General features: G+C 45.1%; 60 protein-coding genes and 1 riboswitch (2 of these 61 cut by a window edge). Of the genes, 51 read left to right on the top strand and 9 right to left on the bottom strand.

What is annotated here, in order from left to right; genetic code table 11:
- A protein-coding gene (locus B4J50_RS03320; RefSeq protein WP_286847338.1) for a carbon starvation CstA family protein crosses the window boundary here: on the top strand, positions 1-348 show its 3' end. Its footprint begins 1,278 nt before the window's first position; 348 of the gene's 1,626 nt are visible here — the last part of the coding sequence; its start codon lies beyond the left edge, outside the window; it ends in the stop codon at positions 346-348.
- 65 nt (positions 349-413) lie between these two features.
- On the opposite strand, the gene B4J50_RS03315 is transcribed toward B4J50_RS03320, so the two are convergent.
- Positions 414-587, bottom strand: a complete 174-nt coding sequence (locus B4J50_RS03315) for a hydrogenase expression protein HypA/HybF (RefSeq protein ID WP_024821810.1) — start codon at positions 585-587, stop codon at positions 414-416.
- A gap of 137 nt (positions 588-724) precedes the next feature.
- Between B4J50_RS03315 and B4J50_RS03310 the strand changes: the two genes are divergently transcribed.
- From B4J50_RS03310 to B4J50_RS03300, 3 genes are read left to right on the top strand one after another with little or no spacing between them, the layout of a single operon-like run.
- Entirely contained in the window at positions 725-2,464 is a 1,740-nt protein-coding gene (locus B4J50_RS03310) for a 2-oxoacid:acceptor oxidoreductase subunit alpha (RefSeq protein WP_286847340.1), read from the top strand.
- Positions 2,464-3,324 (top strand): thiamine pyrophosphate-dependent enzyme, encoded by an 861-nt coding sequence (locus B4J50_RS03305; RefSeq protein ID WP_286847342.1) that lies wholly within the window; start codon positions 2,464-2,466, stop codon positions 3,322-3,324. The genes B4J50_RS03310 and B4J50_RS03305 overlap by 1 nt, the downstream gene beginning before the upstream one ends.
- A 31-nt stretch (positions 3,325-3,355) precedes the next feature.
- The gene (locus tag B4J50_RS03300; RefSeq protein ID WP_286847344.1) at positions 3,356-3,934 is read left to right on the top strand and encodes a redoxin domain-containing protein; all 579 of its coding nucleotides are present in this window, start codon (positions 3,356-3,358) and stop codon (positions 3,932-3,934) included.
- A 32-nt stretch (positions 3,935-3,966) separates the two neighbouring features.
- Here the strand turns inward: B4J50_RS03300 and B4J50_RS03295 are convergent, their stop codons facing one another.
- The 4 genes from B4J50_RS03295 to B4J50_RS03280 form a co-directional block, all read right to left on the bottom strand.
- Positions 3,967-4,722, bottom strand: coding sequence for a hypothetical protein (locus B4J50_RS03295; RefSeq protein WP_286847346.1), 756 nt, complete (start codon positions 4,720-4,722; stop codon positions 3,967-3,969).
- 23 nt (positions 4,723-4,745) lie between these two features.
- Positions 4,746-5,237, bottom strand: coding sequence for a 2-amino-4-hydroxy-6-hydroxymethyldihydropteridine diphosphokinase (gene folK, locus B4J50_RS03290; protein ID WP_286847495.1), 492 nt, complete (start codon positions 5,235-5,237; stop codon positions 4,746-4,748).
- Positions 5,237-6,439, bottom strand: coding sequence for a dihydropteroate synthase (folP, locus tag B4J50_RS03285; RefSeq protein WP_286847347.1), 1,203 nt, complete (start codon positions 6,437-6,439; stop codon positions 5,237-5,239). Before folP ends, folK begins: the two co-directional genes overlap by 1 nt.
- A 103-nt stretch (positions 6,440-6,542) precedes the next feature.
- Entirely contained in the window at positions 6,543-7,193 is a 651-nt protein-coding gene (locus B4J50_RS03280; protein ID WP_286847348.1) for a histidine phosphatase family protein, read from the bottom strand.
- Between the two features lie 190 nt (positions 7,194-7,383).
- Here B4J50_RS03280 and hrcA point away from each other — a divergent pair, with 190 nt between their 5' ends.
- From hrcA to B4J50_RS03125, 31 genes are all read left to right on the top strand, one after another.
- Positions 7,384-8,400 carry a heat-inducible transcriptional repressor HrcA gene (hrcA, locus tag B4J50_RS03275; protein ID WP_024821818.1) on the top strand — a complete coding sequence of 339 codons (1,017 nt, stop codon included), beginning with the start codon at positions 7,384-7,386 and terminating at the stop codon, positions 8,398-8,400.
- A gap of 19 nt (positions 8,401-8,419) precedes the next feature.
- Positions 8,420-9,070: a nucleotide exchange factor GrpE gene (locus tag B4J50_RS03270; RefSeq protein WP_024821819.1), complete on the top strand. Its 651-nt coding sequence runs from the start codon at positions 8,420-8,422 to the stop codon at positions 9,068-9,070.
- Between the two features lie 44 nt (positions 9,071-9,114).
- Positions 9,115-10,944: a molecular chaperone DnaK gene (gene dnaK / locus B4J50_RS03265; RefSeq protein ID WP_286847353.1), complete on the top strand. Its 1,830-nt coding sequence runs from the start codon at positions 9,115-9,117 to the stop codon at positions 10,942-10,944.
- Positions 10,945-10,957: 13 nt separating this feature from the next.
- Entirely contained in the window at positions 10,958-12,100 is a 1,143-nt protein-coding gene (dnaJ, locus tag B4J50_RS03260) for a molecular chaperone DnaJ (RefSeq protein ID WP_286847356.1), read from the top strand.
- 107 nt (positions 12,101-12,207) lie between these two features.
- Complete coding sequence (locus B4J50_RS03255; protein WP_024821822.1) at positions 12,208-13,074, top strand: 50S ribosomal protein L11 methyltransferase; 867 nt, start codon at positions 12,208-12,210, stop codon at positions 13,072-13,074.
- Entirely contained in the window at positions 13,071-14,372 is a 1,302-nt protein-coding gene (gene mtaB, locus B4J50_RS03250; protein WP_286847359.1) for a tRNA (N(6)-L-threonylcarbamoyladenosine(37)-C(2))-methylthiotransferase MtaB, read from the top strand. Before B4J50_RS03255 ends, mtaB begins: the two co-directional genes overlap by 4 nt.
- A 91-nt stretch (positions 14,373-14,463) precedes the next feature.
- Entirely contained in the window at positions 14,464-16,026 is a 1,563-nt protein-coding gene (locus B4J50_RS03245; RefSeq protein ID WP_286847362.1) for an Hsp70 family protein, read from the top strand.
- A complete protein-coding gene (locus B4J50_RS03240) occupies positions 16,023-16,991 on the top strand; it encodes a J domain-containing protein (RefSeq protein WP_286847364.1) in 969 nt (322 codons plus the stop codon). The genes B4J50_RS03245 and B4J50_RS03240 overlap by 4 nt, the downstream gene beginning before the upstream one ends.
- A gap of 29 nt (positions 16,992-17,020) precedes the next feature.
- Entirely contained in the window at positions 17,021-17,362 is a 342-nt protein-coding gene (locus B4J50_RS03235) for a histidine triad nucleotide-binding protein (protein WP_024821826.1), read from the top strand.
- A 34-nt stretch (positions 17,363-17,396) separates the two neighbouring features.
- Positions 17,397-17,585, top strand: coding sequence for a 30S ribosomal protein S21 (rpsU, locus tag B4J50_RS03230; RefSeq protein ID WP_084043861.1), 189 nt, complete (start codon positions 17,397-17,399; stop codon positions 17,583-17,585).
- Positions 17,586-17,591: 6 nt separating this feature from the next.
- Positions 17,592-18,056, top strand: a complete 465-nt coding sequence (locus B4J50_RS03225) for a GatB/YqeY domain-containing protein (RefSeq protein ID WP_286847368.1) — start codon at positions 17,592-17,594, stop codon at positions 18,054-18,056.
- Positions 18,057-18,123: 67 nt separating this feature from the next.
- A complete protein-coding gene (gene nrdR / locus B4J50_RS03220) occupies positions 18,124-18,588 on the top strand; it encodes a transcriptional regulator NrdR (RefSeq protein ID WP_024821828.1) in 465 nt (154 codons plus the stop codon).
- Between the two features lie 165 nt (positions 18,589-18,753).
- The gene (locus B4J50_RS03215; RefSeq protein WP_286847375.1) at positions 18,754-19,887 is read left to right on the top strand and encodes an ABC transporter substrate-binding protein; all 1,134 of its coding nucleotides are present in this window, start codon (positions 18,754-18,756) and stop codon (positions 19,885-19,887) included.
- A 98-nt stretch (positions 19,888-19,985) separates the two neighbouring features.
- Positions 19,986-20,879, top strand: coding sequence for a branched-chain amino acid ABC transporter permease (locus tag B4J50_RS03210; RefSeq protein WP_024821830.1), 894 nt, complete (start codon positions 19,986-19,988; stop codon positions 20,877-20,879).
- Complete coding sequence (locus B4J50_RS03205) at positions 20,879-21,925, top strand: branched-chain amino acid ABC transporter permease (RefSeq protein ID WP_024821831.1); 1,047 nt, start codon at positions 20,879-20,881, stop codon at positions 21,923-21,925. Before B4J50_RS03210 ends, B4J50_RS03205 begins: the two co-directional genes overlap by 1 nt.
- The gene (locus tag B4J50_RS03200) at positions 21,922-22,713 is read left to right on the top strand and encodes an ABC transporter ATP-binding protein (protein WP_024821832.1); all 792 of its coding nucleotides are present in this window, start codon (positions 21,922-21,924) and stop codon (positions 22,711-22,713) included. The genes B4J50_RS03205 and B4J50_RS03200 overlap by 4 nt, the downstream gene beginning before the upstream one ends.
- Positions 22,706-23,425 (top strand): ABC transporter ATP-binding protein, encoded by a 720-nt coding sequence (locus B4J50_RS03195; protein ID WP_024821833.1) that lies wholly within the window; start codon positions 22,706-22,708, stop codon positions 23,423-23,425. The genes B4J50_RS03200 and B4J50_RS03195 overlap by 8 nt, the downstream gene beginning before the upstream one ends.
- A gap of 122 nt (positions 23,426-23,547) precedes the next feature.
- The gene (gene pgsA / locus B4J50_RS03190; protein ID WP_024821834.1) at positions 23,548-24,117 is read left to right on the top strand and encodes a CDP-diacylglycerol--glycerol-3-phosphate 3-phosphatidyltransferase; all 570 of its coding nucleotides are present in this window, start codon (positions 23,548-23,550) and stop codon (positions 24,115-24,117) included.
- Between the two features lie 24 nt (positions 24,118-24,141).
- A complete protein-coding gene (locus B4J50_RS03185) occupies positions 24,142-25,365 on the top strand; it encodes a M20 family metallo-hydrolase (protein WP_286847380.1) in 1,224 nt (407 codons plus the stop codon).
- A 134-nt stretch (positions 25,366-25,499) separates the two neighbouring features.
- On the top strand, positions 25,500-28,178 hold the full coding sequence (gene secA, locus B4J50_RS03180) for a preprotein translocase subunit SecA (RefSeq protein ID WP_024821836.1): 2,679 nt from the start codon (positions 25,500-25,502) through the stop codon (positions 28,176-28,178).
- Between the two features lie 18 nt (positions 28,179-28,196).
- Complete coding sequence (locus B4J50_RS03175) at positions 28,197-30,023, top strand: hypothetical protein (RefSeq protein ID WP_286847382.1); 1,827 nt, start codon at positions 28,197-28,199, stop codon at positions 30,021-30,023.
- A gap of 19 nt (positions 30,024-30,042) precedes the next feature.
- Entirely contained in the window at positions 30,043-31,719 is a 1,677-nt protein-coding gene (gene argS, locus B4J50_RS03170) for an arginine--tRNA ligase (protein WP_024821838.1), read from the top strand.
- A 6-nt stretch (positions 31,720-31,725) separates the two neighbouring features.
- Complete coding sequence (locus B4J50_RS03165; RefSeq protein ID WP_024821839.1) at positions 31,726-32,031, top strand: FtsB family cell division protein; 306 nt, start codon at positions 31,726-31,728, stop codon at positions 32,029-32,031.
- A gap of 76 nt (positions 32,032-32,107) precedes the next feature.
- Positions 32,108-32,392 carry a 30S ribosomal protein S6 gene (gene rpsF / locus B4J50_RS03160; RefSeq protein ID WP_024821840.1) on the top strand — a complete coding sequence of 95 codons (285 nt, stop codon included), beginning with the start codon at positions 32,108-32,110 and terminating at the stop codon, positions 32,390-32,392.
- Positions 32,393-32,404: 12 nt separating this feature from the next.
- A complete protein-coding gene (locus B4J50_RS03155) occupies positions 32,405-32,896 on the top strand; it encodes a single-stranded DNA-binding protein (RefSeq protein WP_024821841.1) in 492 nt (163 codons plus the stop codon).
- Positions 32,897-32,911: 15 nt separating this feature from the next.
- On the top strand, positions 32,912-33,184 hold the full coding sequence (gene rpsR / locus B4J50_RS03150) for a 30S ribosomal protein S18 (RefSeq protein WP_024821842.1): 273 nt from the start codon (positions 32,912-32,914) through the stop codon (positions 33,182-33,184).
- Between the two features lie 101 nt (positions 33,185-33,285).
- A complete protein-coding gene (locus B4J50_RS03145; protein WP_286847387.1) occupies positions 33,286-34,239 on the top strand; it encodes a YybS family protein in 954 nt (317 codons plus the stop codon).
- Positions 34,240-34,241: 2 nt separating this feature from the next.
- Positions 34,242-34,688, top strand: coding sequence for a 50S ribosomal protein L9 (gene rplI / locus B4J50_RS03140; RefSeq protein ID WP_024821844.1), 447 nt, complete (start codon positions 34,242-34,244; stop codon positions 34,686-34,688).
- A 2-nt stretch (positions 34,689-34,690) separates the two neighbouring features.
- A complete protein-coding gene (gene dnaB / locus B4J50_RS03135) occupies positions 34,691-36,043 on the top strand; it encodes a replicative DNA helicase (protein WP_024821845.1) in 1,353 nt (450 codons plus the stop codon).
- 12 nt (positions 36,044-36,055) lie between these two features.
- The gene (locus tag B4J50_RS03130) at positions 36,056-37,015 is read left to right on the top strand and encodes a ParB/RepB/Spo0J family partition protein (RefSeq protein WP_084043862.1); all 960 of its coding nucleotides are present in this window, start codon (positions 36,056-36,058) and stop codon (positions 37,013-37,015) included.
- Entirely contained in the window at positions 36,993-38,756 is a 1,764-nt protein-coding gene (locus B4J50_RS03125) for an O-antigen ligase family protein (protein ID WP_286953924.1), read from the top strand. Before B4J50_RS03130 ends, B4J50_RS03125 begins: the two co-directional genes overlap by 23 nt.
- 32 nt (positions 38,757-38,788) lie before the next feature.
- Here the strand turns inward: B4J50_RS03125 and B4J50_RS03120 are convergent, their stop codons facing one another.
- Entirely contained in the window at positions 38,789-40,903 is a 2,115-nt protein-coding gene (locus B4J50_RS03120) for a glutamine synthetase III (RefSeq protein ID WP_286847394.1), read from the bottom strand.
- Positions 40,904-41,238: 335 nt separating this feature from the next.
- On the opposite strand from B4J50_RS03120, the gene queD reads away from it, so the two are divergent.
- The 11 genes from queD (at position 41,239) to B4J50_RS03065 (ending at position 50,873) form a co-directional block, all read left to right on the top strand.
- Positions 41,239-41,607 (top strand): 6-carboxytetrahydropterin synthase QueD, encoded by a 369-nt coding sequence (gene queD, locus B4J50_RS03115; RefSeq protein WP_286847396.1) that lies wholly within the window; start codon positions 41,239-41,241, stop codon positions 41,605-41,607.
- Positions 41,594-42,373: a GTP cyclohydrolase FolE2 gene (gene folE2, locus B4J50_RS03110; RefSeq protein ID WP_286953923.1), complete on the top strand. Its 780-nt coding sequence runs from the start codon at positions 41,594-41,596 to the stop codon at positions 42,371-42,373. Before queD ends, folE2 begins: the two co-directional genes overlap by 14 nt.
- 39 nt (positions 42,374-42,412) lie before the next feature.
- Complete coding sequence (locus B4J50_RS03105) at positions 42,413-43,405, top strand: 2-hydroxyacid dehydrogenase (protein ID WP_286847402.1); 993 nt, start codon at positions 42,413-42,415, stop codon at positions 43,403-43,405.
- Positions 43,395-44,321, top strand: a complete 927-nt coding sequence (locus B4J50_RS03100; protein ID WP_286847403.1) for an HlyD family efflux transporter periplasmic adaptor subunit — start codon at positions 43,395-43,397, stop codon at positions 44,319-44,321. The genes B4J50_RS03105 and B4J50_RS03100 overlap by 11 nt, the downstream gene beginning before the upstream one ends.
- Complete coding sequence (locus tag B4J50_RS03095) at positions 44,315-45,019, top strand: YggS family pyridoxal phosphate-dependent enzyme (RefSeq protein ID WP_024821853.1); 705 nt, start codon at positions 44,315-44,317, stop codon at positions 45,017-45,019. Before B4J50_RS03100 ends, B4J50_RS03095 begins: the two co-directional genes overlap by 7 nt.
- A gap of 25 nt (positions 45,020-45,044) precedes the next feature.
- The gene (sepF, locus tag B4J50_RS03090; protein WP_024821854.1) at positions 45,045-45,449 is read left to right on the top strand and encodes a cell division protein SepF; all 405 of its coding nucleotides are present in this window, start codon (positions 45,045-45,047) and stop codon (positions 45,447-45,449) included.
- Positions 45,442-45,924, top strand: a complete 483-nt coding sequence (locus B4J50_RS03085) for a DivIVA domain-containing protein (protein ID WP_024821855.1) — start codon at positions 45,442-45,444, stop codon at positions 45,922-45,924. The genes sepF and B4J50_RS03085 overlap by 8 nt, the downstream gene beginning before the upstream one ends.
- A 17-nt stretch (positions 45,925-45,941) precedes the next feature.
- A complete protein-coding gene (gene recG / locus B4J50_RS03080; protein WP_286847408.1) occupies positions 45,942-48,008 on the top strand; it encodes an ATP-dependent DNA helicase RecG in 2,067 nt (688 codons plus the stop codon).
- The gene (locus B4J50_RS03075) at positions 48,005-48,442 is read left to right on the top strand and encodes a regulatory protein RecX (protein ID WP_286847409.1); all 438 of its coding nucleotides are present in this window, start codon (positions 48,005-48,007) and stop codon (positions 48,440-48,442) included. Before recG ends, B4J50_RS03075 begins: the two co-directional genes overlap by 4 nt.
- A 91-nt stretch (positions 48,443-48,533) precedes the next feature.
- On the top strand, positions 48,534-50,075 hold the full coding sequence (gene rny, locus B4J50_RS03070) for a ribonuclease Y (protein ID WP_286847411.1): 1,542 nt from the start codon (positions 48,534-48,536) through the stop codon (positions 50,073-50,075).
- Between the two features lie 12 nt (positions 50,076-50,087).
- Entirely contained in the window at positions 50,088-50,873 is a 786-nt protein-coding gene (locus B4J50_RS03065; RefSeq protein ID WP_024821859.1) for a TIGR00282 family metallophosphoesterase, read from the top strand.
- Positions 50,874-50,998: 125 nt separating this feature from the next.
- Here the strand turns inward: B4J50_RS03065 and hypE are convergent, their stop codons facing one another.
- From hypE to B4J50_RS03050, 3 genes are read right to left on the bottom strand one after another with little or no spacing between them, the layout of a single operon-like run.
- A complete protein-coding gene (gene hypE / locus B4J50_RS03060; RefSeq protein ID WP_286953922.1) occupies positions 50,999-51,988 on the bottom strand; it encodes a hydrogenase expression/formation protein HypE in 990 nt (329 codons plus the stop codon).
- Complete coding sequence (hypD, locus tag B4J50_RS03055) at positions 51,946-53,082, bottom strand: hydrogenase formation protein HypD (RefSeq protein WP_024821861.1); 1,137 nt, start codon at positions 53,080-53,082, stop codon at positions 51,946-51,948. The genes hypE and hypD overlap by 43 nt, the downstream gene beginning before the upstream one ends.
- The gene (locus tag B4J50_RS03050) at positions 53,057-53,320 is read right to left on the bottom strand and encodes a HypC/HybG/HupF family hydrogenase formation chaperone (protein ID WP_245587079.1); all 264 of its coding nucleotides are present in this window, start codon (positions 53,318-53,320) and stop codon (positions 53,057-53,059) included. The genes hypD and B4J50_RS03050 overlap by 26 nt, the downstream gene beginning before the upstream one ends.
- A 272-nt stretch (positions 53,321-53,592) precedes the next feature.
- Between B4J50_RS03050 and B4J50_RS03045 the strand changes: the two genes are divergently transcribed.
- The 5 genes from B4J50_RS03045 to grdA form a co-directional block, all read left to right on the top strand.
- A complete protein-coding gene (locus B4J50_RS03045; protein ID WP_286953921.1) occupies positions 53,593-54,930 on the top strand; it encodes a sodium-dependent transporter in 1,338 nt (445 codons plus the stop codon).
- A gap of 173 nt (positions 54,931-55,103) precedes the next feature.
- Positions 55,104-55,222: riboswitch (glycine riboswitch) on the top strand.
- Positions 55,223-55,319: 97 nt separating this feature from the next.
- The gene (locus tag B4J50_RS03040) at positions 55,320-55,730 is read left to right on the top strand and encodes a GrdX family protein (RefSeq protein WP_286847421.1); all 411 of its coding nucleotides are present in this window, start codon (positions 55,320-55,322) and stop codon (positions 55,728-55,730) included.
- Positions 55,731-55,810: 80 nt separating this feature from the next.
- Positions 55,811-56,128: a thioredoxin family protein gene (locus B4J50_RS03035; protein ID WP_024821865.1), complete on the top strand. Its 318-nt coding sequence runs from the start codon at positions 55,811-55,813 to the stop codon at positions 56,126-56,128.
- A 28-nt stretch (positions 56,129-56,156) separates the two neighbouring features.
- On the top strand, positions 56,157-57,443 hold the full coding sequence (locus B4J50_RS03030; protein WP_286847424.1) for a glycine/sarcosine/betaine reductase component B subunit: 1,287 nt from the start codon (positions 56,157-56,159) through the stop codon (positions 57,441-57,443).
- Positions 57,444-57,509: 66 nt separating this feature from the next.
- Positions 57,510-57,671: the beginning of a glycine/sarcosine/betaine reductase complex selenoprotein A gene (grdA, locus tag B4J50_RS03025; protein ID WP_084043865.1), read on the top strand. It continues 315 nt past the right edge of the window; only the first 162 of its 477 coding nucleotides appear in the window; the start codon lies at positions 57,510-57,512; its stop codon lies beyond the right edge, outside the window.

Below are 57,671 nucleotides of genomic sequence, written 5' to 3'. Positions count from 1 at the left end.
CTTCTTGTAAAAACAGTTGGACCCGACGGCAAACCCGTTCCGGCATGGGCTGCGATTTGGCCTATGTTTGGTGCTGCAAACCAGCTTGTTGCGGCGTTGGCCCTTTTGGCAGTGGGGGTTTGGGTTACGAAGGGACTTAAGAAGAACAACAAATTCCTTATGGCCCCTATGTGGTTTATGTTGGCTACTACAGTAGCAGCCCTACTCTTTATGATCAAAGAAAAACTTACGGGAGTTCCTAACTATCTGTTGGTTGGTATCTCTATTGTCCTTCTTCTCTTTGCACTGTTGATGGTGAAGGAGTCTTTCCACGCCTTGAAAGTAAAAACTGAAGAGGAATATAAATAGTTTATGTTTGTAGATGTTGACTCTTTAGCAAGAAGGCCGGAGCATTTTTTCTCCGGCCTTTCTTTTTAAGATTGAGGTCCTCCGACACTGAAGGATTTGCTATTCCACGATTTCCCTCTTTTAAGCTCGCCTTCAATTTTAGAGAGGTAACGACTTCCGCAAAAAGGACATCGTAGAATAATATCTTTTACCTCCAGTTCAAACTCCTTTTTACACTCAATACACTGAAACGTAGCCACGCATATACACCTCCGTCTAGATATATCATGATGGCATTTACTATTATAATATATTTTTTATTTTTATGTCCTATTTGTTTTAAAAAAACACTTTGTATAATAAAATAAAAACAACAAAGAGAGAAAGGAGGAATTGCATGTCTTCCCTGTTGCGTGTATCTGGAAAGGATGTCTCATTGGTTCTTTGTGGAGCAGCTGGACAAGGTGTTCAAACAGTAGAAGAATTGCTTGTGAAGGCTATTCGTCATCTTGGCTATAGCGTTTTTGCAAGTCGTGAATATATGTCTAGAGTCCGTGGCGGAAACAATTCCACTGAAATACGTTTTTCCCCCTGGCCTGTTCGAGCTTTTGTTGATCGTATCGATGTCCTCGTGCCTTTAAACGAGGGAATTCGAGAGAATGTAAGAAGGCGGATCTCTTCTCAAACTCTTATTATTGGTGATAGAAATGTTTTTCACACCGAAGGAGAAGAGTTGGGAGGACGTTACTTTAACGTAGAGTTTTTAAAGATAGCGAGTGAGATAGGCGGAGTTGTTTTTGCTAACTTTGTTGCAGCAGGGATGCTTCTGGGTATGGTAGGCGGAGGACTGGAGATAGGATATTCCTTTTGCGACGAAAAATTTGCCCCCAAGGGGCAATTAATAGTCGATAAAAATAAAGAGGCTCTAGATAGAGGATTTAAGATTGGGCAGACTCTCACAGAAGGTACATTGCCCTTTATATGTGGGGATAGTAAAGGTCGGCCCCTTCACCGCAGTGTTTTGAGTGGAACAGAAGCTCTATCTTTAGGAGCTTTGGCTGGAGGATGTACGTTTATTGCAGCGTACCCCATGTCACCTGCTACAGGAGTTTTATCTTTTATGGCCCAATGTGCTTCTCAGCTAGGAGTAGTGGTAGAGCAGACAGAAGATGAGCTTGCTGCCATTAATATGGCACTTGGAGCTGGTTACGCTGGAGCGCGTGCGATGGTTACAACCTCTGGTGGTGGTTTTGATCTCATGACAGAAGGGGTAAGTCTTGCTGGTATTATGGAAGTTCCTGTAGTAATCCACGTGGGGCAGCGGCCTGGTCCAGCTACTGGAATGGCCACACGTACAGAGCAGGGAGATTTACATGCGGCTCTATATGGAGGTCATGGGGAATTTCCTCGCGCTGTTTTCGCTCCGGCTACACTGGAAGAAGCCGTTCGCATTGGAGCAAAATCTTTTTATATTGCGGAAAAATACCACATTCCAGTTATTATCTTGACAGATCAATACTTCCTTAACTCTTATTATGACATGACTATTCCTGATCTAGAGTCTCTCTCTTTCCCTTCCATGATTGTTGAATCAGAAAAAGATTATTGTCGATATAAATTTTCTTCCAACGGAATCTCTCCTCGCAGTGTTCCTGGCAATGGGAAAGGGCTTATAGGGGCCGACAGTCATGAACATGACGAAGAAGGTCATGTGTATGAAGACTTTGACCTTCGTAAATGTATGGTTGATAAACGTTTCAGAAAACTTGCGTTAATGAGATGTGAAGCTGAAGAACCTTTATTTGTCGGGGCACAAGACTATAGGATCCTTATTATTGGCTGGGGTTCTACATTCCACGTACTTGAGGAAGCGTTGGAATTTATAGGGCATTCCCAAGTAGCATTAATGCATTTCCAACAACTGTATCCCATGCCCGCCTCTTTGGGCGAGCGCTTAGAACAGGCACAGAATATTATAGTAGTGGAAGGGAATAAAACCGGACAGTTTGCTCATTTACTCAGGCAAGAAACAGGCAGGAAAGTGGACTCTATTATTACTAATTACAATGGCCTTCAATTTTCAGTAGAGCAGGTAGTGAGAGAATTAGCTGCTTGCCTTAATGAGGGGGTATATTGATGAATTCTGGAATATTCGATCTAGCAAACGCTGATTTGGCTTGGTGTCCCGGTTGTGGCGATTTTCAAATTCTTGAAGCATTGAAGAGAGCTTTGGAGGAACTAGGATGGACCCCTCTAGATGTAGTCGTGGTGTCTGGTATAGGGCAGGCAGCTAAAACTCCTCATTTTATGAAGTGTCATTTTTTTAATGGACTTCATGGTCGAGCTCTTTCCAATGCCACAGGCATAAAAGCCGCAAATCCTTCTCTCAATGTAGTAGCGATAGGGGGAGATGGAGATATGTATGGAGAAGGTGGAAACCATTTTATCCATACGATCAGGCGTAATCCAGATATTACTAATTTGGTCTATAACAATATGGTGTATGGTCTTACCAAAGGGCAAGCGTCACCTACGAGCTTTAGGGGGTTTAGAACTTCAGTTCACGTTGACGGGGTGATGTCTGAGCCTTTCCCGCCACTGGCGGCTGCTATTGTTTTTGGAGCTACTTTTGTAGCTAGAGCTTTTTCCGGGGATGTTGAAAAAACTGCGAATCTCATAAAACAGGCAATCCTTCATAAAGGGTATGCCCTTGTAGATATTTTTCAGCCGTGTGTGTCTTTCAATCGTGTTAACACGTATAAATGGTATAAAGAAAATACGTATTATCTCGATGAACACTATAATCCAGAAGATCGAACAGCTGCTATTGCCCTAGCTTTGAAAACAGAAAGATTCCCTTTGGGAGTGCTCTATAAAACAGAGAGTCGACCTACTTTCGAGGAAACACTAGGAGCCTATCGCTACGATAAAACTCCCCTTTATAAAAGAAAACGAAAAATTCAAGATATTGAAACTTGTATTGAATCTATGACATAATAGGTTATCTTGTTATGGGGGAGGGGATGTGATGGGAGGGCTTATTCAATTAGGGTATGAAGGGCCTGATTTCTGTTTGAAGGATCAAAAGGGAAATTCCGTTATACTCTCCACGTTAAAGGGGCATAATGTATTGCTTTCTTTCCATCCGCTGGCGTGGACTCATATTTGTCAGGCACAGGTTAACACCATTGACGCTCATCTAGGTCTTTTTGAGCGACTTAATACAATTCCTCTTGCTATTAGCGTAGATTCTGCCGCAACGAAGAGAGCATGGGGCGAAGCTATTGGAATTAAAAAGCTCCAGCTTCTTTCTGACTTTTGGCCTCATGGTTCTATTGCTCGTCAGTATGGGGTTTTTCGCGAAAAAGATGGTTTTGCATCCCGAGCAAGTATTCTTTTAAATGAAAAATTGGAAGTTATTTTCGCTAAAGAATATGAGCTCGACCAGATTCCAGAACTTCGAGAAGTTATTTTTATCCTAAGAGACTATACAAAATCAGAAATCCCCAACTTGGAGATAGAAATACAACGTTGTCTCAAAGATGCGGCAGGGCGTACTGTTTGCATGGAAGACAGTCGGGCGAAAGGTATAGACGCCACTAATTAAAAAGGCTAATCCCCCGTAAGTTATTTGGGGGATTAGTCTTGCCAGTTGATATTTAAAATTTTCTTCCAACAGAAATTGATAATGGCTTCTCGAGAGGGAGCTTGTCCCTTCCCCATTTTATCGAAATCTTCCTGAAGTTTTCCATAGGCGTTCTTTATAGTCTCGTCTTCTTCTGCCTTTTGAACTAATTCCGCAACAGGTTGTAACTGGCGATATACCTCAGGTATAAGGACAAAGTTAGGACCATCCATAGTGAGTCCCACCGTATAAATAAAAGAAAGAAGGGACTCTGATTCTCTTTTGGTGCTGCTTATATCTATATAGGCAGGGAGATTTGGAGACACATATAGAAAAACATCAGGGGGAGTGGATATATTTAGAGGCAGAGTATCCCATCGAGATGGTCCAGCTGGCGTTACGGCTAGCCAGGCACGAGGAGTTTCTGTGAGCGCTGTAACCCAGAGATAATACTTTTTTGTGGTTTCTGGATCATTAAAAGAAAGTCGCCATATGAGATCTGGCCTTAAATCTTTATCGGCAAATGGTAAATGCCACGTATTTTCTGTAATACGCTTCCCCTCTAATACTTTTAGCGGGTGAAGACCGGCTGGAGAACGCAGCCAAGCTTCTTTTATAACTCCATCATTGCTCTGAGTAGTCAAGGTAAGTGGATGTCCTGGCGCGGCATAAACCTGAAGAGAGCCTGTGGCTCCCTGCAAGGGGGCAGGAAGTATTGCTGTAATTGCGACGAAAACTATTATGAAACTGCGGATCTTCTTCAGCGTCATAAGGTCCATCACCTCCTATGATTTTATAAGCTGGATATTTTTATTAACGTTTTATCCTTATCTTTTAGAGTTTCTACTAAAGAGCTTATAGTTACCCTAAGCTGTGGGTGAACCCAATTTGCAGCTATTTGGTTCAGTGGAACTAAAACGAAAGATCTGCGGTGCATTTCAGGATGAGGAATACGAAGTCTTTTATCATCAATGCACTCACCATTTTCCAGCAACAACAAATCGATGTCGATTTCCCGAGGCCCCCATCGCCACCTTTCAATCCTTCCCATGTCTTTTTCTATCTGTTTAACGAGGTCAAGAAGAGCAAAAGCGCCCATAGAAGTTTCTACGAGAATGCAGGCATTAAGGAAACGAGTTTGTTCAACCTCCCCTAAAGGAGCTGTTTCAAAAATGTCACTTTTCGCAACGACGTGGACACCTTTACTATCTAAAATTTGCACGGCTTTCCGCAGATTATTCATGCGGTCCCCCACATTACTACCAAGAGCCAGTGCAACACGCATCACATCCCTGCCTCCCTTATAGCCTTAATGATGGTAATCACATCGTGAGTTGCTTTTACATCGTGAACTCGTACAAGTTCCACTGCTTCTTTGGCGCAGTAGGCAGAAACGGCTAAAGTTCCATAGAGACGGGACGCAGTGTCTTCTGTTTCAAGCAGAGTTCGTATAAAGCCTTTTCTGGAATGACCGATCAAAATAGGACGCCCAAGACTCCTATATGATTGGATAAACTTTAATACCCGCATATTATCTTCGAGCCTTTTCCCAAAACCGATCCCTGGATCAATAATAATTCTGTCAGGAGCGACTCCTGCTTCTGCTAGCGTATGAAGGCGTTGGTGAAAATAGTCGATAGACTCGCCAATTACATCGCAGTATACAGGGTTGTTTTGCATGGTTTTAGGTATTCCTTGTATATGGGAGAGCACGTAGACAAGATCAGTTTGAACAATTGCTGAGAACATGTCTCGATCAAGTGTAAAACCAGACACATCATTTATTATATCAGCGCCACAATCCGACGCTATTCGGGCTGTTTCCCCTTTATATGTATCGACAGAAATAACAGCGTCTTGAAATTCCTTCCTAACGGCGGAGAGGGCGGGTATAAGACGATCTTGCTCTTCCTTGGCAGAAATGGGATCTGAGCCAGGGCGGGTGGATTCCGCTCCTATGTCGAGAATATCCGCTCCTGCCTCTAACATTTGACTGGCTTGTTTTACAGCTTCATCTGCTGTAGAAAGTCGACTTTCGCTATAAAAAGAATCGGGGGTTATGTTGAGAATCCCCATTACTTTTGTTTCACCACCGCCAAGAGACAGGGTTCGATGACGAGGCAAGGAGAGATTCCAAGAGCGTTGTGCCATAGCTTTGAATGTGTTGCTGAGCTCTTCACGTAATTGGTCAAGGCCCCAGCAAGAGAGGGCTTTCAGTTTCAAAAGCAGCGCTTTATATTGGCCCTCTGTCCCCAGAAGAAGCACATCGCTTTTTTCGGTTCGCCCGTCAATAACATTTTTATGGACGATAGCATCACCGCCACGAGCCAAGAGTTCTTGCTTTACATAGGCTGCTGCCCGAAAATCTACTTGGGAAACCCAAATAGGCAAAATTTCTCGCTTTGGCAAAAAATATGCAGCCGAGCGGGGATCTGCTCCAATTTTATGTATGAGAGATACGAGCTCGCTATTGGAATGAACGTGCACAGAATATATAGTCACTTGTATTATCCCTTTCTTAGATACCTAATGAAATGATATAAGAGCACAAAGATAATAAGACCTCTCTGTTAGGAGGTCAAGAAAGAGACTAAATCCATTCAGTGGAGACTTTTTTCAAGTGAGCAGTTTGGTTCAGAGAGAAGAGGCCGTATCCTCTTTGATAGTCATATGTCAAGATGCTATAGGATGCGGTGTCCATATGGGTTTTCCAGAAGTAGGGTTCAGGAATATTGAGACAGCCGGCTATAAGGGGTTTCAGCACAGTACGATGAGAAACAACGACTATAGTGTCTCCGTAATGTTTTTCAACCAGTTCTTTAAGAGCACGTAATGCCCTGCCTTGCACTTCCTGTAAGGTTTCTGCTCCGGAAAGACGCAACTTTTCTGGATATGTGAGCCATGTTTCCCAGTCACTCGGGTACTCTAGAGCGATTTCTTTTTTAAGGCGCCCTTCCCAAAAACTGAAATTAATATTGTTTAGGCCTTCGCATTCAAAAAGATGTTTATGGCTACATGCTCTGGCGATGGCTGTAGCCGTTTGTTTGGCTCGTAGCAGAGGGCTTGTATAAATAAAGTCGGGAACCATGGGGGCGATGGCTTTGCCTAAATCTTCTGCCTGTTCCAGCCCCCTTTCGTTGAGAGGATAGTCCACACGGCCGCGAAATCTCTCTTCTCGATTACCTTGACATTCACCGTGTCTAGCTAAAATTATAGTCGTGTGTTCTCGATCAGTAGCCATGATTCTCACTCTTCTTTCTCTTGTATCATATTAATGAATGTTATCATTATATATCAGAAAAATAATGAAATAAAAAGATTGACCAGTCTTGACAATAATTCTAAGGATTGATAATCTACCTTCTGTAAATGGATAGATTAGCACTCAACAAGAGAGAGTGCTAATACATTGAAAAAAGGAGGGGAGGTTCGTGCTTACCGAACGGCAACTAGAGATCGTTTTAGCCGTTGTGTATGAATATATTCAGACTGGGGAACCGGCAGGATCTCGTACTATTGCCCGTAAGTATTTAAAAGGTTGCAGTGCGGCTACGATACGTAATGAAATGTACGATCTTGAGCTGATGGGCTATTTCTATCAACCTCACACATCGGCAGGACGCCTTCCTACATCAAGGGCTTACCGACTTTATGTCGATTCTATTCTACATCGAAGAAGAGTCCCTCCGGTTGGATTTGAGTATTGGAAAGATGGCATTCGAGAACAAAAGCAAGGCATCGAATCTCTTTTATCCTATGTCTCCCAACTTCTGGGGCGGGTAACAAACTATGTGGGTGTTGCTGCTATATCCTCCCTTCATGAAGTGGAAATTCAACATGTGGATTTTGTTCGTCTTGGCGGAAATACGGTTCTTGTAATTATGGTACTTAAAGGTGGCCTTGTTCACCATAATATAGTGGCTTTGCCATGTGATTTATCTCAGGATTCCCTTGAGGAGTTGGCTCGTCGTATCAATATGATATGTGTTGGACATCCGTGGTCGGAAGTGCGGGAAGTCCTCTATTCTTATGTTATAGAGGGCCTTGAAAGATTTTCTGATGCGTGTTCAGAAGCCATTATACAAATAGACGGGATGTTGCAGAAGTATAACTATAGGCTATTTACAGGGGGGGCGCAGCATATCCTCAACCTCCCTGATTTTCAAGATATAAGTAAACTTCAGGCTGTTCTCTCTCTGCTGGAAGAGGAATCTTCTCTGGCAGAGGTTGTAGATCGTTGTTCTCTTGAACGCGGCGTTAATATTTCCATTGGAGATGAAAACCCGGAAGAGGAAATGCAAGAGTGTTCCATATTGATGGTTCCTTCAAGAAAGCGCGGTCGAAGAACAGTTTTAGGTGTAATTGGACCGATGAGAATGGATTATGAAAAAACGATTTCCATTCTCGAAGCCATGATGGCAGATCTGGAAGAAGAAAACGTCGATTAATATAAGGAGGTTCGATTCCATGGCCCGAGAAGAACAGGAAATGTGTCGTGAAACGAACTGTCAGCAGGGACAGGAAGCTCCACCTGAGGGAAAAATGGAGGAAGCAGGGCAGGAGGTTCTTGAGGTGCTGATTCAGGAAAAAAAGGAATTGGAAAAGGTTATAGAAGAAGTAAAAAAAGAAAACGAGATCCTTCGTACCGCTGCTGCATCTGCTCGTGCAGATTTTTATAACTATAAAAATAGAGTGGAACGAGAACGTGAAAGGTATATCCGCCTCGCGGAAGAAGATTTGGTAATGCAGCTGCTACCAGTTCTAGATAATCTCGACAGAGCTTTGGCACAACCTGACAATACAGAAGAACAGAATATTCGAGAAGGAGTATCTATGGTCCGGCGGCAGTTTTTGTCGGTGTTAGAGAAAGTGGGAGTCTCAGAAATACTGGCTGAAGGAGAGCCTTTTTCTCCAAGTTTTCATGAAGCAGTAGGTATAGAGCCAGTGGAAGAACCGGAAAAAGATGGCATCGTGGTTTTTGAACTACAACGGGGCTATAAAATGGCAGATAAGGTTATTCGCCCATCTCGAGTAAAGGTTGGAAAATACGTAGAACCCCAAAAAGCTCAAGAGTGTGAAAAAGATATTGTAAACGAAGACGATCAGTCTAAGGCATAGAAATATCTTAAATTGATTCTTTTTATTTTATAGAGGTGATAGGAATGTCAAAGGTAGTTGGTATAGACCTCGGAACAACAAATAGCTGTATAGCTGTTAAAGAGGGAGATAACGTAACTATTATTCCCAATGCGGAGGGAGCTCGGACGACTCCTTCTGTCGTGGCTTTTACAAAAGATGGAGAGCGTCTTGTAGGACAGCTTGCGAAACGACAAGCCATAGTTAATGCTGACCATACGATTATGTCTATCAAAAGAGATATGGGGTCTGAGGAAACAGTAAAAATTGACGGTAAAGCATATACACCCCAAGAAATATCGGCCATGGTTCTACAGAAACTTAAAAGAGACGCAGAAGATTATTTAGGCGAGCCAGTAACAAAAGCAGTTATTACCGTGCCCGCCTACTTTACCGATGCTCAGCGTCAAGCTACGAAAGATGCAGGAACTATTGCTGGTCTTGAAGTTCTTCGTATTATTAATGAGCCTACTGCAGCGTGTTTAGCCTATGGTGATAATAAACAGGGAGAGAGTAAAATTCTTGTTTTTGACCTTGGCGGGGGAACTTTTGATGTTTCCATTCTTGACGTAGGCGAAGGAGTATACGAAGTTCTCGCTACTTCTGGTGATAACCGCCTTGGCGGTGATGATTGGGATAATCGCATAGTGGAATGGATGGTAGCAGAGTTTAAAAAGACTGAAGGTATTGATCTCAATAATGATCGGATGGCTTTGCAGCGTTTACGTGAAGCGGCAGAGAAGGCGAAGATTGAATTGACATCTATGCCGGAAACCACCATCTCTCTTCCATTCATCACAGCTAATGAAACTGGACCTAAACATTTGGAAATGTCCTTGTCACGGGCTAAGTTTGAAGAGCTGACAAGAGATCTAATGACTCGCGTAGAAGGGCCTGTAAAACGCGCATTAAGCGATTCGGGGCTTTCTACGAACGAAATTAACAAGGTGTTGCTGGTCGGTGGCTCATCCCGTATGCCTATGGTTCAGAAAAAAATTCAGGAGCTTCTGGGGAAAGAGCCTTCTAAGGGGATCAATCCTGATGAATGTGTAGCTGCTGGAGCAGCTCTGCAGGGAGCAATTCTTTCTGGAGATCATAAAGATATTGTTCTAGTGGATGTAACCCCCCTATCTCTTGGAATTGAGACTTTAGGTGGTGTCTTTACAAAAATAATAGAGAGAAATACGGCTATTCCTGTTTCTCGAAGCCAGGTTTTCTCTACTGCCTCTGATAATCAGAACCAGGTGGAAATAGTCGTTTTGCAGGGAGAGCGGCCTATGGCCGCAGATAACGTGAAGTTAGGCAGCTTTACACTTGATGGAATTCCGCCAGCACCTCGCGGTATTCCCCAGATTGAAGTTACGTTTAATATAGACGTTAATGGAATTTTAAATGTTTCCGCTAAAGATAAGGGTACAGGGAAAGAGCAGAAGGTTACGATTCAGTCGTCCAGGCTCTCTGATGATGAGATTGAAAAAATGAAAAAACAGGCTGAAGAGCACGAGAAAGACGATCTTCAGCGTAGAGATGCGGCTGAAGTGAAGAACGAATCCGATGGTGTTGTCTATCAGGCTGAAAAGCTGATGAAAGACCATGGAGATAAAATGTCAGCTGAGGAAAAGGGAACAATCAACTCTGCCGTTGATAATTTAAAGAAAGCTATTGAAGGCGACGATACAGAGAAAATGAAAGCCGCCAAAGATGCTCTCCTCAAAGAAGTTCAGGAATTTTCGGCACGACTTTATAGCCAGGCCGGATCTGCTGATTCAACGAGTGGGCAGCAGAGTGAAAATTCTCATAGCCAAGAAACAGGGGAAACAGTTGACGCTGAATTCAGCGATCATGGTCAGGCGTAAGGAGTGATCCGAGGTGCCATCTCCCGGCGCGCAGGAAGATTTTTACGAGATACTTGGCGTTCCCCGGGATGCCTCTGCAGCTGATATAAAAAAGGCCTATCGGCGGCTTGTTCGTAAGTACCATCCCGATGCGAACCCTGGGAATATGGAGGCCGAAGAAAAGTTTAAGAAAATCAATGCGGCCTATGAAGTGTTGAGTGACTCGCAAAAGCGGGCACAGTACGATCAGTTTGGAACAGTAGGAGACATGCCTCCAGGCGGGGGTCCCTTTGAGGGCTTCGGCGGGATGGGCGATATGTTTGGAGATATTTTTGAGAATATCTTTGGTGGGGGAATGGGGCGGCGAAGGGCTGACCCTCGAGCCCCTCGCCGTGGTGCAGATCTTGAAATGGCTCTTTCCATTTCTTTGGAAGATGCGGCTCGCGGCATCGAGCCGCAAGTGGAAATACCTCGATGGGAGAATTGTAGCTGTTGTGGCGGCTCTGGAGCAGAACCTGGAACAGCTCCGGAAACATGCTCTCGTTGTGGTGGCTCTGGGCAAATAGAGACGCGCCAGCAGACGCCTTTTGGTCAATTTGTTTCCGTTACTACGTGTCCTCAGTGCGGTGGATCTGGACAGTTTATTAAACAAAAATGTAGCCAGTGTGGCGGTCAGGGACGGCAGAAAGTTCCCCACCGTTTGAAAGTTCGCATACCAGCTGGTGTAGATACAGGCACAAGGCTGCGTATTCATGGAGAAGGCGAAGTTGGCTTTAATGGAGGTCCTCCAGGGGATCTTTTCCTTGTAATTCAGGTGAAAGACCATCCTGTTTTCAAAAGAGACGAGGGGGATCTCCATCGGAAGACAGTGCTAGCCTTTCCTATGGCTGCTCTTGGGGGCTCAATTGAGGTTGAGACGCTCATTGATGGAGTGGAGAAACTTGAAATTCCAGCAGGAACTCAGCCAGGTAAGGTTTTTAGACTTCGGGGTAAAGGGATGCCCAGGCTTCGAGGTGGACGAGGAAGAGGGGATTTATTTGTTCATGTAACGATCGATGTTCCCACTCGTTTAACTGAAAAGCAGCGGGCTCTCATTGAAGGATTAGCGAAAGAGATGGAATTAGATGTTAAGGATGAGGGGCTCTTCTCTAAATTCAGAAACATCTTTGGTTCTTGAGGTATAGCTGTAAAATCCTTCCATACGTGATAGACTCGACGTCAATCGGGGAGGCTTCAAGCCTCCCCGATTTTTCACAGGATTTTTCTAAAAGAGGAGGACACATCATGACCAAGGGAGATAGCTTTTGGTGGTACATTACCCTTGAAGCTACATTAGAGCTTGAAGAAGTGTTGTCTTCACTTGCCGATCTTTCTGGAGGTATTGGTTCTGAAGAGCATGAGAGTTCTGGCAGCGTCAGAATGAGGATTTATTACCGCACCTTCCAAGATTTAGGCTATTGGCTTGAAGAGTTGAATAGATACTTAGGTTCATGGCCAGGGGTATCTGTTGTAGATATGGGAAAAATAGAGAACAGACAATGGCATACAGAGTGGAAAGAGGCTTTTCCTCCTCTCCCTGTGGGGGAGCGGTTTGTGGTTTTAGCTCCATGGCATAGAGGAAGCGAACCTCAGGATAGAATTCCTCTCTATATATATCCAGGCTCCGCTTTTGGTACTGGATATCATGAAAGCACGCAAATAGCGTTGTCCCTCCTTGAGAAATATATGCGGCCTGATTTTGATGTAGCAGATATTGGCACAGGGTCAGGCATCCTTTTTATTGGAGCTGTTCGGCTTGGTGCCCGTCATGTCTATGCTCGAGATTTGGATCCGGCGGTGCTGGATGAGGTCTTGAATAATATGGAGCTTAATGGCGTCTATAAAGAGGATGTAGACTTGCAGGAGGGGGATCTCCTTAAGGGGTTTCATGAAACAGTGGATATCCTTATGGCTAATATAGTTATTGAGCCCCTTCTCACAATGCTTCCAAGCGTACCTGCCGCATTGAAAGAGGATGGGATAGCTATCTTTTCCGGTTTATTACTGAAGGAAAAGGAGACCTTCATAAAAGCGTTGAAAGAAATAGGTCTTGAGATTATTGACGACGTGGCTTGCAATGATTGGTGGGGGGTAGCAGTAACGAAAAAATGAAGAGATCGTTAATAAACAAGCGAATAGTCATAATAGCCATGGGGTGCAGAACAAATCAGTCTGAAGCCGATGCCCTAGCCTCTATGCTTGAGGCTTTTGGCGCTCATATTGTCTCTTCGCCTCCTTATGATGGAGCTATTCTGGTTTCTTGTACTGTTACTTCTATGGCAGATAAAAAGAGCCGTCAGTTTGCAAGACGGTTGCGACGTGAATCGAAAGATGCTGTTATAGTGGCGTGCGGATGTTGGGCTCAGAAAGTGCCTTCTCAGATAGCTCAAGGCCTTGGTGTGGATATTCTTGTTGGCACGAGACAAAAAGCGAGTATCCCGACCCTTATGGAGGAAGCCTTCGAGAAGAAAAATAATATCTTTACTGATTTACGCAGTGATGTTCTTTACGATTCCTCGTGGGATCCTCTTTTTCAAAGGCATCCTCTCTTGCATACTCGGGCTTTTGTCAAAGTACAAGACGGATGCAATCATTTTTGTTCGTATTGCATCATCCCTTTCGTGCGAGGCAAACCAGTGAGTCGTCCATGGCAGGATGTACTGAATGAGGTCCATTCTATAGTGGATTCAGGATGTTCAGAGGTAGTCCTTACTGGTGTCCACCTTGGTTTATATGGTGCTTATGGCGAAATTTCTCTGGGAGAGCTTGTCCGTCGGATTGGTTCTGTTCCAGGTGTTCGTCGGATACGCTTCGGGTCTCTTGAACCTTTTGGTATTGATGGCGCCTTGTTATCTGCTCTTGCTGAAACTCCTCAATTTTGTCCTCATTTGCATCTTCCGTTACAGAGCGGGGATGATGGTGTTCTCGAAAGGATGGGAAGAGGCTATACTGTCTCCGATTTTATGGCGTCTGTAAAAAGGATTCGCTCTTTCCTGGGAGAGCGAGTTCATATCAGTACTGATATCCTCGTAGGATTTCCTGGAGAAAGTGACAGGGCCTTTCATAATACCCTCTGTGTAATGGATGAGATGGGTTTGGGGAAGGTACATGTCTTCCCTTACTCTATTCGACAGGGAACGCGAGCTGCATCTTTTAAGGAGCAAATTCCTCGGGAGATTGCTCAGGAACGAGTTCATCAAACCATAACAAAAGGTGAGGAATTGTTGAAATCTTATTGTAGCCAATGGCTGGGAAAAGATATCCCAATTCTCGTGGAAGAAGTGTCGGATGGCAGATCTACTGGCCTTACTCCCTTTTTTGTAAAAGTAGAAACTGCCCAAAATTTTTCTATAGGAGATATTGTGACAGTTCGCCCTTTCTCCTACGCTTCCGAATCTCTTCGAGCATAACTCTTACTCTCTGAAAATAAGATGTTTGGCTGGTATAATAAACTATGTAATATGAAATATATTGTTGTTTTTTGGAAGGCGGTCTGTAGGTATGAAGTATCCGATGCTTGGAATAGACCTTGGCACCCGTTATGCCATGACAGCCTGTAATATTGATGGGAATGTGGAGGTTTTGCCTAGCCGGTGGGGGATGAAGCGCACCCCTTCAGTGGTTTCCTGGAGTCCCTCTGGTTGGGTTGCCGGCGAAGAGGCGGCGCGAAGAGAGATAGCCCATCCTGAGGTAACCTTTTGGGATATGAAACGGCAAATAAGCCGACAAGGAAAAATTCGCTGCGGTTGGCGTTGTTTTGCGCCAGAAGAAGTTTTGGTCCCTTTACTTGTTTTATTGCGAGAAGATGCGGAAGCGGTTCTGAACCATTTTGTAACTGCATGCGTTCTAACCGTCCCTTCTGCTTTTAGCTTTGCGGAACGCCAGGCGATTGCTCGTGCTGCCTATTCTGCAGGGTTTGAGTCTTTGCGTATCATTAACGAACCTACAGCAGCAGCTTTTGCATATGGGAAAGAAGGAGTTTCTCTCGTTGTAGATTTTGGAGCTGGAACTGTAGATGTTTCAGTTGTAGAAATGGAAAAGGGAGTTTGGCAAGTGTTGGAAAGCGTTGGAGATTCTACTATCGGTGGTCGAGAAATTGATTTTTTGATGGCCCGGCTTTTAGAAAAACGACTTCATTTGAGCACAGAGGCGCTTCCTGCAGATGATAGCATGTGGCGTTATCTTTTAGGAGAGGCTGAAAACATAAAAATAGCCCTCTCTTCATGTTCAAACTATACGTGGCAACCAACGCAGGCCCTTTCTCGTTCCTCTCATTCTATAAATATATCTCGTCATGAGTTCGAAGAGCTCATTCGCCCCATGGTCCTTCAGGTGGCTACAATAGTTTTCCAGCTTTGGGAAAAATATACTCCAAGTCATTTGCTGCTTGTTGGGGGAAGTAGTCGCATCCCTTTTTTCCGCTCTGTTTTAGAGTCGAAAGTGGCTCATCCAGAGTATGTGAGTCAATGTCCAGACGAAGCTATCGCCATGGGAGCAGCTCTTTTTGGCTCGGCAACAGAAGGACGTTTCCTTATAGATGTTCTCTCTCAAAGTTTGGGGATAGTTTCTGCGGAGGGGAATTTTGTTCCTGTTTTGGAAAAAGGCCTTCCTTTGCCATGTAGAGCTACCCGCCGTTTTGTTAGCGTTGGAAATGGACGTATAGATTTGGAAATAGTGCAGGGTGAAGCCGAGAGCCCTGGATGGATGGTTCTGAATCGAGTTTTTGTCGATTCTCTCAAAAAAGGTGAAGAAGTGGATCTTTACTTCTCTGTAGATTCTGGAGGACTCCTTTCTATACAGCTGAGACGAGAGTCTGGAGAGTTGTTCGATATCCCTCCCTTCTCTGTGGATGAGTGTCTGGCACATAGTGAAAAAAATCCTCCCGAACTTAAAGAAATAGAGAAACGATTGGCTAGATTGTCCCTCCCCCTATCAGCCTCGCAGCAGAGCAGGCTAATGTCTCTTGTCGGATCGGCTGGAGCGTTGGTGGAGCAGAGTTGTTACGGAGAAGCGGTGGAGCTCTTGTCTCACCTAGCTGACAATATGGAGAGGATCTCTTTATGATGGACGCGTCTATTCGGCTCGAGGAGAGTCTTGCTGTTCTTGGCCTTATGTCTGGGGCTTCAATGAAAGATATCCGCTCTGCTTTTCGACAATTGGCCAGAACTTGCCATCCAGACATAGCTGGACCTCAGGCAGCGCCTCAATTTGAAAAAATCACAGCGGCTTATATGTTTCTTAAATCTAAGGAATCTGATGTAGCTACGCTGAGACAAGGAGGAAGGGCCTGGAAACAGAGCAGGGCGCGCAATACGCAGCAACAATCTGAGAGAGAGACAGCTCAGAACACAAAAAACTCCGAACGAATCCGTCAGCTGCGGTTAGAAAAAATTCTTGTGGACACGGAACTAAAGATGGCTCATTTGCTTGAACGTGCACAGGAAGTTAATGGTAAAACAGATCTTGCGAGATCGCAGCAAAGACTTCTAAGTACTCATCCTGCAGTGCGTCGTTTAGCGGCGGGATTTTTGATAAAATATTTCGATCAGCCTGGCGTAGCAGAAAGTTTTGTCAACATGGCGGATAGATATCCAGAAGACGAAGATTCTTTGACACTGATTTTTGAAGGGATATTTTATCAGCCGGTACTTCAGACTTTTGCTGAAGCTGTTTCAGCTAAAGCCTGTCAGGTTTCTGAAAAAGCGGCTTTATCATATTTACGATGGATAGGCAATGTGCCTTGTAGAGAACCTCTTTTACAGCGGTTTCTCTCCCATTCTTCTATAGAAGTTATAGTGAAAGCACTCAGCCGCTGGCCTTATAATGGAGAAGCTCCTGATGAAGTCAGCGTATTACGATTGTTGAGAAGCGATGATGAAAAGATCTTGGTGCCACTCTTACAAATTTTAAAGAGAAAAGGATGTCCCGAATGGGCAGTGGGAAGGGTTTGCCTTTTGGCTCGTTCTCATAACGCTCCAGCTGTACGAGTTTGGGCGGGGTCTATTGTCCGGAAGAAAAATCTGGTATAGAATAGCCTGAAGTTGAGAGGTGGGTTGTAGTGGACAGGAGTTGCATTTTTTGCAAGATTATTGAGAAATCAGTTAAAGCGGATGTTGTTTACGAAGATGCCCATGTTCTTGCGTTTAGGGATTTAAATCCTCAAGCTCCTGTACATGTGTTAATTGTTCCTAAACAGCATATCAGCTCTGCGGCTATGGTTAAAGAAGATGGGATGTGGGGCCATCTTATGGGGGCTGTAACTCTAGTAGCTAGAAGCCTTGGGCTTGAGGACAATGGTTATAGATTAGTAATCAACTGTGGTGCTCAGGCTGGACAGACAATCCCCCACCTTCATGTTCACCTGTTGGCGGGACGGTCGTTCCGCTGGCCACCAGGTTAGTTGATGTGGGTGGCACAGAAAGGGGGGATCCAGTATGACGACGATCATTCGGAGAGAAAATGAGTCCCTTGAGGATGCGCTAAGGCGTTTCAAGCGGGAGGTCTCTAAGGTTGGAACCCTTCGCGAAGCTCGGAAGCGAGAGCACTATGAAAAACCTAGCGAAGTTAAGAAAGCTAAAAGAGCCGAAGCTGCAAGAAAACGGCGGAGTAGATCCAGGGGGTAAGATAAGGTGAGCGAGCTGTTGGAACGTATTCAGAAAGATATTGTAACGGCGATGAAAGCTAGGCAAGAAATGGAACTTTCGACGTTACGTATGTTGAAAGCAGAAATACAGAAAGCCCAAACTGAAAAAGGGCGTTCCACGGAGCTTGCCGACGAGGATGTAGTTGCCCTTATTCAGCGGCTTATAAAACAAAGGCATGAATCAGCAGAGCAGTTTAAAGCTGGCGGCGCTTCAGATCGAGCAGCGGAAGAGCTAAGGGAAGCGGCGTTCCTTGAGACGTTTCTTCCAGAACAACTGCCTGATGATGAATTGGACAATATGATCGAAAAGACTGCAGCGGCGGTAAAGGCAACGGGCCCGAAAGATATGGGGCGCGTCATGGGGCGGATTATGAACGAGGTCCGAGGACGCGCCGAAGGGAAACGGGTAAAAACAAGGGTCCAGGCATATTTGCAGTCCCTAGTAGAGTAGCGTTCCAGAGTACAAAAGCCGGGTGACTGCCCGGCTTTTTCTTTTATGTATCTGGGGGAAGAAGAGAATGAGATGCCCAAAATGCAGTGCCATGGAGACGCGAGTTATAGAAACACGTACAGCCGATGAAGGTAGAGTTGTTCGTCGTCGTCGAGAATGTCCTGAATGTTTAGCCCGTTTTACCACTTATGAAAGAATCGAGGAGAAACGAACCTTACGGGTAGTCAAAAAGGACGGAAGACGGGAAATTTTTGATAGAGAAAAGATTACTCGCGGCATCAGTAAGGCTTGCGAGAAACTACCAGTTTCCTTAGAACAGATAGAAGAAGTTGTATCAAGGATTGAAGAGGGATTCCGTGCAAGTGGTGTTGGTGAAATCCCAGTCTCGATCATTGGGGAACGGGTAATGGAAGAATTAAAACACCTCAACAAAGTGGCATATGTTCGTTTCGCTTCCGTATACAGGGAATTTACAGATCTTTCGAGCTTTCAAAAAGAAATAACACGTCTTGTGACAGAAAGAGAGCCATAAAACCGGCTCTCTTTCTGTGTATTTTCTGGTCCTTAATCCTTCCTCCACAAGCTTGCCATGTAGCTATTGTCATTCAAAAGAGAATTTACGTCATTGTCAGATTCAATCTTCGTGTATAATAGTATTATCTTTCTGGATCTTATTTTAAAAGGAGGGGTACTGTTCATGAAGTTGAGAAGGGTAGCATTGGCATTGATGGTAGTGTTGCTTCTTGGCGGTGTGGCGTTCGCAGAGGATACTATTCGTATCGGTGTATATCTTCCTCTTACAGGGCAAAATGCCTTTGGCGGGCAGTTGGAACTGGACGGTGTGAAGATGGCTCACCAAGAGTTTCCAGAAATTCTAGGGAAAAAAGTGGAACTCTTTGTGGTGGACAATAAGTCCGATAAGGTAGAGTCAGCTAACGCTGTAAAAAGGCTGATTGAGAAGGAAAAAGTTGTAGCCATTATCGGAACCTATGGGTCCTCTCTTGCCATGGCTGGCGGAGAAGTTGCGGAAAAAGCCGGCATACCTGTTATGGGAACTTCTTGTACGAACCCCCTTGTAACTCAAGGTAAAAAATATTATTTCCGCGCCTGCTTTATTGACCCCTATCAGGGTGCTGCTGCTGCCACATATGCTATACGGGAATTGGGAGCTAAAAAAGCAGCTCTGCTTGTGGACGTTTCTAACGATTATAGCGTGGGTCTGGCTGGTTTCTTCAAGCAGTCTTTCCTCAAACTTAATGGAGAGATAGTATCTGAGCTGAAATATAATACTGGTGACCAAGACTTTACGGCACAGCTTACTGAAATAATCAGCAAAAAACCTGATATTATGTTTATTCCTTCTTATTTTGCAGAGGGAGCTATTATTATGAAACAAGCTGCGGAGCTCGGTGCTGAATTTAGAATTATGGGTGGCGATGCCATGGATAACCCGGAAATCGTTAGCATCGGTGGAGAGGCAGTAGAAGGATTCATGCATACAACTTTCCCGTACGATCCCTCTATGAAAGATATGAGCCCCATGGCACAAAAATTCACAGAGAATTGGAAAAAGCTCCATCCTGATAAGGACCCCAACGTAAATGCAGCCCTCGGTTACGACTCGTATCTTCTCGTCCTTGATGCCATAAAACGAGCTGGTGTAGCAGAGCCCGAGGCCATAACAAAGGCCTTGACGGAGACCAAAGACTTCCCCGGCGTAACGGGCAATACCACGATTAATGAAACTCATGATGCTGAAAAAGAAGTGGGTATTGTAATGATTAAAGAAGGGAAGAAAACCTTCATCGGAACAGTTAAACCCGAAATGTAATAAGCCCTTTACTCCTCTTTTCGTATGATTCCATTTATACAGACGCAGAGGCAGGAGAACGCTAGTTCTCCTGCCTCTTAAACAAGGAGGAAGCTGCTGTGAGCCTGAATATGTTTATTCAGCATTTATTTAATGCCATTACTCTCGGGTCTCTGTACGGCCTTATTGCCATTGGCTATTCCATGGTTTATGGCATCTTGCGGCTTATCAATTTTGCTCATGGTGATATATTTATGCTTGGTGCGTATTTTGTTTTTTTTGCTATAGTACTTGCCAAATTACCATGGGGAGTAGCCGTAATTGTGGCCGTATTACTTTCCACTCTCTGCGGAATATTGGTGGATCGCGTGGCTTATAGGCCTCTACGGGATGCTCCTCGTATCTCCGCGCTTATTAGTGCTATAGGAGTTTCGTTTTTTATTGAGAACTTAGGCCTTGTAGTTTTTACGGGATTGCCTCGGCCTGTTATGCGCCCTGATTGGCTTGTGCGCATTATTAAGGTTGGTCAAATCAGAATTTTGCCTTTAGCTATACTTGTCCCTTCGGTTACCTTTCTTCTTGTCTTAGCTCTTCTTTGGGTTGTATATAAAACGAAACCGGGATTAGCCATGCGAGCAATTTCCAAAGATATAGAAACCACCAGACTTATGGGGGTTTCTGTAGATAAAGTTATTGCTTTCACATTTGCGCTTGGCTCAGCTCTTGCCGCTGCTTCTGGCATTATGTGGGCCCTTCGGTATCCTCAAATTAACCCTTTTATGGGGGTTGTCCCGGGTTTTAAGGCTTTTATCGCAGCTGTTTTTGGTGGCATTGGTTCTATTCAAGGGGCTGTGATAGGGGGCATGCTATTAGGTCTTATTGAAATTATGGTTGTCGCTTTTTTCCCGGCTCTTTCCGGGTATCGCGATGCTTTTGCTTTTATTCTTCTGATCGTAATCCTCCTCATTAAGCCGACAGGTCTTATGGGGGAGAAGCTGGAGGACAAGATCTGATGGATAAAAAAAGAAGGAACTTCATTTTGAACGTATGCGCTATAGGATTATTAGCTCTTGCACTTTACTGGGCTCAGGGAAATCTTGACGGGTATAAAATTCAGGTTATTAACTTAGTAGCGGTAAATGCAATTCTTGCACTGAGTCTTAACCTGATTTATGGTTTTACAGGAATGTTTTCTCTTGGACATGCTGGTTTTATGGCTATAGGGGCGTATGTGTGTGCAATCCTCATTCTTTCTCCGGCTCAAAAACAAGCCTTGTGGATTTTAGAGCCTATCATATGGCCCTTTTCCGTAATACGCGCTCCTTTCCTTATAGCTGTTTTAGCAGGCGGTCTTATTGCCGCTTTCTTTGGGTTGCTCATTGCTCTTCCAGTTCTTCGTCTCGGTGGTGACTATCTAGGTATTGCGACACTTGGCTTTTCAGAAATTATTCGTGTTGTATTAACGAATATAACACCAGTTACGAATGGTGCTTTGGGCATTAAAGGCATTCCGTCATATGCGAATATTTGGTGGAATTATGGATGGTTACTCTTTGCGTTGTACTTTATAGTTAAATTTATGAACAGCAACTTTGGAAATGTGTTGAAGGCTATTCGAGATGACGAAATAGCTGCCAAAAACATGGGAATTAATACGTTCAAATATCGGGTTATTTCTTTCACGATAGGAGCTTTTTTCGCAGGTATTGGCGGTGCTCTCATGGGAAGCCTTATTACCACTATAGACCCTAAAATGTTTGTTTTTACCCTTACTTTTAATGTGTTGATGATCACTGTCGCCGGCGGCTTAGGTTCTATTACCGGCAGCGTTATCGGGAGTATTATTATTACTATTCTTCTTGAATGGCTTCGTTTTGTGGAGAACCCTCTTACAATTGGCTCTTTTGAAATACCCGGCATTCCCGGCATGCGTATGGTCATTTTCTCTCTGGCCCTTATTTTCATTATCCTCTTCAGACGCGAAGGAATAATGGGGATGAGGGAGTTTGGATGGGACACAATGATATCCCGTTTTTCCAAAAGGGGGGAAACTAAGTGAATCAGCAGCGTGAGGTAGCTCTTCAAACTCAGAATATCACTATCCGCTTTGGTGGCCTTGTTGCTGTCAATAATTTTAACATGTCTGTCCCTCAAGGAAGCATTGTGGGGCTGATTGGTCCCAATGGCGCGGGAAAAACCACAGTCTTTAATATCATTACAGGTTTTTATAAACCTAGCGAGGGGAAGGTCTTTTTTCATGGTAAAGACATAACAGGACTTCGACCTCATACAGTTTGTCAGAGTGGGATTGCAAGAACGTTTCAGAATATTAGATTATTTAATAATGAGACGGTATTGCAAAACGTTATGATTGGATGTCATGTACGCCAAAAAAGTAAGTGGTGGATGGCGCCTTTTCCTGTCCCCTCTCTTATCCATGAAGAACAAGAGATCCGTGAAAAATCTCAAAAGCTCTTAGAAGCTGTAGATTTAGCCGAACAGGCTGAGGAAATATCGAGTTCCCTACCTTACGGAGATCAACGGCGTCTTGAGATAGCTCGAGCTCTCGCTACAGAACCGCATTTCCTTTTGCTTGACGAGCCAGCTGCAGGAATGAATCCCCAGGAAACGCAAGATCTCATGACTTTTATACGACGTATCAGGGACGAATTCAATGTGACAATTCTTCTTATAGAACATGATATGAGGGTTGTTATGGGTATTTGCGAGTATATTTGGGTTTTAGATTATGGGAAGCTCATTGCAGAAGGCGACCCGGAGGCTATCCAGTCGAATCCTCGAGTGATAGAAGCATACCTCGGAGAGGAGTACGGAAAAAATGCTTAAGATAGAGGATCTTCACGTCTATTATGGTGGCATTCATGCAGTGAAAGGGATTAATTTGACTATTCCTAAAGGGCAGATAGTAACCCTTATCGGAGCTAACGGTGCTGGAAAGAGCAGTACTATCCGCAGCATTGCTGGTTTAGTGAAATCGGCAAAAGGAAATATTCTTTTCACCGACACAGCTGGAAAGGAAGATAACCTCCTCGGTAAAACGCCAGAGCAGATTGTTAAACGAGGCATTGCCATGAGTCCAGAAGGCCGCCGGATCCTCCCTCAACTCACAGTGGAGGAAAATCTTCTTTTGGGAGCGTACATTCGAAATGATAAAGATGGGATACGAGAGGATGTAGAACATGTTTACTCTCTTTTCCCTAGACTGAAAGAACGGGCCTGGCAAAAAGGCGGTACTCTTTCTGGCGGCGAGCAGCAAATGTTGGCTGTTGGACGGGCTCTTATGAGTCGCCCTGACCTTGTGATGATGGACGAGCCTTCTCTTGGGCTTGCCCCGATTTTGGTAAGGGAAGTTTTTGATATTATCAAGGAAATTAATGCTCAAGGGCGAACGGTTCTTCTTGTCGAGCAAAATGCGTACGCCGCGTTGAAAGTTGCCCATTATGCGTATATTCTGGAAGTGGGAAGTATTGTGCTGGAAGGAACAGGCGAAGAGTTACTGAAAGATCCCAAGGTTAAAGAGGCTTATTTGGGAGGGTAAGGAAGACTCAAAAACTTCTTTTTGTGAAGTCTCAGGGGACGGCGACTTGCCGTCCCCTTCGTTGTGTCATAATATGAGAGAGTTCTAGCTACTATATTTGGTTAAGGAGGCGGCACGTCCAAATGTCGGCCCTAAATGTTCCCAATATGCTCAGTCTCTTACGAGTGTTTCTTACTCCGTTAGTAGTGATTTTTCTAACCCTTAAAATAAGTACTCCGGTACTTGTTCTTGAAAAACTGGGAGTTCAGGTTAATTATGGAGATCTTATCGCTGGTTTTGTTTTTATACTTGCAGCTATTACTGATACAGCAGATGGATACATAGCGCGAAAGAAGGGGATTGTTACAAATTTAGGAAAATTTATCGACCCTCTTGCCGATAAGATTTTGGTTGTGGCAGCGCTTATTTCGTTGGTGGAGCTTCAACGGCTTCCTGCGTGGATTGTAGTGGTCATTATTTCCAGAGATTTTATAGTCACTGGCATTCGTTTGGTAGCTGCTGTGGAAGGAATTGTAATAGCGGCTTCTAAAATGGGGAAAATCAAGACGGTGAGCCAGATTATAGCTATAACCCTTCTCATCTTTAATTTCCCAGGAGGGCTGTGGGCCATGTGGATTGCTATGATTCTTACTGTATGGTCTGGCATGGAGTACCTTATCAAAGGTAAGGATATCCTTTTTGATGCATCTTAATCCCAATAAAGGTGGCGTTTGGGTATGAAAACACAAATAATGCAATGGGTGGATGACCAGAAAGACGAGATAGTACAAAGCGTAGCTGCTCTGGTACATTATCCTTCAGTTTCTCCTCACGAAGGAGGGACTGGGGAGGTAAAAAAAGCTCAATATATAGCCCAGCTCGTCGAAAAACTAGGTTTGCCTCAGGCGGAATGGCATAATGCTCCCGATGAAAAAGCTCCTGAAGGATACCGTCCCAATTTGATTGTTAGGCTCCCTGGCGCAACTTCAAAACGCTTATGGATTATTTCTCACATGGATGTGGTTCCAGAAGGAGATTTGGCGTTGTGGCATACAGATCCCTTCACGGCTGTAGTAAAAGATGGCCGGGTTTATGGTCGGGGCAGTAATGATAATGGGCAGGAACTTATAGCAAGCCTTTACGCTGCATCTCTTCTGACCAAACGAGGTATCCAGCCAAAGTATGAAGTTTGCCTTTGTTTTGTTGCGGATGAGGAAGTTGGCAGTGTATATGGGATTCAACATTTGATTCAAGAAGGCATTTTTCAAAAGGGTGATTGTATTGTTGTCCCCGATGGGGGTAATGATAAAGGGGATTTTATAGAGGTTGCAGAGAAGAGTATTTTATGGCTAGAGTTTTCTGTTGAAGGAGAGCAGGTTCATGCCAGTTGTCCTGATTTGGGGCTCAATGCATGTCGGATTGCCAACGTATTTGCTGTAGAATTAGATCGAGCTCTTCATGGGGCCTTCCCTGATAAGGATAGCCTTTTTAATCCTTCAGTCTCTACCTTTGAACCTACACGGCGCAATAGTAATGTAGGGAATGTAAACACTATCCCAGGGAAGGAAACTTTCTGCTTTGACTGCCGTATATTACCATCTGTGAATGTAGATGCTGTTCTGAATGTTGTGTCTCAGGTCAAAAACCAGGTTGAGCGGGCGGAAGGTGGCAGTATCTCTTTTTCAATTCTACAACGTACTGATTCTACGTTACCTACCCCCTCAGATGCTCCAGTGGTACGTTTGCTAGAGTCTTCTTTACGTGAAGTATATGGTTTTGAACCAGTGATTGGTGGTGTTGGCGGCGGTACGTGCGCTGCTTTTTTCAGAAAGGAAGGTATCCCGGCTGTAGTGTGGGCGCATGAAGCAGATGTAGCTCATATGCCTAATGAATATTGCGAGATAGAACACTTGCTCAACGAGACGAAAGTTTTTGCTCTTATGATGGTGGGAATGGAATAGAAAAAACAGGGCGGGATCTGGAAGATCACCGCCCTGTTTTGCATCAGCGAAAATACTTTTGACCCATCCCTTCTTTTAAGCATATAATACTTTTTCGTGGAACAACGACCACTTTTTTAGCAGAGGTGAAATATATGTTCAATGGCCTTAAGCGCGCTCTTGGGCTTGACCCTAACGAACGCGCGTTGAAGCGGTATCGCCAGATCGTCGGCGAAATCAACGGTCTGGAACCGGAAATGATGGCCAGGAAAGACGTGGAGTTACAGTCTCTGGTTTCTGATTTCAGACAGCGAATAGCATCAGGAGAAAGCCCTGATGACCTTTTAGTTGAAGTTTTTGCCCTCGTTAGAGAGGTATCCCGCCGAACCTTGGGACTTCGCCATTTTGATGTTCAGCTTATGGGCGGAGTTGCTCTTCATGAAGGGAAAATTACAGAAATGAAGACGGGGGAAGGCAAAACGCTGGTAGCGACCTTAGCGGTTGTTCTTAATGCGCTATCAGGTAAGGGCGTGCATGTTGTGACTGTGAACGATTACTTGGCACAACGTGACGCTGAGTGGATGGGGCCTATTTATAAATTCCTGGGCCTTTCTGTTGGGGTTATATATGCATATATGGATCAGGAAGAACGTAAAAAAGCATATCTTGCTGATATAGCCTATGGAACGAACAGCGAATTTGGTTTCGATTATTTGCGAGACAATATGGCTGTCTCTCGTGAGCAACTTGTTCAGAGAGGCCATTACTACTGCATCGTCGACGAAGTGGACTCTATTCTTATAGATGAAGCTCGTACTCCTCTCATTATTTCTGGCCCTTCTGAAGACAACGTGGAAATGTATGCTACAGCGGATCAGATTGCTCGTCAGCTTCGAGAGGGCAAGGATTTTGAGAAAGATGAGAAGGAGCGGAACGTATCGATTACCGAAGAAGGAATAGCTCGGTGCGAACACCTTCTGAAAATGCCGGGGCTTTTCTCTGATGCTGCTCGCTCCGATTTGGCCCATCGTATAGTTCAGGCTATAAAGGCCCATGTTCTCTTCCAAAAGGACGTGCATTACGTTGTTAAAGATGGAGAGATCGTTATAGTAGACGAATTTACCGGTCGTCTTATGGTTGGCCGACGCTATTCCGATGGTCTTCATCAGGCTATAGAAGCGAAAGAAAAGGTGAAAGTTGGCAGAGAGAGCCAGACGTTAGCTACTATCACTCTTCAGAATTATTTCCGTATGTATCGAAAACTGGCAGGCATGACTGGTACGGCAGTAACGGAATCGGAAGAATTCAAAGAAATTTATGGTCTTGAAGTCATCGTTGTTCCTACAAATAAACCCATGATTCGAGAAGATCTTGCCGATGTAATTTACCGTACGACAGTTGAGAAGTTCCATGCGGTAGCAGATGAAGTTGCTGAGACATATGCAACAGGAGAGCCTGTCCTTGTAGGAACCACGTCTATTGATAATTCTGAGCGTGTCAGCAAACTACTCAAGGCGAGGAAAATACCTCATCAAGTTTTGAACGCAAAATATCATGAAAAAGAAGCTCAGATAGTAGCTCAGGCAGGCCGTTTGGGATCTGTTACTGTAGCTACCAATATGGCAGGACGAGGAACAGACATAGTGCTCGGGGGTAACCCGGAGTTTTTGGCAAAAGAGGCACTTAGAAGAGAAGAAAAGGACGAAATGAATAATCCGGAGCGTTATAAGGAACTGCTGGAAGAGTTCCGAGAGCAATGTTCCAAAGAGAGAGAGGAAGTGTTAACGTACGGAGGGCTGAAAATTATTGGAACAGAGCGGCATGAATCTCGTCGAATTGATAATCAGCTTCGTGGCCGATCTGGAAGACAGGGGGATCCTGGATCAAGCCGTTTCTATCTTTCATTGGAAGACGATCTTTTAAGACTTTTCGGATCAGATCGTATCCAGGGGCTTATGGAGAAGTTAGGCATGGAGGAAGGGGAAGCCATAGAACACAACCTTCTCACCAAAGCTATAGAATCAGCCCAGAAAAAAGTAGAGGAGATGCACTTTGATATTCGAAGACAGCTTTTAGCTTACGATAATGTCATGAACCAGCAACGCGAAGCTGTCTATAATGAGCGACGCCTGATTTTGGAAGATGAAAATATTATTGAGCATACATGGGAGGTCATCTCTGGTGTTGTGGATGACGTTCTTGACCATTATTTCCCTGAGGAGGGGGAAGCGGAACCTCAGAGAGCGGCATCTAAACTTCGTTCTCTCTTTGGAGCCGGGCTCGATATATTCCTTGAGGGAGTAGACAGTCGTCGGCTTTTGCCTGAAGCTGTGGAAAAGCTTAAAAAAGAAATCGGGAAACGTTTCCATGAAAAAATGGAGACGTTGGGAACAGCTATTGCTGATGAACTCATGCGCTTTGTTGTTCTCCATACTCTTGATACGAGTTGGAAGGATCATCTTTTGGCCATGGACGAGCTTCGACGAGGGATAGGTCTGCGGGCTATTGGGCAAAAAGATCCCCTTCTCGAATATCAGTTCGAGTCGTATAACCTTTTCCAGGCCATGATGGAGAGAGTTCGCGAATCTGTTGCGGAGCTGGCCTTCCGAGTGACAGTTGTGTCACAAGATGTTCGTAGAGCTTCAGATCGTCAGGGAGTGAGAGAAAGCCGGGATTTTGCTTTGCCTTTTGCTTCCGGTGAAGATGTTCACTCAGAGCGTTTTGGAGATGAAAAACCACAGCCAATAAGGAAGGGGCCTAAAGTAGGTCGAAACGATCCCTGCCCTTGTGGGAGTGGCAAGAAGTATAAACATTGTTGTGGTAAAAACGCTTAAAAACGAGGAGGTAAAAATATGGGCCTACGTTTTCGTAAAATAGCCCTTTGTGTTGTCATCTCCTGTTTGCTTTTTGGTGGAACAAGCGAAGTGAGAGTGGCGCATGCTGCGCAAGATTTTGATATCCAACGGATGATACAGGAAGCGCCGGGTTTTTCCCTATACGGGAATGCCTCCGGCATTGTTTGGCTGAAAGATCACCAGTACGCTCTTTTAGCTGATGGAAGTATGGAAAGTACTGTTACTTGGGTCATCTTGGCCCGAAGTTCTGTTGATCCGCGATGGTTGAATTGGGCTATTCCTGTCCCTGAAGGTGGAAACGTGGATGTTATAGCAGCAGATATATATGATCCAGGTACTGGCCTGAAAGAATTAGAAGCCGATACTTCTTTTTTAGAAGTTGGCGAGAATAAGATATGCCAGGTGCAATTCCCTGTGCGAGATGAAATGATTCTTGCCCTTTCTTATAAAGTCCTTTCCCCAGGGAAAGTGGGTGTGGATGGGTATATTAAGACAGGGCTGGATTTGCCTCAGTGGGAACAGCGTATCTCTGTGGATGTTCCGTCGGGGGCCAACTTGGCGTGGATATCAAGTGAAGGGATAGAGCCGTCGGTGGAAAAAGTAGGAGGGCGAGATCAGTATAAATGGTTAGTGGTCAACCATCCCACATGGTCTGGACGCTCGCTCCTGAGCTCTTTTGAACCCTTTATAGCTTTTAGTTTGCAACAAGGGAGGGATTCCTTCTATCGTCTGCTCAAGGCAATGGAAGGTGTTTCTACCCCAAATGCGCCAGAAGCTGTTTCCACGTCAGCAAAAAATGCAAATAAAGTAAAGGCTGGGAATGAAATTATACGATATGTAAAAAATATTCCTTCCTTCCCAGTGTCTGTCCCTGCTCAGGCATTGAGATCTTCTATCCCTGCTGAAGGTCCATGGTCTGATTGGGAAAAAACAATAGTACTGTCTCGGTGGCTTCCTTTAGCGGGATGGCAGACGCGAATTAAGTGGGTTACGGCTACGGAAATAGCCGGTGATACCCCTGTAACTAAAGGCCTTCTGCTGAAGCCTGTTATAGAAGCTTCGTACCCTGGGGCAGGAGTATTCTTTTTCGATTTGCAGCAAGGTATTTCTCTTGGAGAAACTCCCCCGGCTCTTTGGGGGAATCGGGTGTATGGACTTGTAGATCAAGAAATAAAAACAGATGTTATACAGGGCGGCGGAGCTGCTGATCATCGCCTTTCTCTTCGATGGAATATGACTCTGAATGAGTCGGGAGTTCTTTCGGGGAAAGTCTCCTTTTTTGTCAGGAATGGATGGACGGGACTTTTCTTTGGCGGGGATATTCCTGACGGTCCGAAAGCTGCAGATGTATTATCCGCCTGTACAGGTGTTCCTTTTGACGGGAAGAAAGCGGAGATCCGTCAATTGAAATATGGGTATGAAATCTCCTTCCCTATAGAGATATTAGGAGCCATTACTGGAGCTACAGGACAGCAGATGCTGGTAAAATTGCCCTCTTTTTTCCCTATGTGTCTCAAAGAAATAGGTGGAGTTCGTCCTCCCTATTCGCTGAGATTCCCTTTTGCTGTGGAAATGGAGTACGATCTTCGCATTCCCTCCACTATGGACGTGGTGATGTTGCCTGGAACAGCGAGTAGGGATATGGGAAAGGTGAAGTATTATGAAAAAATAGACTATCGACAGAGAAAAAATCTTATTAGCGGTAGCGCGAAGGTTGTTGTGTCTGTGGATCGTATTGATGAGTCCATAGCGTCGGCTTTGAATGAATCTGTTCGTCGGTTCGCCGACTTTAACGCAAAAACACTGCCTCTGCGTGCCAAGTAAAGATCTTGGAGGTGTACAAATGGCCGATGTGTTACAGACCCTTCGCGGTCTTTTGGATAATGCAGTTCAGTCAGCTGCGGAGGAACGGGGAATACCAACAGAAGAATTACCGGAGTATGTTATCGAAAAGCCTAAAAAAGCAGAACATGGCGACTGGGCTACAAATATTGCCATGCAACTTGCCAGGGTGTTCAAGGAAAAACCCAGAAAATTGGCAGAAGATTTGGTGGCCCGCCTTGCCGATTGTGATTATTTTACGTCTGTGGAGATAGCAGGGCCAGGATTTATCAATTTCCGCCTTTCCCAGAAATGGATGGGGGAAGCCGTGCGGACTATTATAGAAGAAGGCGATGAATATGGCCGTTCCAATCTTGGAGGGGGAGAAAAAGTACAGATAGAGTTCGTAAGTGCAAACCCTACCGGACCTCTTCATGTTGGTCATGGCCGTGGGGCGGCTGTTGGTGACATTATTGCCAGAATTATGGGCTTTGCTGGCTGGGAAGTAGAAAAAGAATACTATATTAACGATGCAGGGCTTCAAATGCAGATATTGGGGCGTTCCGCCCAATCCCGATATTTTGAGCTTTTAGGCCAGGGGGAGATGGCGCCTTTCCCAGAGGATGCCTATAAAGGTGATTATATATACGATATCGCTCAAGAGATTATCGACAGGGAAGGCGATGTCTTTCTTAAAAAACCTTTGGAGGAAAGCCTGCCCTTCTTCCAGCGTTACGCAGCAGGCCGAATTTTAGAGGGAATAAAAAAAGATCTCTCTGATTTCGGGGTTCGTTTTAATGTCTGGTTCTCCGAAAAGAGTCTTTACGAACGAGATCTTGTGCCTCAAGCAATGGAAACCCTTAAAGCACGGGGCTATGCTTACGAAGAAGACGGAGCTCTCTGGTTTAAGGCAACGGCTTTTGGCGACGAAAAGGATCGTGTCCTTATCCGTACCAACGGTGTCCCTACATATTTTGCGTCTGATATTACATATCATATGGAGAAATTTAGTCGGGGATTCCAAAGAGTCATCGATATTTGGGGTGCAGACCATCATGGCTATGTGCCCCGTATGAAAGCGGGCATAGAAGCTCTTGGAAAAGAGCGAGACAGCCTTGAAATAGTGCTCATTCAGTTTGTGAACCTCCTTCGAAGCGGAGAGCAAGTTGCCATGTCCACCCGCTCGGGGCAATTCGTTACTCTACGGGACGTGATGGATGAAGTAGGGGTCGATGCAACTCGATATTTCTTTGTAATGCGACGAAGTGATAGCCATCTCGACTTTGATTTGGAGTTAGCCAAACAGTCTTCTAATGAAAATCCAGTATATTATGTGCAGTATGCTCATGCCAGAATCTGTAGCGTCTTGAAAGAAGCTGAAACTCGTGGGATAGCTATCCCTGGAATGGAAGCCCTGGATCCGTCACTTCTCCTTGCTGAAGAGGAGAAAAAGTTGGTGAACAGGCTCTCTCTTTTCCCTCAGGAAGTGGAGAAAGCCGCTTTGGAGCGGGCTCCCTATCTTATTGTTAATTATGCTTACGACTTGGCTGGAGATTTTCACTCTTTTTATAATGCCAATCGTATACTTGGAGAACGTTTACCAGTAATGAATATGAGGCTCCTACTCGTTCAAGCCTCAAAGACAGTTTTGTCTCGATCTCTCTCTCTCTTGGGTGTGCGGGCTCCTGAAAGGATGTAGTGCGGTATGCCTCGGCTTCGGTGGGTCTTCCTTGCAGTAATGCTGGGGCTTATTGTGGCCATTATGGGGACAGCATATGTCTTCGAGTTTCGAGAGATACATCGACTATCCGAGATGGTGGACTCTCGTATGGTTCGCTTAACGTCTCTCTCCCGCAAACTTCAAGAATATCAGGAGAAGATAGACTTTTACAAAACACCGGAAGGATTGGCCCATCTCGCAAGAGATCAATATAATCTTGTTTTTCCGGGGGAACGCATCTATCGTATTGTTGTAACGTCGGACGATGTCTTGCCGCAAAAACAACAGTAGCGTATAATACTCGAATGTTTCCCTGTCTCTTTCGTAGAAAAGAGACCATAATGTCCAAAGGGAGGAGGTGAAGAACGTGCGACCCTACGAAATGATGGTTCTAGTAAGTTCTGAACTGGAAGATCCAAAGGAAGAGATCGGTAAGATCGAGGAGGTCGTGCGGAGCCTTGGTGGAGAGCACTCTAAAACCGATATATGGGGGAAGAGAAAGCTGGCTTATCCTATCGATAAGCACACCGAAGGTTTTTACGCAGTGATGACATTTAAGCTCGATTCTGATGAGATTGAAGAGCTTGAACGTCTTATGAGTTTACGGCCTAATGTATATCGGCAGATGATCGTCCGTCTTGACGAAGAGTAAGGAGGAGATCTTTTGGCCAGAGGATTTAATAAAGTCATTCTCATGGGGAACCTGGCGAGAGACCCTGAAATACGATATACGGCATCAAAGCAAGCAGTAGCCAGGTTGACAGTAGCTGTAGGACGCCAGTGGAAAGGGCGAAACGGAGAATTGCAGAATCAGACAGATTTTATTCCCATTGTCGTGTGGGGGAATCAGGCTGAAAATTGCGAGAGATATCTCCGGAAGGGGCGTCCGGTCCTCGTCGAAGGGCGGATGCAGGTCCGAAGCTACGAAGATAAATCGGGAGAGCGTCGTTGGATCACGGAAGTGATAGCTTCGTCGGTAACTTTCCTGGGCAGCGCCTCGCGAGATGATGAAGATGTGAAAGAAAGCCCCTACAGCGGAGGCAGCGATGATTTTGGCAGCATCCGGGATAAGGGGTTCGATGGTGAGGAATTTCCTCTGGATATCTCCGAAATGGGAGATTCTGAAGCTGGAGAAGAAGCAGACATTCCTTTTTAGGGAGGAGGTACATTCATGGCTGAGAATAATGGCCCCTCAAGAGGACAGAGAGGGGGCGGCGCCCCTAGACGGGGTGGCAAGAGACGGCCTAAAGTTTGTTTTTACTGTGTCGATAAACTCGACAACGTAGATTATAAAGATATAGAGCGTTTACGGAAATATGTAAGCGAGCGAGGTAAAATTATGCCTAGACGGGTAACGGGGAATTGCGCCAAACATCAGCGCCAGCTGACAAGGGCTATAAAGAGAGCTCGTTATATGGCGCTTCTGCCTTACTCTGTAGAATAGGCTCTAGCTGTTGAAATAGGTATGTATGAGTACAGGGGGAGTGGCTACGGCTTCTCCCCCTGTTTTTTCGGCACAACCTGTGCAGGAAAGGATGTTCACATGTGACGCCAACGAGAAGTCTTGTCGAATCTTCTCTCCTCGTGGGACTGGCGGTAGTTCTTTTTTTAGCGGCTCAGTTTTTACCAGTTGTAGGTATTGCTTTTTCCTTTCTCTGCCCAGCACCTCTAGTTGTTATGGGGTTGCGGCATGATCTGAAGAAGTCTATTCTCGGAGCAGGTGTAGCGGCAGTTTTAATAATGTTTTTTATGGGCCCTATAGGAGCGCTCTTTTTTATTTTAGGTTTTGGAATATTAGGAATCGGTTTAGGATATTTGTCGAAGAGATTGGATCACGGAGTGGAGATACTTCTATATGGAATCCTTATCTCTCTTGGCAGTAAACTGGTGCTTATGGTTGTGGCGAGTAAGGTTATGGGTATGAACCCCTTTTCTATCGACCCTGTAGAGATAGAAAACACCATGAATAAGGTTTTTGAATTTTATGCTGGGAAAGGATTATCTCCTGAGACCATAGAATCTATGAAACAACAAATGATGGTAACATTGAAAATGTTGCCCATGGTGTTCCCCGCCATACTGACTTTAGCTGCTTCTGTCGATTGCTACTTAAGCTATGTTATTAGTCGAGCTGTGATCCACCGCATCGGCAGCGGTACGTTACCATCTCTTCCTTCTTTTGATCAGTGGCGGTTCCCTAAAAGTATATTCTGGGCTTTTGTAGTCTCCATTGTGTTCTCTTTAGTTGGAATACAGCTTGGACAATCGAGTCTCGTTTTTCGAGTGGGAATGAACCTTAAACTTCTTGTCAACATGCTTTTCTTGCTCCAGGGCCTATCTGTTATCTGGTATTATCTTTCTTTGAGAGGTGTAGGGAAAGTTCTTCGATGGATTGTTATAATATTTGTGATGTTCATCCCTTTCCTTTCCACAGTTGCTTTGGGTATAGGGATAGGGGATATGTGGTTTGATTTCAGGTCACGAATCAGGAGGGAGTAGCAATGAAAGTAATCCTAAAACAGGATATAGCGAAATTAGGAAATAAAGGAGATCTTATAGAGGTATCTGACGGATATAGCCGAAACTACTTGATCCCACGAGGTTTGGCGGAAGAAGCGACCCCTTCGAGGCTGAGCGAATGGAAGCAAGATATGAAGGCTCGGGAAAAGAAAGAAGAGAAGATGCTGGCGGAGGCTCAGGAGATGAGTCGTCACTTGCAGGGGAAACAGGTAGTAGTTAAAGCGAGTGCAGGTGAGTCAGGAAAGCTTTTTGGGAGCGTTACAAATGCTCATGTAGAAGAGGCACTAAAAAAACAACTAAAGGTTTCTATCGATAAAAAAGATATAAAGCTTGATGAAACCATTCGGAATACGGGGGAATATTCTTTCACGGTTAAGCTCTATCAAGGAGTGGAAGCTCGAATGACCGTAAAAGTTGAGGCGGAATAGCGGTGGCAGAAAACATATATGATCGAGTACCCCCTACAAGTCTCGATGCGGAGCGTGCTGTTTTAGGAGCTTGTCTCGTAGACAGGGAAGCATTGAACCAGGTTATGGAGGTCTTGGTCCCTAACGATTTTTATGATCTTGTGCACCGATTGGCGTTTGAGGTTATCTGCGATATGGCTCAGCGTGGCAAACCGGTTGACCCCCTTACCTTTCTCGAAGAAGTTGCCAAACGGGAGTTCGATAAAAAAATAGGGGGACAACCCTTTATCGCTGGATTGGTAGATGGCGTCACCACTACTGCAAATGCTGAATATTATGCTCTTATCGTTAAAGATAAATCTATTCACCGTCGGCTCATTTCTGCAGGGAATAAAATAGTTCGGCTAGGCTATTCTGAAGAGCTGGAAATTGATGAGATTCTGGAAGAGGCGGAGAAATCTGTCTTTGAAATAGCTCAGAACAGGAACAGAACAAATTTCAGGGCTGTTTCAGATGTTCTGGGCAAGACCTTCCAAATGATAGAGGAACAGTATCGGAAGTCAGACCAGGATGTAACAGGGTACAGCACTGGCTTTTATCAATTCGATCGAATGGTTGGAGGGCTCCAGCCAGGGAGCCTCAATATTCTTGCAGCCCGTCCTTCTATGGGAAAAACAGCTCTTGCTCTGAATATGGCTCAACATGGAGGCGTGGAGCAAAAAACCCCCATTTTGATCTTTAGCTTGGAAATGAGTGCAGAGCAGTTGGTGCAGCGAATGCTAGGTTCTGAGGCTAAAGTGAATATCCACGATATACGAAACGGATCTTTTTCAGATGGCGATTGGGAAAAATTGGCAGATGCTGCCGGGCGTCTGACCCAGGCTCCCATCTTTATAGACGATAGTTCCATGCTGTCTACTTTAGAGTTTAGAGCACGGGCACGACGATTTAAAGCTCGTTTTGAGAACGTGGGGCTTATAGTAGTGGACTACTTGCAGCTTATGAGCTTTTCCCGGCGTATTGACAGTAAACAGCAGGAGGTAGCTGAAATATCCAGAGCTCTGAAGGGTGTAGCTCGAGAGCTGGAGGTACCTGTTCTAGCCCTTTCACAGCTTTCGAGAGCTGTGGAGCAGCGAACAGATAAAATGCCTCAACTATCAGACCTTCGAGATAGTGGAGCCATTGAGCAGGATGCGGACCTGGTTCTTCTCCTTTATAGGCCGGGGTATTATGATAGCGCTGGTTCACCGGAAGAGGAGGATAATCGGGCCACTGTACGTATCGCTAAGCATCGTAATGGGCCTACTGGAGATGTGGACTTAGTATTCCTGAAGGAATATACACGATTTGTTAATGCAGAGCGAACCTTTATTTAGAGTTATTGTGTTATGTCTGATTTGTGGAGGAGCAGCGGAATGGCAGGTATGATGAATTTCCTTCGCAACGAAGCACTGTTACGTGGCGGGAAAAATGAAGAAAAGCCTCGTGGAGGAGAAAAGAAATTTTGTGAATTGCCTGTAGACCTTATTCGGCCTAACCCTATGCAACCTCGTCTGTATTTCGATGAGAACGAGCTTAACGAACTGGCATCGTCTATAGCTGAACTTGGTGTGATCCAGCCGATTGTTGTATGTGAAGTGGATAAGGGATATGAACTTATAGTTGGAGAGCGTCGTCTGAGGGCTGCCAAAAAAGTGGGGCTCTCTACAATTCCAGCTATAGTAACTCAGATTACTCCCACTGACCAGCAGGTCTTGGCTCTCGTTGAAAATGTCCATAGAAGCAATCTTTCCGCTATAGAAGAAGCCCAGTGCCTTCGAAATATTTTAGATCGCACAGGATGGAACCAATCTGTACTTGCTTCCAGACTTGGTTGTTCCCAGTCATCTATAGCGAACAAACTTCGTCTTCTTAAACTTGATGAAGGCGTGCAGAATATGATTATGTTTGGGAAGATTGGAGAACGGCAGGCTCGATCCCTTGTAGGGTTGGCTTCTGAACAGCAGGTGCTTCTTGCACAACAGATTGCAGAAGAGAAGCTCAATGCGAAAGAAGCGGAAGCGTTAGTTCGCAACAAAAAACAGGCTCTTCGCCCAAAAGATCATGAATCTGTTTCTCGAAAGAGTCGAAGCAAAGGACTTTCCTTTACAGGCCCAGAAGGTCCTACAGGGGAGCTTTTGAAGGATCTGGCTGTTCTTGTGGAAAGCAATAGGCGCAAAGGGATCCCTGTCATCTGGAAAGTTAAAGAACTTGCTCAAAGAGAGCTTATAGTTGAAATTACAGTAGACCTCAAAGGACATATAGTCCCAGAAAAAGACAAGGTACATGAACATGGGCTCCCTGAGTAACGGATTTATAGAATATAACAAGAACAAGCCCTCGTTCAAAACAGAGGGCTTGTCTTTTTGTTGTTTTTTAATTCTTCTCGTAGTACCCAATATGGTTTTTTCGGGAGAGTTCTGGTATCAGACCCTTCATCCTATGAAGTGGGTCGTAACTCTTGTTCCTCTCTGCATAATGCTTTTCTTTGCTTTTATAAAGAGCTTTGCCGAGAGGGCAAGAGGTTTCTTATGGGATTCTTTTTCTCTTATTGCGACATTTTTTCTTATATTTTTGTCCCTCCAGCCCCTTTGGATCCCTATCTCTTCGTGGTCTACATACCTTCTTGCCTGGTTTTCCTTTGCCGCCCTATGGCTTCTTTATATCATAACGTTTAACATTTTTAATGAGACGTGGCTTCCGTGGATTTTTTTAAGCAGCGGCTTGGCAGGGGCCGTAAGTGTTTTTTTTGCAGAACTTCAAATTCACTCGTTACATAAACCCTTCTTTTTTATTCTTCAAACCCCAGGACATTACATAGCCAATACAGGACAACAAAACATGCTTGCCCTCTGGTTGGCTATTTGCTCATTGAATCTCATGTTCCTTTTTCTCTACGTACCGGCTTTTTCAAAGAAGGGATGGGATTTACCACGAGACGGCATTCTAATCCTTCTTTTGGCTGTAACAGAGTGGGGGCTGTGGAACACTACTAGCCGTTCCGCTATCTTCGGAATCATATCGGGATTGTTGTTTATGGCCATAGGGGTGTGGTGTTCTGGAAATAAGGATATAAAACGAAGGGCGTTATGTATTATTTTGATTTTCTTCGCTATTATGACAGCCACTGTGGAATTAAATGAAGGGCGCATTGGAACATTAAAAGATAAATTTAGAGATATAGTTGAAAACCCCACATCTGTGGGGCAAAGAGACAGCATTTGGCTTACATCGTGGTATATGTTTCGTCAACATCCCTTTCGCGGTGTAGGGTTGGGACATTATAAATGGAACTATCTTAAAGCGCAGGGGGCGATGCTAGAAGAGCATCCAGAGAAGAAATGGCAGTATACATATTGGGCTCACAATGAATTTCTTCAATGGTTATGTGAAACAGGAGTTGTGGGAGGTGCTCTTCTTTTTACCGTCGTTTGTTGGTGGTTTTGTCACTTTGTTTCTGTGCTTTATAAAAAGGCTCCCCTTTCCTTAGAAGCATTATGGGGATCGTCCCTTGTGGTTCTTTTTGGAGGGACTGCTTTGTGGACCCGTCCCTTTCATCGTATTGAGGATGCTGTCTGGCTGGCTGTGGCTTTAGGAGTTGCGAACAGAGATATTCTACAGGAAGAATTTTGTGTTCGTTTTTCTCTGGAGAAAAACCGCTTTATTATGGCCTTGTTCAGTGGAGTGGCTGTAGGCGGTCTTATCTTTTTGGGGCATGGACTTTATAGTGATAGATTAATAGCAAAGGCTTTTGAAGAAAAAAACATGGCTCTTCAGATGGATTGCCTGAATAGAGCCTCCCAATCTCTTATGGTTCGTTCCCTGGCTCAAAAAGAGCTTGCCCATCTTCTCCTTGCCTGCGGTGAAGGAGGGCGAGATCCGGAACTTCTTGCCGAAGGACTCAATAGGATGTATGCCCTCTTTCAAAAGGAACCTCATGTAAAGGAATTTCGGGTTCTTTTGGATTGGGGTATAAAGCTGGGGAAAAAAGATCTAGTATTTGAATTGTCTCGCTATCTTCACCCGTCAGTTCGGGGCACGGTGCCGTAGGTGGCGCCGTGTCTCGAACTGTGAGGTTCTTCTTAGGGAATATAGAGAAGTTCCCTATATGTAGGATATGGCCATACGCTGCCGGCCGTTATGGATTCCGCCGCATCGCACATCCCTCTGATAGCAGCATCTAGAGGAAGCCCCTCTTCTGTCAGCACTTTAGCTTGTTCTTCAAGAGGCATGGAAAGAATTTTTTGCCTTAAATTATCTAAGTGCTCTACTGCCGTATGAAGGCCTGTTTTGAGAGTGCCCAAACGCCGAATGAATTTTTTCCATGGCTCGTCAGCATTATCCATAAGACTTGGATCGATAGCGCTGAAAGCTTGGCTTTCTAATACGAGTTGCTTTGAAAGGGCGGGTAAAACCCCCTCCCAAACCATAGAGTGTAAAATACCCATCTCGATCTCTACTGTTTTTACATATTGCTCCAGCCGAATTTCGTAATAGGCGGTAATTTCACGATCGTTCATAATATGAAGATCTGAGAGAAGCTGGCGATGCTCAGGGACCAAGTAAAGAGCGAGGGCCTCTTGAGTGTTATGAGCTATAATGAGTCCTCTCTTACGAGCTTCCTCATACCATTCCTGGCTATAGGCGTTCCCTTCAAATCGAATATTACGGCTTTCCCGAGCCGCATACCGCACTGCTTCCAGAGCTGCATCTATCACATCACCATTGCCAATTCTCGACTCGATCATAGAGCAGATTTGGTCGAGCCCCCAAGCCCAGATGGCCAAAATCATCGTAAGAGGCCCTGCTATAGATTGGGAGGCGCCAGGTGCTCGAAATTCAAATTTATTCCCTGTGAAAGCAAGGGGAGCCGTTCTGTTGCGGTCAGTGTTGTCTGTTGTAATTTCAGGCAGACGGCTGAGTCCCAAATCGATAAGTCCCTTGCTGGGGAAAGCATCTGGCAAGCCCTGTTCGATGCGGTCCAAAATCATAGAAAGGGTATCGCCCAGATAGGCGCTTATAATTGCAGGTGGCGCTTCGTTTCCCCCAAGGCGATGCATGTTCCCGGGAGAAGCGATAGAGGCTCGCAACAGGCCACTGTATCGTGATAATCCGAGAAGAAAGGCCGAAAGAAATGTAAGAAATTGAATGTTTCTTCTCTGATTAGACGATGGCTTCAGGATGTTTTTCCCATCACTATCCTGAATGGAGAAATTTATATGTTTTCCACTCCCGTTCAGTCCGGCGAAGGGTTTTTCGTGGAGCAGAAGCATGAGATCATGGCGGCGGGCCATCTTTCTTAATGTTTCCATAATAAGCTGATTTTGATCGCACGACAAATTTGCTTCCGCATGTTGAGGTGCAAATTCGAACTGGCAGGGGGCAGCTTCGTTATGGCGGGTAGTAATAACGACACCGAGACGATACAGGTCTCTCTCCACGTCTTCCATATAAGAGAGAACTCGAGGAGGAATAGCTCCCAGATAGTGATCCTCCATCTGTTGCCCTTTGGGAGGTTGGCAGCCTATAATTGTTCGACCGCAGAATTGGAGGTCAGGACGTTTTCTTGCCCCTGCTCCGTCAATAAGAAAAAATTCTTGCTCAGCCCCTACAGTTACCTTGGCCCATTTAAGTCCCCGATTCCCGAAAAGCTTAAGGAGGCGCAACGCTCTGGTTTCCACAGCGTCCAATGCTTTCATCATGGGAGTTTTCAAATCTAATGGCGTACCGTCGTAGGATATAAATACTGACGGAATACAAAGGGTACCACCTTTTTTACTTGTTACAATGAAGGCCGGGCTTGTAGGGTCCCAGGCGCTGTACCCTCTGGCCTCGAAGGTAGAACGAATTCCTCCTGATGGGAAAGAAGACGCGTCAGGCTCGCTTTGTACAAGTTCCTTTCCCTTAAAAGACTCCATGGGAAGCCCATTTTCGTCCGCAACCAAAAAGGCGGTATGTTTTTCTGCCGTCAATTCTGTACGGGGATGGAACCAGTGCGTGTAGTGTGTAGCGCCTTTAGATAATGCCCATTCTTTCATGGCGGCAGCGACCATATCGGCAATGCTTGAATCTAATTTTTGTCCCCCTTCAATGGAAGCGATAAGGGCGTCGTAGACATCCCGGGGGAGGCGTTCTCTCATAGCTCGTCGATCAAATACATACATTCCAAAAATATCCCGTGGCTTATCGTATGTCATGTCCTTTCCTCCTTAAGAAACAAAAACATGTCCGGATAGAAAAAATAATGGAGAGGTTATAGCACTTTATGGGAGTGGTCGTCAATAGTTTTTATAAAATTAATGTTTAGAATGCAGATATAGTTGCTAAAAAGATCTTAAAATAGTTTTTTTGCATATATATTGTCGGTCAGAAGCAGTTTTTATGGGGTTTTCTTTGAATGGAGTCGTAAAAAAGAGGGGTAGGATCCTTTCATTCTATATACTTCATTTTTTCGGGAGAGAAGAAACTTTTGGTGTAAAATCAAACAATATATATTTCGTTTTTTGGAAGAATGAAAGGAGATGGAGATGCAATGTTTCTGAAGAAGGAATTCACCTTCGATGCAGCTCATAACTTGGTTCACTATAAAGGGAAGTGCGAGAAGCTCCATGGGCATACATACCGCCTTGTTGTGACTATAGAGGGAACTCCAGATCACGAAGGGATGGTTATAGATTTTTGCGAACTCTCGTCTCTCGTTAAGGAACGAGTGCTTTCCCGTCTCGATCATTCGTATATTAACGATTTTATTCCTCAGCCTACGGCAGAAAATATTGCCTTGTGGGTGTGGAACCAGTTAGAGGAAGCGTTACGCTACCCACATTGTTGTCTTGTTGAGATAGAGGTCTGGGAGACGGCTACCAGTGGCGTTATTCTGAGAAAGGAAGATGTCTATGCGTGATGTGCAGAGCGAGCGAGACTCTCGTCGTATCCCTATCGACCTTGTAGGAATAAGAGATTTATCATACCCTATTGTTGTTTTGGATAGAGAGCAGAAAGAGCAACATACAGTAGCCAATGTTTCTATGGCTGTTTCTCTTCCAGAACATTATAGGGGGACCCATATGAGTCGGTTTATTGAAGTTCTTGAGGAGTTTCAGGGGAAAGTGACTCTTTCTCAAATGGAGCACATTACGGAACACCTTCGACAGACACTTCGTGCCGATCGGGCCGAGATAACTTTCCAGTTCCCTTATTTTATCCGACGCCATGCACCTGTAACGAAAATCCCCAGCTATTCTCGTTATGATGTCATTTTTTGGGCACAGAAAGATTCATCTTTTGATCTTATCACTACTGTTATTGTGCCTGTACAGACCTTGTGCCCCTGTTCGAGGGAAATCTCTGAATTTGGAGCTCATAACCAACGTGCTCGAATTGAAGTAGCGGCGCGTATGAAAAACTTTGTATGGATAGAAGAACTTGTAGAAATTGCTGAAAGGTGCGGTTCTGCGCCTCTCCATTCGTTATTGAAGCGTGAGGATGAAAAGTATGTAACCGAACAAGCGTACCAGAATGCAAAGTTTGTAGAGGATGTTCTTCGTGATACAGCGTTGGAACTAGAGGCAGAGTCTCGAATTTCTTGGTATCGGGTACGAGTGGTGAGCTCTGAAAGCATTCATAATCACGATGCTTTCGCTGAACTGGAGAGACATGTATCAGGCTAAACACCCCCTATGCTAAAGGGAGAAGAGAGGAAGATTCCGATGCATATACTCTTTGCTGGGAAATCATTTTTACGATTATGGGATCTTTTGCTCCCAGCCTTTCAGGGACATGAGATGGATGTGGCAGATGATTTGGATCTGAAAGACAAGCTTCCGTGGGCGGATGTCCTCATTATTCGTCCTATGAGTGTAACGTACGAGCTTCTCAGTAAGGCTCCCCGTTTAAAAATGGTACAGCAGTGGGGAGTGGGAGTGGAGGGGCTTGATATAGAAGCATGTACCAAGTTAGGAATTTTTGCGTGTAATATTCCTTCCAGGGGGACTGGCAATGCGGAAGGGGTGGCGGAAATAGCCTTACTCCATATGATGCTTTTAGCGAGGAGATATGCTCGGTCCCAGGAAAAAATATCGGAAGGGAAAATCTTTACTCCTCCAGGTATAACTCTTTGGGGAAAGAGGTCATGTGTCGTAGGACTGGGGAATTTAGGGCACTGTGTAGTGGAACGTCTTATAGCTTTGGGAATGTCTGTGGTGGGGGTTAACCGAACGTATCGTCCTGAGTTTCGAGAGTGGGGAATTGAAAGTTTCTACCCTCTAGCGGAAATGGAAAAAGCCCTTCCCGGATGTCATTTTGTAGTGGTAACCCTAGGGCTGACTTCAGAAACGCAAAATAGTATAGCTGAACCTTTCTTTTACGCCATGGACCGCAATGCTTTTTTTATTAATGTGGCTCGTGGGGGATTAGTTATACGAGAGGCCTTCGAGAAGGCTATAGAGGAAGAATGGATTGCAGGGGCAGGGTTAGATGTGTTTTGGACAGAACCTCCGTTAGTGACTGACCCTATCCTTCATCATCCACGCATTACCGTCACTCCCCATATAGGCGGGGTAACTGATGCCTCCTTGAAGGGGGCTTTACATTTTGTTGCGGGGAATGTGGAAAAACTAACGAAAGGAGAGATTCCGCTCTCCTGCCTTAACAGAGAGACATTTCTTACAAAAGAGGGCGTAGCTGAGACAGATGAATTATAGTAGCAAACGCAAGGTGGTCGTTTATACTGTTTTTGTGCTCTGTGCGTTAGCGGGCGCTGTATGGTTGTATGGCCTTTGGTGGCACTACTATCTCGTAACTCATCCGAGAATAGCTCAGGCGGTGCCTTACTCCTATGAAGAAGAGCTCCCTTTCCCGGGGATTCTTTTGTGGAATGAATTCATTCTCACATCACCGTCCCACGGCCGTCTTCAATATGCTGTGGAAGGATACGGTGGAAGGGTCGCTCAGGGGGATAAAATAGCTATTTTAGAAAATAATGGCTCTCAACAAATACTTCGAGCACCGCAGACAGGTTATTTTATTCCTGGGCTTGATGGATTGGAAGGGCAGGTTTGTTATCCAAACGTTTGGCCCGGGATAGAAAAAATCCCGAATACGCCGGAACTCTCTCTCTTTCCACAAGGAAAAACAGTATCAAAAGGAGATCCCATAGGGAAATTTCTTCCCATGCCTCAAGATCTTCGGATTGTAGGTTATGCTGATATGACTCCAGCACTTGAAAGGAGGATAGATAGGGGAAATGTCCTTTTAAGACGAGATAAGAATACATCTTTATATCAGGGCGAGGTTAGAGTGGCGAAAAAGCTAGGATATCGGTGCAAACTCTACCTTACTCTCCCTTTTTTCCCTATTAATATTGTTAAAAAACGGTCTGTATCGTATCTTATCTCTACAGAAAGCTATGTAGGTGTGGCAGTTCCCCAGTCGTCTATAATTTCCAGAGAGGGGAAGCTGGGAGTTTTTTTGGTGGAAGGAAATTATGTTCGATTCAAGGAAGTGAAAGGATTCCCTCTTTCGGATCATTCTTTTTTTATTTCTGATGGTCTTCAGCCGGGCAATATTATTTTGCTTCGAGCAGATCACGCTAGGGAGGGCAGAATAGAGTTATGGTAGAGCAGGATATTCAAAAAAACATAGAATCTATACGAATTAAAATTGAAGAAAGTGCTCGCTTAAGCGGGCGGAGCGGAAAAGATGTTACATTAATAGCAGTAACGAAAACACGTTCAGTAGAAGAGATGGTCTTTGCCATACAGCACGGGGGAATCTCGGCTATTGGAGAAAATAGGGTTCAAGAAGCCTTGGAAAAGAAAAAGCAGTGGCCAGAAGATGTTGAAGTAGAGTGGCATCTTATCGGTCATTTACAGAGAAATAAAGCTCGTAAAGCCTTGGAATCTTTTCATATGATTCAATCTGTAGATTCCATTTCTCTTGCGGATACATTACAACGTATCTGTTCTGAAGAGAATAGAAGCATCCCCATTTTGCTGGAAGTGAACACATCTGGGGAAGAGTCAAAACATGGCGTAGCACCAGAACAGGCAGAAACTCTGCTTGAACATGTTCAAGAGACGTGCCCTCTACTCTCTTTAAAGGGATTTATGACAGTTGGTCCACTTACTGAAGATGAAATGTCAATACGGAAAGCCTTCGCTTCTTTACGGGAACTTCGTGATCGCTTGGAAGTTTCAAGTGGTCTTCCTTTACAGGAACTTTCTATGGGAATGAGCGGAGATTTTGGGTGGGCTATAGAGGAAGGAAGTACCATGGTTCGCGTTGGGTCGGCTATTTTCGGGGCCCGATCGTATTGATCCTCTTATATGTGGAGGTGGTTGAATGTTCGAGCGCCTCATGGCGATACTCGGTCTTGCTGAATATGATTACGATGAAGAGGGAATGACCGGATCGCCAGACAGTCCTTCGGTTCAAGCCGAAGAGGATTTGGAGGAACGGCAGAGCAGGGTGTTAAAAACTCCTCCTGTCCAGGCTCAAGTGGTTTTATGTCGGGGGAATCTTTGTCTTGATCGCAGAGAAGAGCTGGGAGAGGCCCTTCATAAAGGGCAAATGGTTATCGTTGACCTCAGAAACATGGATCGCGATGTAGGGCAGAGCGTATTGGATTTTCTTTGTGGAGTAGCTTTTGCTATGCGTGGTGACGTGGCGAGAATATCTCCAGGAGTCTTTGTCGCCTCTCCACGAAAAGGGATTGTAGAGGAATGGAAGGAGGAACACCGTGCCTGAGCTTATAACGGCGCTGGATGTAGAAAGTAAAACCTTTTCCAGAGCATTGAGGGGATATGATCCTGATCAGGTAGACGACTTCCTTGACCAGATAGTAGAAACACTTCGCCTTATGGCTGAAAAAACGACTGATCTGGAAAGGGATATTCAGCGTTTGGAAGACCAACTCAAAGACTATAACAACTTGAAAGACACGTTACAGGAGACGCTCCTCATGGCTCAACGAAGCGCTGAGGTGAAAACAGAAGCTGCCAAACAGGAAGCTGATGCCATTATCTCTGAGGCACGGGCTAAAGGGGAACGTATTGTTTTTGAAGCTATGAACCAGCGTGATGCTTTTAGGCGAGATGCTCTCAGACTTCAGGAAATGAAGCGTACTTTCAAAAGCGACATGGCTGCATTGCTCTCTAAATACACCTCTATGCTCGAAACGCTGCATGAAGAGGAGACTCTTGAGGAGCGCCAGCCAGAGTGAGGGAAAAAGATTCCTCAGTGTCTGTACGTTTCGTTAAAGGAGTGGGAGCTGTACGGGAGAGGCTCTTGAACCGCCTTAATATCAGGACGGTCCAGGATTTGTTGCTCTATTTCCCTCGCCGATATGAAGACAGGCGGGGCCTGACTCCTCTGAACAGCTTAGAGCCTGGCTCCACAGTATCTTTAATAGTCCGGCTTGTGACCATGGAAAAACATCGAACGTTGCGGGCAGGATTAACTCTTACTCGTGCCCTTTTTACAGATGGTCGGGATTTTGTACATGCAGTATGGTTTAATCGGAGAGGGTTAGAACGAATTCTGACACCAGGGAAGGAAGTCGCCTTGTATGGCCTGGTGGAGCGTCGTTATGGGCAAATGCAGGTGACGAATCCTGAATTTGAGGTGTTAGACGAGGGGGAAGATCCAGATTCTGTAGGGCATATAGTGCCAGTGTACCCTCTTACGTTGGGATTGCAACAGCGCTGGTTCAGGAAACTAGTCCGATCCTGTCTTGAGGCAGAAGAATTTCGCCCTGCAGAGCATTTGCCGGCTCATATCTGCTCAAAGTACAATTTTCCACCTCTTTCTGATGCTGTCTCTGAGATGCATTATCCTAGTGCAGGGGCTCCCTGGAAAGCAGCACGGGATCGCTTGGCTTTCGACGAGTTTTTTACTCTTCAAGTAGGCTTAGCTCTTCGCCGTGGGGAACGATCCCGGTTGGCGGAGAAAGCACCTCTGTTGCCTCGTGAGGGTGAGTTAAAGAAGCGTTTCCTGTCAGACGTTATTCCCTACCCCTTAACGTCCGCTCAAAGGAGGGTGGTGGGGGAGATTTCCAGCGATCTCGCTCAGGAGATACCTATGCATCGACTCCTTCAAGGCGATGTGGGGTCGGGGAAAACTGTAATAGCAGTTTTAGCCCTGCTCCAAGCTGTGGAGGGAGGGTTTCAGGGAGCTTTTATGGCCCCTACCGAAATATTAGCTCAGCAACATTTCTATAGGTTGTCTTCGTACCTAACTCCCTTAGGCGTATCAGTCGAGCTCTTGGTAGGCTCTCTTTCTTCACGGGATCGGCAGGATGCTTTACAAAGAATAGAAAGAGGAGAAGCCCATGTTGTTGTTGGAACCCACGCGCTCTTTTCCGATCCAGTCTCTTTTCATAAATTGGCATTAGCGGTTATAGATGAACAACATCGTTTTGGCGTCTTACAGAAAAACGCTCTTAGAAACAAAGGGACACAGGAAGGACAAGCTCCTCATGTATTGGTTATGACGGCTACTCCGATCCCTAGAACTCTCACGCTTTCAGTATATGGGGATCTCACAGTATCTATTATCGATGAGATGCCCCCTGGCCGCCTCCCCACGAAGACATGGTGGCTTCGTAAAAAAGAGACCCATCGACTTTGGCCCTTTCTCAGGGAGCGACACAGTGAAGGGGAGAAAATGTATTGGGTCTGTCCGTTGATAGAAGAGAGCGAATCTTTAGCCGTTGCCTCTGCTACAGAACGATACGAGCAGATATGTTCCATCTTCCCTGATATAAGAGCAGGGTTGCTTCATGGCCAACTTCCTCAAGAGGAAAAAGAGGCTACAATGAGGAAGTTTACTGCTGGTGAAATCGATCTTCTTGTGGCTACCACTGTGATTGAAGTGGGGGTTGACGTTTCTGAGGCTACTGTTATGGTTGTTGAGGACGCTCATCGTTTTGGCCTTTCTCAGCTTCATCAGCTTCGGGGCAGAGTTGGACGTGATGGACGGCAAGGATATTGCATTCTCTTGGGAGATCCCACAACAAGAGGAGGCGTACAGCGTTTAAAGGTAATGTGTGCTACCACTGATGGATTTAAAATAGCCGAAGCAGATTTGAAACTTCGTGGTCCAGGAGAAGTTTGTGGGGTTCGACAACATGGAATTACTGATTTCAGAGTAGCCGATTTGTTGAAAGACCGTGCTTTGCTTGAATTGGCTCGTAGAGAAGCTTTTGATTTGGTAGCAGAGGATCCCTACCTTTCTCAAGAGCCTGAACTTTATTCTCATGTCCTTCAGACAGTAGGGAAATATTTGGATTTGGCGGGTATCGCATGATAGTGTTGTATAATTTTGAAAGATATGTTCTCCGACTATTGGCGCGGGGGGCGTATACATGTTGGCAGATTCGAGATAAACTCATGAAGAAAGGAGCTACAGAAGACGTAGCTCAGCAACTTGTGGAAAAATATACAGAACTTGGCTTTTTGGATGATGAGGCCTATAGTATTCTTTTCATAGCATCTCATACCAGTTGGGGAGATAGAAAGTTACACGATGAACTCCATAGGCGAGGAGTCCATCGTGATTTAATTTTGAAAGTGCTGGAGGAAGCGGAACCCGACGAAGAAAGCCGGGCTTGCAGCTTGGTAATAGAATGGAGTTCTCAGGGTATAGTCTCTGAAAAAATACGAGGAAGGCTGATTCGGAGAGGTTTTTCTCTTCATTCCGTTAGAAAAGCTTTGGAAAGGACTTGTGAGCCCTTCTATTGACCTGTAAAATATAATCCTCAGCACGACGTGTGCGGTCTTAAAAATCTAGTGACAGCACCTTGAAAATAAAATGAGGAGTGATAGGCCAATTATGCAAATTATGACTGCAATTTTAGGAATAGCTGCAGGCCTGGCTGCTGGTGTTGCGGCTGGGTTTATGCTTTCGAAAACTATTGGAGCAAAACACCTTGAAAATGCTAAACTTCAGGCGGAAGCGCTCTTAAAAGAGGCTTTACAAGAAGGAGAACAGCGGAAGCGTGAAAAATTGACGGAAGCGAGAGAAGAGGCTTATCGGCTCCGTCAGGAAGTGGAAAGGGAAAATAAGGATCGTCGAGCCGAGTTACAGCGGGCGGAGCGGCGCCTTGAGCAGAAAGAGGAGAATCTCGATAAAAAAATTGATCGGGTTTCTCACAAGGAAGAAGAGCTTCGGCTTCGCCGAGAGGATCTTGAAAAAAAGATAGCTGAACTTGATACCTTGAGACAGGAACAGGTCGTTCGTCTGGAAGAGATTGCACAAATGTCTCAGGAAGAGGCGCGAGAGATATTGTTGACCCAGACTGAAGATAACATGCAGCACGATCTCGGTATGTTAGTAAAGGACCTTGAAGAGAGGGCTCGACGAGACGCAGAAAAGAAAGCCAAAGAGATTATTGTTACGGCAGTTCAGCGATGTTCTGTAGATCAGACCTCTGAAGTGGCTGTAAGTGTTGTGCCCCTGCCTTCCGACGAGATGAAAGGACGTATTATTGGCCGTGAAGGGCGTAACATTCGTTCTTTCGAGACGTTAACAGGCGTAGATCTTATTGTTGATGATACTCCTGAGGCTGTGACGTTGAGCAGTTTTGACCCTGTACGCAGAGAAGTTGCCCGTCTCTCTTTGGAACGGCTTGTGGCTGATGGCAGAATTCATCCAGCCCGTATTGAAGAGCTGGTAGAGAAGGCCACAAAAGATGTGGAAGAGCAGATTCTGGAGGCTGGCGAAACAGCCCTTCTCGAAACAGGAGTTAAGAATATGCACGATGATCTTATACATCTTATTGGGCAGTTGAAATACCGCTATAGTTACGGGCAAAATGCATTGCAGCATAGCTTGGAGGTCGCTCATTTGGCGGGTATCATGGCGGCAGAGCTTGGTTTTGATGAGGAATTGGCTCGTCGTGCAGGATTGCTTCATGATATAGGAAAGGCTGTGGACCACCAGGTAGAAGGGCCTCACGCTCTGATCGGTGCTGACATAGCCAAGCGTTACAATGAGGCTCCAGAAGTGGTTAACGCTATAGCGGCCCACCATGAAGATGTGGAACAGAATACTGTATATGATGTTATTATCGCTGCTGCTGACGCTGTAAGCGCTTCTCGTCCCGGAGCACGAAGAGAAAGTCTCGATGCGTATATTAAGCGACTTGAAAAACTAGAGGAAGTTGCCAAGTCCTTTAAAGGGGTCAGCAAAGCTTTCGCTATTCAGGCTGGGCGCGAAGTACGCGTTGTGGTCTCTCCGAATGTAACAGATGAGGGTGTAGTCTATAAATTAGCCTACGATATTGCCCGAAAAATAGAAGAAGAAATGAAATATCCAGGGCAAATCAAAGTGACCGTTACGCGAGAAATACGAGCTACAGAATATGCAAAGTAGGCTATAAAAGTTATGAGAATACTATTTATAGGAGACATAGTAGGACGCCCAGGTCGAAAGACCTTGTCAATTTTGTTACCCCAACTGAAAAAAGAGTTTGCGAAAATTGATTTTATTATTGTGAATGGAGAGAATGCTGCGGCAGGAAAAGGTCTGACAGAAAAGATAATGAATGATCTTTTTGATATGGGAGTCGATGGGATTACCTCGGGGAACCATATATGGGATCGTTCAGACTTCTATTCTGTTCTGGATGAAGAAATTCGGGTAGTACGACCTGCCAACTATCCCCCGGGATGTCCCGGACAAGGGGTTAGTGTGCTATCTAAAAATGGGAAGAGATTAGCTCTCTTAAACCTCCAGGGGAGGGTTTTTATGCCCGATCTGGATTGTCCATTTCGCAAGGCTGATGAAATTCTAGAAGAGCTGAATGGAGTTCCTGTCCTTGTAGATTTTCATGCAGAGGCTACTTCTGAGAAGAGAGTTTTGGGTTTCTATCTAGATGGGAGAGTTTCAGCTTTCCTCGGAACCCACACTCATGTTCAGACTGCAGATGAAGAAATTTTACCCGATGGAACAGCTTATATATCGGATGTGGGTATGACAGGTGCTCACCGAAGTGCTATCGGAATGACTCTTGAAAGCGTTCTTCCTCGTTTCTTGACAGCGCTTCCCTCTCGATTCCAGGTGGCGGAGGATGATCTTCGTCTCTGCGCTGTGCTTATTGATGTGGAAGAAGAAACAGGAAAAGCTCTTTCTATACAGAGAATCATGAGATTTCTGCCAAAAGAAGACTAAGTATAGGTTCAATATGTGTAAGTAAAAGAGACCATCCCAAAAAATCGGGATGGCCTCTTTTTTATTGTACGTATGAAATTCTCAATTATTTTTATGAAACGCCTCTTTTTGCTGGCATTGCGAAATCAACAAATGCGGGGGAGCATCTCCCCTACAGGCATGTCGACAACACGCATCCCGCCTATCTCTGTTATGAGAGCCACCATCCCCGGGTGCTCCTCTGTAACCGTTCCTATAAGGGATGCCTCTTTGCAGAGAGGATGGGCATGCAATTGCCTCAAAATGTCTTGAGTCTGAGAAGGATCCACGGCTATGGCTGCACATCCTTCACAAGCGAGATAGAGAGGATCAAAACCTAAAATATCACAGACAGACTGCACTGTTTCCCGGATAGGGATGTTTTTTTCTACAAGCTCAATCCCTATCTTTCGACCTTCCGCCCATTCGCACATAACAGTGCCAAGACCACCTCGAGTGCAATCTCGCATACATCGAAGCCCCTCTATGTCCAGGAGGGGTTCCAGCATATTCCATAAAGGAGCGCAATCACTCTCAAGCCCCTCTGGCGTCAAATCAAAACGACTCGCACCGATTGTTGCGCCATGTCGGCCGATAGAGGTGGAAACAATAATGCTATCCCCTGGCTTAAGGCGATCCATTCCCAGCGGGTAGGAAGTAACTCGTTCTCCTACAGCACAAGTAGTAATGAAAAGCCCTTCTACGTGTCCTTTCGGGACAACTTTTGTATCCCCCGCTACGAGCTTGATATCAAGATGATGACAAATATGGGCGGCACTTTCCATGTATCGCGCAAGTTCTGATATAGGAAGCCCCTCTTCTGCCACTACGCTCATGGCGATGAATTGGGGACGAACGCCTCGAACGGCTAAATCGTTTGCACTGCCGCATATGGCCAATTCCCCAATATCCCCCCCTGGAAACTCACGAGGAGACACGGTGAAACTATCTATAGTTATGCCATATTTTCCCCACACTAACGCACAATCCTCAAGCTCGGGAACTGTATCCTTAGAGGAGAATGCACCGAGAATAGCTTCTATTAGGTTTTGAGTTAAGCGTCCTCCGCTTCCGTGGCCAAGGGTAATTTTTTCCAAGAAGATACACCTCTTCTATTATATTTATAGTATGCAGAACATGAACCTTCGCTAGAAACCATACAAGGCCCTATCGGCGTCATGGGTGTGCATTGAGCAGCGAAAAGGGGACATTGGCTGGGTACTAAATGTCCGGACAGAATATCTCCACATCGACAGCCGTGAGGCGGTGGAGGAGTTGGTATAGTGAGTTCCAGTTTGGGAATAGCGTCAAAGAATGAATATGAGTCTTTTAATTGATACCCCGACTGGGGGATGACACCCAGCCCTCTCCAGGATGCAGAGCATGATTGGAACACAGAATCAAGGAGGTTCAGGGCTTTGAGGTTCCCCTCGGGTCTCACTGCTCGGGGATATAAAGAGTGGAGGGCCGCTGTGCAAGATGTCCTCTGAAAAGTAAGATCCGCTATAGCTAAAAGAATATCCATAGGTTCAAAGCCGGCAATAGCACAGGGGATGCCATACTCTTTTGATATAAATCTGTAGCCGGAATGGCCCAGAATAACGCTCACATGTCCAGGAAGGATAAAACCATCAATCTGTAAGACGGGGTCTTGTACAAGTTGCTTTAATACCGGCGGGGTTTTTTTATGGAAACAGAGAATAGAAAAGTTCCGCACCCTTTCCTTTGCTGCTTCCAGAATTGTAGCAGCTGTGGCAGGAGCTGTTGTTTCGAAACCGACAGCTAAAAAAACAACCTCTTTTTTAGGATGTTCCTTTGCGAGGTTTAGCGCTTGAGCTGCACTGGTGACTACTTGCACCTCGCGACCTTCGCTCTTTTTCCCTGCTAGGGAACCGTGAGTTCCTGGGACCCGAAGCATATCTCCATATGTAGCGATCATAATACTAGGAGTATCAAGAAGATCTATAGCGCAATCAATTTCGCCCTGATCTGTTACGCAAACTGGGCACCCAGGTCCTGACAGAAGAGAGATATTTGGAGGGAGGAGAGAGCGGATCCCCGAACGAAAAATGGAAACAGTATGAGTTCCACAAACCTCCATGAAAGTCAGCGGTTCCGAAGCCCTTTGAGAAATAGCTTCTATTATCGTGCGGGAAGATTTCATATTAGGCTTCAAGATCTTGGCCTGCATAGCGATAGATCTCATCCCAAAGAATTTGTAACTCTGCTGATTCGTTAGGCTCCAATTTCTCTATGGCAAAACCGGCATGCACAAGCACCGTATCCCCTATTACGACAGACTCTAACAAATCCGTTCGTATTTCAACCTGAACAGATCCTGCCATAGCTATGGCCCGATGTTCATCGAGAAGAGTTTTTATCTGATGAGGAACAGCCAGACACATCTTGTCAACCACCCCTTTCCCCATGCCATTTTACTCTATATTATCCTTCCTGCAACGGATAGTGAAAAAGCATTTTTACTACATTTGATTTTCAATGAAGAACTACAAAATCAAAATACATGGTGTATAATTGCAATACATTCAAGTAAAGATTGAATAATGTCAATCTTGATCTTTTTATTACAGAGCTCTGCGGTGCATGGCTTTGAAGGAGGTGGGAGAGTTACCGCATGAGGGTGATGGAATGACGGAGTGAGCTTTGGAGTAAAAATAAGTAAAGGGGGGTTTTACAGAAGATGAGTAGTAATGGAGAAAGAGAACAGTGGGGAAGTAAAATAGGATTCATTTTAGCTGCCGCCGGATCAGCCATAGGTCTGGGCAATATATGGAGATTCCCCTACATTACAGGACAAAATGGAGGAGGAGCTTTTGTCGTAGTTTATGTTGCCATTGTATTTATCATAGGCTTTTCAGTAATGCTTGCGGAGATAGCTATAGGACGCCGGGCCCAACTCAATGCTGTGGGATCCTTCAAGAAATTGAAAGGCGGGGCATGGTCTATTGTGGGATGGATGGGCGTTGCAGCAGGGTTTATTATTCTCTCTTACTATGGAGTTATCGGTGGTTGGACTATTAAGTATATTATAAGTTCATGGACAGGCCTCATGGAGGCTGGAGCTGCTGGAAAAGCAGGCGACGTTTTTGGCGGATTTGTTTCAAATACCTTCCAGGTAGTGCTTTATCAAGCTCTTTTTATGCTTGCTACTATTTGGGTTGTTTATCGAGGGATAGGGGAAGGTATTGAAAAATACTGCAAAATTCTTATGCCGGCGCTTTTTGTCATTCTCTTAGTTTTGATTGTCAGATCATTGACCCTTGATGGGGCTGGCAAGGGAGTGGAGTTTTATTTAAAGCCAGATTTGTCTAAGATAACGGGCGATACAGTTTTGGCTGCTCTCGGACAAGCCTTCTTCTCTTTGTCATTAGGAATGGGATGTATGATTACATATGGAAGCTACTTGAACAAGGAAACAACTATACCTAGTGCTGTTGTTCAAATTTGCTTCCTTGACACCATGGTGGCGCTCCTCGCGGGACTTGTTATATTCCCAGCGGCCTTTGCTTTTGGAGTTGAAGCCGGAGCCGGAGCGGGCCTGACATTCGTAACTCTTCCTTCTGTCTTCGCGAAGATGCCAGGAGGTCCCCTATGGTCATCTCTTTTCTTTATTCTTGTTTTCATAGCGGCCCTCACATCGGCCATCTCCCTTTTGGAAGTAGTTGCGGCCTACTTTATTGATGAAATGAACTGGGGACGACCGAAGGCGGCTTGGCTTATGGGGTTGGCTATATTCCTTCTGGGAATTCCGTCAGCTTATTCACTCACGGGGAATTTGAAGATAGCAGGGAAAGATTTTCTTGATGCGGCGGATTTTCTTGCCTCTAATATTTTATTGCCCCTTGGCGGTCTCTTTATCGCGCTCTTTGTGGGATGGATTTGGACGGAGGGGGCGAGAAAAGAAGTTAGCAACGATGGGACCTATCATTTTAGTATTATGGAAGCTTGGATATGGGTTTGTCGTACAATAGCTCCTATCGCTATTGCTATTATTTTCTGGCAGGGGCTGAGGTGGTAATGGGGAGAAGTAATTGCTCCAATTGATAGAGAAAAAGTGAATTTGTGCAGTTATAATAAGGTAGGGGAATTCCCCTACCTTATGTATACTTTAGCAAATATGAGAAAAGTTTTGCTTTTCACAAGTCCCTTGACTATCATTTTATATAGTGTAAAATCGTAACGGATTACCGGATGAAAGCTACAAGAGAGACCTTTTTACTCTAGAGGTAGAGGGGCGCCGAAGGGGCAATGTTTTTGGGCTTGGTCGCTCAGAGACGGAAACTCTCAGGCTCAAGGATTGTGGCTGGACGGGGCTCTGGAATGATTAGCCGCCCTTACTTTTCGATAGATTTGGGGCTATGCGACAGAGAATTTCCCACCTATATTTATATAGGAGGCACGAAGTATATGAGTCGCAAGCTCCTCGTTTCCAATAATGCAGGTTTTAAGAAGAACGTTCCTGATCTTGAGTTTGTGAAAGGTTCTTCATTTGATGTTCTGGTTCGTGTTCGAGATTACGTTCATCAAGGATGGGCTCTGTTGACTCATCCCTTATATGGTAATCTGCGTCCTTATCAGCACCCTTTCCGTTCTATAGTTATACAATCGCCCGTGAAAGAAATGGAAAAGTTTCCTATTGATGCATATTCTTTGAATTTGATTGAGAATGCTCTTTCAGTTTATCGATCTTGTTTAGACAGGCTTATGCTCGTTTCTTCTTTGTCCGATGAAATGCTCGAAGATTATTCTTGCATAGACCGGGAACTTTTAAAAGAAAGTCTTGAAAAGTACTCAATGATTATCTCTGTTGGGGAATAAACAGGGATAAATGGGGTTTGTGTTGTCGTGGTAGGGGCTCTATGCCTACGTTTTTCTGAAGGGAGGTGAAGTTTATGGCAATGGTTGAGCTAACCAAAGAAAACTTTGATGCAGAAGTGAAGGAGAGCAGCCTTCCGGTGCTGGTCGACTTCTGGGGACCCAAGTGTGGCCCCTGTATGGCCCTTCTTCCTAACGTGCATAAGATGGCGGAGGAGTACGAAGGAAAAGTAAAATTCTGTTCCGTCGACGTTTCTCAGAATCGTCGCGTAGCCATCAATAATAGAGTGATGGGGTTGCCTACGTTTCTCTTCTGGAAAGAAGGGAAGGAAGTGGCGCGGATTAGCGGTGCCGATGTAACTCTTGAGGCAATCAAAGAGAATGTAGAAAAATTGTTGTAGGAGAATCCGTGAAAAGGGGGGGAGTCTTTTGAAGTTAGAACTCCATAACGTCAAGGTTAATAAAGTCGCTTGGGGCGATAAGACGACAGTAAAAGACGGCGTTCTCTATGTTAATAAGGAAGAGCTTATAGCTAAGCTTTCTGATGATGAACGTCTTGTCAAAATTGATGTCGATCTTGCTATGCCCGGCGAAAGCGTTCGCATTCTTCCAGTGAAGGATGTAGTTCAGCCCAGATGCAAACTTGAGGGCAAAAATGAAGTGTTTCCCGGATTTATCGGTGACGTGGACACAGTAGGAGAGGGAAAAACCCTTGTCCTGAACGGTGCAGCTGTCGTCACCACAGGGAAAATTGTTCGCTTCCAGGAAGGTATCATCGATATGATGGGTCCTGGAGCAGACTATACTCCATATTCGAAAACAAATAACGTAGTTCTTGTTCTTGACCCTGTTGAAGGGCTTGAGAAACACGATCACGAGGCTGCTTGCCGTTTGGCTGGCCTTAAGGCCGCTGCCTATTTGGCTCAGTCCTGCAAAGATGTGAAGGCCGATGAAGTAGAAGCCTTTGAACTTCCTTCTTTCAATGAAGCTATGAAGGCCTACCCCGAGCTGCCCAAAGTTGCGTACCTCTATATGCTTCAGTCTCAGGGACTTCTGCACGATACCTATGTGTACGGTGTTGATGCTAAAAAAATCCTGCCGACGTTCATTAATCCTACTGAAGTTTTTGATGGTGCTATTATTTCAGGAAACTGTGTTTCTGCCTGTGATAAGAACAATACTTACGCCCATCTGAATAACCCTGTGATCAAGGCTATGTTTGATCGTCATGGTAAGGACTTCAACTTTATCGGTTGCATCATTACCAACGAAAACGTAACCCTTGGAGATAAGAAACGTAGCTCTTCCTATGCAATTAATCTTGCCAAGACTCTTGGCGTAGACGGCATTCTTATTTCCGAAGAAGGGTTCGGTAACCCCGACGCTGACCTTATCATGAACTGCTGGAAGGCTGAGCAATCTGGCATTAAAACAACTCTTCTTACCGACGAGTATGCGGGCCAGGATGGCGCAAGCCAGTCTCTTGCCGACTCCTGCAAAGAGGCAGATGCCTGTGTTACCGCAGGAAATGCCAATGAAGTCATTGTGCTGCCCCCAATGAAAAAGGTTATCGGCCATCCCGAAGAAGCCAATATCATTGCTGGCGGTTGGCAGGGTTCTCTCGCTGAAGATGGCACTATCACCGTCGAACTTCAGGCGATTTTGGGTGCTACAAGCGAGCTTGGTTACACTAAACTTGGCGCTTATACCATCTAGTTCGTGTAGGAAATCTATTCTTATTTGAATAATTAAAAAAAGAAATATAAGAAGGAGGTGCGAAGCATGGGTAAGTTGGCTGGTAAGAAAGTTCTTTTCCTCGGCGAGCGCGATGGCGTTCCCGGACCTGCCATGGAGGCATGCTTCAAAGATAGCGGCGCTGAGGTCGTATTCTCAGTGACCGAGTGTTTCGTCTGAACGGCTGCAGGTGCCATGGACTTGCAGAAT

It is taken from the genome of Aminobacterium sp. UBA4908 (genome assembly GCF_002398115.1).
Taxonomy (GTDB): domain Bacteria; phylum Synergistota; class Synergistia; order Synergistales; family Aminobacteriaceae; genus Aminobacterium; species Aminobacterium mobile.
This window is presented reverse-complemented; position numbering and strand designations above follow the sequence as displayed.

Excerpts from the sequence above, each read along its gene's own strand:
- B4J50_RS03300 (WP_286847344.1), top strand. The coding sequence starts at position 3,356 with ATGGGAGGGCTTATTCAATTAGGGTATGAAGGGCCTGATTTCTGTTTG.
- B4J50_RS03045 (WP_286953921.1), top strand. The coding sequence starts at position 53,593 with ATGAGTAGTAATGGAGAAAGAGAACAGTGGGGAAGTAAAATAGGATTC.
- B4J50_RS03280 (WP_286847348.1), bottom strand. The coding sequence starts at position 7,193 with ATGGCTACTGATCGAGAACACACGACTATAATTTTAGCTAGACACGGT.
- B4J50_RS03195 (WP_024821833.1), top strand. The coding sequence starts at position 22,706 with ATGCTTAAGATAGAGGATCTTCACGTCTATTATGGTGGCATTCATGCA.
- argS (WP_024821838.1), top strand. The coding sequence starts at position 30,043 with ATGGCCGATGTGTTACAGACCCTTCGCGGTCTTTTGGATAATGCAGTT.
- sepF (WP_024821854.1), top strand. The coding sequence starts at position 45,045 with ATGTTCGAGCGCCTCATGGCGATACTCGGTCTTGCTGAATATGATTAC.
- B4J50_RS03295 (WP_286847346.1), bottom strand. The coding sequence starts at position 4,722 with ATGACGCTGAAGAAGATCCGCAGTTTCATAATAGTTTTCGTCGCAATT.
- rplI (WP_024821844.1), top strand. The coding sequence starts at position 34,242 with ATGAAAGTAATCCTAAAACAGGATATAGCGAAATTAGGAAATAAAGGA.
- B4J50_RS03270 (WP_024821819.1), top strand. The coding sequence starts at position 8,420 with ATGGCCCGAGAAGAACAGGAAATGTGTCGTGAAACGAACTGTCAGCAG.
- B4J50_RS03205 (WP_024821831.1), top strand. The coding sequence starts at position 20,879 with ATGGATAAAAAAAGAAGGAACTTCATTTTGAACGTATGCGCTATAGGA.
- hypD (WP_024821861.1), bottom strand. The coding sequence starts at position 53,082 with ATGCAGGCCAAGATCTTGAAGCCTAATATGAAATCTTCCCGCACGATA.
- mtaB (WP_286847359.1), top strand. The coding sequence starts at position 13,071 with ATGAAGAGATCGTTAATAAACAAGCGAATAGTCATAATAGCCATGGGG.
- pgsA (WP_024821834.1), top strand. The coding sequence starts at position 23,548 with ATGTCGGCCCTAAATGTTCCCAATATGCTCAGTCTCTTACGAGTGTTT.
- folE2 (WP_286953923.1), top strand. The coding sequence starts at position 41,594 with ATGTCTATGCGTGATGTGCAGAGCGAGCGAGACTCTCGTCGTATCCCT.
- nrdR (WP_024821828.1), top strand. The coding sequence starts at position 18,124 with ATGAGATGCCCAAAATGCAGTGCCATGGAGACGCGAGTTATAGAAACA.
- B4J50_RS03075 (WP_286847409.1), top strand. The coding sequence starts at position 48,005 with ATGATAGTGTTGTATAATTTTGAAAGATATGTTCTCCGACTATTGGCG.
- B4J50_RS03305 (WP_286847342.1), top strand. The coding sequence starts at position 2,464 with ATGAATTCTGGAATATTCGATCTAGCAAACGCTGATTTGGCTTGGTGT.
- B4J50_RS03105 (WP_286847402.1), top strand. The coding sequence starts at position 42,413 with ATGCATATACTCTTTGCTGGGAAATCATTTTTACGATTATGGGATCTT.
- B4J50_RS03120 (WP_286847394.1), bottom strand. The coding sequence starts at position 40,903 with ATGACATACGATAAGCCACGGGATATTTTTGGAATGTATGTATTTGAT.
- B4J50_RS03185 (WP_286847380.1), top strand. The coding sequence starts at position 24,142 with ATGAAAACACAAATAATGCAATGGGTGGATGACCAGAAAGACGAGATA.
- rny (WP_286847411.1), top strand. The coding sequence starts at position 48,534 with ATGCAAATTATGACTGCAATTTTAGGAATAGCTGCAGGCCTGGCTGCT.
- dnaK (WP_286847353.1), top strand. The coding sequence starts at position 9,115 with ATGTCAAAGGTAGTTGGTATAGACCTCGGAACAACAAATAGCTGTATA.
- B4J50_RS03310 (WP_286847340.1), top strand. The coding sequence starts at position 725 with ATGTCTTCCCTGTTGCGTGTATCTGGAAAGGATGTCTCATTGGTTCTT.
- B4J50_RS03130 (WP_084043862.1), top strand. The coding sequence starts at position 36,056 with ATGTCTGATTTGTGGAGGAGCAGCGGAATGGCAGGTATGATGAATTTC.
- folK (WP_286847495.1), bottom strand. The coding sequence starts at position 5,237 with ATGCGTGTTGCACTGGCTCTTGGTAGTAATGTGGGGGACCGCATGAAT.
- B4J50_RS03240 (WP_286847364.1), top strand. The coding sequence starts at position 16,023 with ATGATGGACGCGTCTATTCGGCTCGAGGAGAGTCTTGCTGTTCTTGGC.
- B4J50_RS03125 (WP_286953924.1), top strand. The coding sequence starts at position 36,993 with ATGAACATGGGCTCCCTGAGTAACGGATTTATAGAATATAACAAGAAC.
- B4J50_RS03165 (WP_024821839.1), top strand. The coding sequence starts at position 31,726 with ATGCCTCGGCTTCGGTGGGTCTTCCTTGCAGTAATGCTGGGGCTTATT.
- B4J50_RS03215 (WP_286847375.1), top strand. The coding sequence starts at position 18,754 with ATGAAGTTGAGAAGGGTAGCATTGGCATTGATGGTAGTGTTGCTTCTT.
- B4J50_RS03040 (WP_286847421.1), top strand. The coding sequence starts at position 55,320 with ATGAGTCGCAAGCTCCTCGTTTCCAATAATGCAGGTTTTAAGAAGAAC.
- B4J50_RS03245 (WP_286847362.1), top strand. The coding sequence starts at position 14,464 with ATGAAGTATCCGATGCTTGGAATAGACCTTGGCACCCGTTATGCCATG.
- B4J50_RS03065 (WP_024821859.1), top strand. The coding sequence starts at position 50,088 with ATGAGAATACTATTTATAGGAGACATAGTAGGACGCCCAGGTCGAAAG.
- secA (WP_024821836.1), top strand. The coding sequence starts at position 25,500 with ATGTTCAATGGCCTTAAGCGCGCTCTTGGGCTTGACCCTAACGAACGC.
- B4J50_RS03175 (WP_286847382.1), top strand. The coding sequence starts at position 28,197 with ATGGGCCTACGTTTTCGTAAAATAGCCCTTTGTGTTGTCATCTCCTGT.
- B4J50_RS03095 (WP_024821853.1), top strand. The coding sequence starts at position 44,315 with ATGGTAGAGCAGGATATTCAAAAAAACATAGAATCTATACGAATTAAA.
- B4J50_RS03100 (WP_286847403.1), top strand. The coding sequence starts at position 43,395 with ATGAATTATAGTAGCAAACGCAAGGTGGTCGTTTATACTGTTTTTGTG.
- queD (WP_286847396.1), top strand. The coding sequence starts at position 41,239 with ATGTTTCTGAAGAAGGAATTCACCTTCGATGCAGCTCATAACTTGGTT.
- rpsR (WP_024821842.1), top strand. The coding sequence starts at position 32,912 with ATGGCTGAGAATAATGGCCCCTCAAGAGGACAGAGAGGGGGCGGCGCC.
- B4J50_RS03050 (WP_245587079.1), bottom strand. The coding sequence starts at position 53,320 with ATGGGGAAAGGGGTGGTTGACAAGATGTGTCTGGCTGTTCCTCATCAG.
- rpsU (WP_084043861.1), top strand. The coding sequence starts at position 17,397 with ATGACGACGATCATTCGGAGAGAAAATGAGTCCCTTGAGGATGCGCTA.
- B4J50_RS03255 (WP_024821822.1), top strand. The coding sequence starts at position 12,208 with ATGACCAAGGGAGATAGCTTTTGGTGGTACATTACCCTTGAAGCTACA.
- B4J50_RS03035 (WP_024821865.1), top strand. The coding sequence starts at position 55,811 with ATGGTTGAGCTAACCAAAGAAAACTTTGATGCAGAAGTGAAGGAGAGC.